Here is a 53864-nt window from a genome sequence, read left to right on the forward strand (position 1 = left end):
TCACGCCGAGCGTGGCCTTGACCAGGATGTTCCAGGCCGCCCACAACCCCTGAACGCTCAGCGAGACCCCCAGCACCGTCGTGCGCTCCCCCATCCCGATCACCGGGATCAGGAACGCGAACAACACGAACGGCAACTCGATCACCATCCGCCGCAGCACGTGCCCGAACGGCACCCGCGCGGCCACCACCACGCCCCCGAGCAGCACCGCGTAGACCGCGAACGCCCAGAAACGCTCCCGCGGCGTGGCCACCACGACGACGGCGAAGGCGAAGACGGCGAGCAGCTTGCACTGCGGCGGCAGCCGGTGGACCGGAGAGTCGCCCGGCAGGTAGAGATCGTGCCGATGCCCCGCGCCCACCCTCACTCACCGTCTTTCACTGATCAGACCTGCACGCTCGTACGGCTCCGCGCGGCGAACGCCACGCCCCCGGCGATGAGCAGCACGAGCCCGACGCCGATGATCCCGGCCACACCGACCGGGATTCCGCCCACATCACCGTAGTCGGCCAGCGCCCACGACCCGAACGCGTGGTCGGCCGCCTGGCCGCTGAAGCCCTTGTTCTCGGCCACGGCCTCCAGCCCGTCGGGGTCGGAGGCGGCGAAGAAGGACACGATCCCGGCCAGCACCAGCGTCAGCCCGACCCCGCCCAGCAGGAACGGCCTGAGCGCGCGCGGCCTGGCGACCGGGGCCTCCTCGCCCACGGTCGTGGTGTCGCCCCCGGCTCCCTTGAGCACCAGCGGCTTGGCCAGCCCGCGGGCGCCGTACACCAGGTCGGGACGTACGGCCAGGACGGCGGCGACGGTGGTGGCGGTGATCAGCGCCTCGCCGATGCCGATCAGCACGTGCACCCCGCCCATGGCCGCGGCCACCGCCGACACCTCGATCGGCGCGGTGCCGCCGACCCAGAACAACAGCGAGAACACCAGCGCCGAGGCCGGCACCGAGATCAGCGCCCCCAGGAACGCCCCGAGCGTCACCCCGCCCTTGCCCCTGACCAGCGCGCTGACCAGCCGGAAGACCCCCCAGCCGACCAGCACGGTGACGATGCCCATGATCGTGATGTTGACGCCCAGCGCGGTCAGTCCGCCGTCGGCGAAGAACACCGCCTGCACCAGGAGCACCACGGCCATGCAGAGCACCCCTGTGTAGGGGCCGACGAGTATCGCCGCCAGCGCGCCGCCCAGCAGGTGGCCGCTGGTCCCCGCCGCGACGGGGAAGTTCAGCATCTGGACCGCGAAGATGAAGGCCGCCACGAGCCCCGCCATGGGCGCGGTCCGGTCGTCCAGCTCGCGCCGGGCGCCCCTCAGGCAGACCGCGACGCCGGCGGCCGCCACCGCCCCGGCGGAGACGGATGTAGCTGCGTTGAAGAAGCCATCGGGTACGTGCACGGCAAGCGCCTCCAGAAGGACGGACAAACCCTCCTCACTTTAAGGCATCGTCTTGCACCTGCACATAGATGGCAATTACGCCAAAATCCTCTTAACGATCGACCGCGGCGTCAGCCGCTGCACGACCGTGCTCAGCCGCCCCTTGCCCGAGGTCGCGTACGGCCGCACACTGCGCAGCAGCGCCGCGCCCATCCACTTGAGCGGCCCGGCGACCGTCTCCGGGTCGGTCTCGATCCTCAACCGCACCGGCGGCCCGCCCAGGTCGAGCTCCAGATAGGCGTCCCAGGTGCCCGGCGGAAACCGGCCCAGCGGCAGCCTGGCGGCGAACCCGCCCCCGGGCAGCGGCGACACACGCTCGGCGCGCTCGCGGCCGGTCTCCCGCTCGCGCCAGACGATCCGCCGGACCGCCTCGCACTCGGGAACCGTCCCGACCACGCTGACCTCGCCGTCCACGAGGAACCGGTAGCCGAGCGACCACCTGGTCCTGATCAGCCGGACCGTGCCCGGCACGGCGACGAGGTGCCCGCCGACGTCGATGCTCAGGTTGCCGTTGTCCCTGGTGAAGTACGGCAACGTCACGACACCGCCGATCAGGCGGGGCAGCGGCCTGGTGACGCCGTTCTCGCGGTCGGCGCCCAGCCTGCCGTGGCGGATGACACCCTCCAGCTCGACCGCGACCCGCAGGTCCCACACCCCGGAGGCGAGCGAGGCGGCGTCCACGCGCGCGGTGAACTCCGCGCCGTGCCGCTCGGCAGGCAGGATCAGCTCGCTGCGCGGGTCGTTGCGGGCGCGCAGCACCAGGGCCACGCCGTCGTCCCGCCTGATGCCCTCCAGCCCGGCCGTGCCGGTCACGACCAGGTGGTCGCCGTCCCAGCGCAACGCGGTCAGCCGCCGCCGTACGGTGGCACCCTCGATGCGGGCCAGCCGGACCAGGCGTTCGACGTCGCCGAGCGAGGCCACCCGCTGCTTGTCGATGGTGTTGAGCCGGGCCAGCACGCCGGGGGTCAGCCACTCGTCGCACAGGTCCGCGACCTCCTGCGCGATCTCCTTGCGGCGCACCTCGTCGCTCTCCAGGAGCACCGTGCCGAGCTGGGTGAAGGCGTCGAGCCTGAAGTGCCGGCGCAGCAGGTGGTCGCGCAGCGGGTCGGGCTCGACGTGCCGGGCCATGAGCCGGATGGGCCGCCGGATCATGGACAGCCAGGCGACCGGGTCCCTGCTGCCCTCCTGCTGCATGATGCTGCTGCCGTCGGGCCTGGAGACCAGGTGGTAGCAGTCGTAGTCGGCGACCACGGAGATCACGCCGGCGTGGCAGTAGGCGTGCGCGGTGAACATGATGTCCTCGCCGACGAGCATGTCCTCGGCGAAACGGATGCCGTGCCGCTCGACCATGTCCCGCCGGAACAGCTTGAAGCAGCTCAGGCTGTTGTAGACGTTGCTGTCGGCGAGGGTCAGGCGTTCGGCGTTGTGCTGGAACATCGAGGCGGGGGCCCGGCGGCCGTGGCCGACGATCTTGCCCAGCACGATGTCGGAGTCGTTCCTGTCGGCCATGGCGACCATGCGGGCCAGCGCCTCGGGGCCGAGGTGGTCGTCGGCGTCGCAGAAGAAGACGTACCGGCCGGTGGCGTGGTCGAGGCCGACGTTGCGCGGGCGGCCGGCGCCGCCGGAGCCGGCGATGTGGATCACCCTGACGGTGGACGGGTGGTAGGCGGCGTACAGGTCGAGGAGTTCGGAGCCGCCGTCGGTGGAGCCGTCGTCCACGACGATGATCTCCTTCCGCACCCGCTGCACGAGCGCCGAGGTGAGGCACCTGTCCAGATAGGGACGGCAGTTGTGCACCGGGATGACGACGCTGACGTCGACCGTCTCGCCGCTGTTCCCCGCCACCGACATCGCCACCACTGTCGTCACCTCAGAGTCACGTTGCGCCGCCATCCGGTTTCAGTATGTGACGAACGCGCGCCGCCGCGGGGGCCGATCGGCGGTCTTCGTCGGCATCCAATTCTCGACCCAGGCGATTCGTTGCATTCCTCGGATAGGCCGCACACGCGGCTGCAATCAGCACATTCAGCAGGGACCGAATGAGTTTCAGTGGAAAATCTTCGACCCGCCAGAGGAAGAAAACTCTCCGCCGGGAGCAGGGACCTACTCCGCCGGGCCTTGACGTGATCCTCCGGCGGGGTACAGACGTCTACAGTTAGGCAACCTTGACCGGGAAGGTGGCGGGAATGGGATCGAATCTTCGCTGGCACTGGGCGGGCGGCACGGCTATGAACAAGTCCGAGTTCACTCGTTCCTCAGTACGTCTGGCGGAGCTCTTCCAGTGCTCGGCGATGCTGCGACGTACGCGGATGCGGGCGGAGGAGATCGTCGACGAGGCACGTTCGCTGCTGGTCGAGGCGGAGGCCGCGGAGATCGCCGACCCCGACCGCATCGAACGGCTGCGCGGCCAGCTGGAGGAGGCCCGAGCCTCGTACTCCAAGGTTCTGACCGCATATGTCACGCTCTGCCGAAGGATCAACGAGGAGCGGCAGGAGATTCTGGCGATGCAGATGGAGATGGAGTTGAACCGCAATTCCGGACTGCCGGGAGTTGCCTGATGATTTGTCTGGGATAATTCGGTACTTCCGGGCCAGAATGGCGTTTGGTCATCCCGGTCCGCGGGGCCGGCCCTGAGAACGTTTCAGATGGATGTGAACCTCTGTGACATCTGAGACGTCCCTTGTCCAGGGAGGCCCACCATGCGCGTCCTTGACGGTCTGGCGGCGCCGGACCTGGCGGAGCTCGACCTGGAGCTGATCCTGGTCCTGGTGCTGCACCACGAGGCAGAACGGCTGGCCGCTCCGCGCGAAGCGGCGCGACGGCCGGCCGCCGAATGAACGGGCTCCAGCTCCCCGGCCCCGCCGGGGAGCTGGAGCAGGGGGACCGCGGCGTAGGATTTCGGATCATGCTGCGCTGCGCCGTCCTCGACGACTACCAGGGCGTGGCCCTCGGACTGGCCGACTGGTCGCGGGTCCGTGCCACGAGTTTCCGGGCCCACCTCACCGGCCACGACGAGCTGGTGGCGGCCCTCGCCGGCTTCGAGATCGTGGTCGTCATGCGGGAGCGCACGCCGTTCACGGCGGAGGTGTTCGAGCGGCTGCCCCGGCTGCGCCTGCTGATCACCACGGGCATGCGCAACGCCTCCGTCGACCTCGACGCCGCCCGCGCCCGCGGCGTCACGGTCTGCGGCACGGGCAGCGCCTCGACCCCGCCGGCCGAGCTGACCTGGGCGCTCATCCTCGGCCTGGCCCGCCACCTGCTGCCCGAGTCCGCGGCGATGCGCTCCGACGGCCCGTGGCAGAGCACGGTCGGCATGGACCTGCACGGCAGCACGCTCGGGCTGCTCGGCCTCGGCAAGATCGGGTCGCAGATGGCCCGCATCGGGCAGGCGTTCGGCATGAACGTGATCGCCTGGAGCCGGCACCTCACCCGGGCCCGTACCGACGAGCTGGGCGTGCGGCTGGCCACCAAAGAGGAGCTGTTCGCCGAGTCCGACGTCGTCTCCGTCCACCTGGTGCTGGGCGAGCGTACCCGCGGGCTGGTCGGCCGGCGCGAGTTGTCGTTGATGCGGCCCAGCGCCTACCTGGTCAACACCTCGCGGGCGGCCATCATCGACCAGGACGCCCTGGCGGCGGCGCTGCGCGAGGGGCTGATCGCCGGAGCCGGGCTCGACGTGTTCGAGACCGAGCCCCTGCCCGCCGGGCACGAGCTGCGCAGGCTGCCCAACGTGCTGGCCACCCCTCATCTCGGGTACGTCACCGGCGGCAACTACGAGACGTACTTCAGGGACGCCGTGCAGGACATCGACGCCTACCTCGATGGCACGCCGATCCGGGTGCTGACCTGACTCACTCCGTTCGCGTCCTGGCGCGGAAGGCCGCGGTCTTGACGCGGTTCTGGCAGGCCGTGGAGCAGAACCGGCGGGTGCCGTTGCGGGAGACGTCCACGTAGACGCGGTCGCAGTGAGGGGCGGTGCAGACGCCGAGGCGGTCGGCGAACTCGCTGCCGAGCACGATCGCGAGCCCGGTCGAGCAGCTCGCCGCCCAGTCGGCCGCCAGCGAGCCGCCGGGGCCGTGGAAGTGCAGGTGCCAGGGCTCGCCGTCGTGGCGTTCGAGCATCGGCCTGGCCCTGCTCTCCTCCAGCAGCGCGTTGGTCGCCAGCGCGGCGGCGTCGGCGTCGCCGTCGGCCACCCCGCGGAACACCTCGCGCAGCCGGGCCGCCACCTCGGCCAGCTCGGCGGCTTCCTGCTCGTCGAGGTCGCGATGGTTGGGGTAGACGCTGTCCAGCGCCTCCGAGGCGGCCGCGACGAGGTCGGCCGGGACGGGGAACTCGCGTCCCCGCCGCTCGCCCGGCGTGAGCGCGTTGACCAGCGCCACCGCGACCCGGACGATCAAATCCGTGTGACTGTTGTAATCCACTTGACCAGTTACACCTTCGCGCTCTATGTTGTGACTGCCCAAATCATAGATGACAGTTACAGGGAGATCGTGGTGCTCACTCACGAAATCGCGCTGGAATGGATCGACCGTTGGGACCGCCAGCAGGAGGGTTACCTCCCCGACCGGGAGGCCCGTTTCACCGCGCTGATCGACGCTGTCGAGGCCCTGGGGCGTCCCGATCCCGTGGTCATCGACCTGGGGTGCGGGCCCGGGTCGCTGTCCGCCCGGCTGCTCGAACGCCTTCCCGGCGCCACGGTGATCGCCGTCGACGCCGACCCGCTGCTGCTGGCGCTCGGGCGCGCGGCCTATCCCGGGCTGCGGTTCGTCTCCGCCGACCTGCGCACCGGCGGGTGGACGCGGGCGCTCGGCTTCGACCGTCCCGCCGACGCCGCCGTGAGCACGACCGCGCTGCACTGGATCTCGCCGGAGGAGCTTCAGGAGACGTACGCGGAGCTTGCCGGCGTGCTGCGCCCCGGCGGGGTGCTGCTCAACGGCGACCACATGGACTCCTCCTCCCCCGCCCTGGCCCGGCTGGAGCACGCGGTGCACCAGCGCGAGACCGACCGGGTCTTCGCCGACCGCCGCCCCGAGGACTGGCGCGCCTGGTGGGACGCCATCGCCGCCGACCCCGCCTTCGCCGACCTCAACGAGGAGCGCACCACGGCCGGCGCGTCCCACAACGGCTCCGAGTCCCACCTGGTCGAGCACCATGTCGGCGCGCTGACCAAGGCCGGATTCGGCGAGATCGGCACGTTGTGGCAGCGGGGGAACAACCGGCTGCTGTGCGCCGTACGGAGCTGAGCCCGCGCCATCTGCCGGGCGCGCGCAGGCGAGACATGGTTTCCTGTACGTCATGGACGAGTCGCAAGTCGTGCGCTACTTGGACAGATTCGGAGCGTCCCGGCCGGTGCCGCCGGATGTCCACGGCCTCCGAAGCCTGCAACTCGCGCACCTGAAGGCGGTGCCGTTCGAGAACCTGAGCATCCACCTCGGCGAGCCGATCTCCCTCGAACCGGACGCGCTGTTCGACAAGCTGGTCACCCGCCGCCGCGGCGGCTTCTGTTACGAGCAGAACGGCCTCTTCGCCGCGCTGCTGACCGCCCTCGGCTACCGAGTGACGCTGCTGGCGGCCCGCGTGTTCGGGGCAGGCCGGCCAGGGCCGCTGTTCGACCACCTCGCGCTCCGCGTCGACCTCGACGAGCCGTGGCTGGTGGACGTCGGCTTCGGCGACTTCGCCGACGAACCGCTGCGGCTCGGGGAGCGCGGCGAGCAGAAGGACCCGGCGGGCGTGTTCCGGATCGTCCCCGCTCCCGGCGACCAGGGCGACCTCGACGTGCTGTACAACGGGGAGCCCGGGTACCGGCTGACCGCGAGGCCGTACGAGCTGGCCGACTTCGTACCGACCTGCTGGTGGCAGTCCACCTCGCCGGACTCCCACTTCACCCGGTCGCCGGTGTGCTCGATCCGTACGGCGGAGGGACGTACGACGATCAGCGGGCGCAAGCTGATCGTCACCCGCCAGGGCGAACGCGCCGAACGCATCCTGAACGAGAACGAACTGCTGCAGGCGTACCGCGAACACTTCGGCGTAACCCTCGACCGCCCACCCGCCGCAGGCGCCTGACCTCACGGCCGCGCCGCGTACGGCGTCGGCATGTCACCCGAGGCTCTCGCTAGGCGGCGAACACGTTGGCCAAGAATCCGATCGCCCCGAACACCACCGCCACGATCACCGCCCAGACCACGGTAAGGCCGAGGAGGGAGAGTACGAAGGCGTGACCTCCTACGACCACCGCCGTCGCAAGGAAGGATCCGACGTCCGAAACGAGATTTTCCCAGGACATGAAAACGAACACTCCGGCGATGAGACCACTCAATATGGTCAGCACCACGATCCCGGTCACACCCCAGAAACCCGATGAGGGCGAGCCGGCCTCGTCCGGGTCCTGGCTGGGCGTATTCCGAACATACTGAGTGACCGTTACCGCGGGAGTCGCCGTCGAATTCCCGGAGGCGACATCCTTGTCGTGCTGAAGGGCGAGGACGGCGACCACCACGCCGAAAATCGCGACGACGAGGGCCAGGACAGCAGCAGCCTCGGCGTAGACAGTCAGCCGTCGGGGTCTAGCGGGTTCGTCCGCCATGCACGTCCTCACAACGGGGAGAGCGACTCAGGGCTAACACTCTAACGAGACACCCGTCGGAGTCGTCACCCACAAGTGACAGAACAGCCCCTCGAATCACGAAGCGAGTCCCTTCGCGTTCAGGCCCAGAATTCTGGGCACGCAAACGGCCTTACTTGGGACGCATGCTGGAGGCCGCCCTGATCAGCGAACTGGATTCAGTAGTCGGCGTCCCTCGCCCGAGCCACGCAGCCGAGCATCGAACGAACGCCGGGCGAACCATCGTCGTGAGCCACGATGATTTCTGCGGCATCCGGCAGTCGTACTGTCGAACCCGCCACCAAGGAGGACTCCCGATGCGCAACGTGACCTATTCGATGAACATCTCACTCGACGGCTACATCGCCGGCCCGGACGGCGACTTCAACTGGACGGAGCCCGACGAGGAGGTCTTCCGCTCCCACATCGACGAGATCCGGAAGGTCGACGTCTACCTGCTGGGACGACGACTGTACGAGACGATGTTGTACTGGGAGACCGCCGACCAGGATCCATCGCTCAACGACGCGAGGCTCGAGTGGGCCGCACTCTGGACGAGCCTCCCCAAGGTGGTCTTCTCCACCACCCTGTCGGAGGTGCAGGGCAACGCCCGCCTGGCCTCCGGCGGCCTGGCGGAGGAGATCAAGCGGCTGCGTGCCGAGCCGGCGAACGGCAACATCGCGATCGGCGGCGCGACCCTCGCCGTCGAGGCAGCCGCATCAGATCTGATCGACGAGTACGTGACCAGGATCTACCCGGTACTGGTCGGCGGCGGCATGCCGTTCTTCCCCCATCACGAACGCCGGGTGAATCTCGAACTGGCCGAGTCCCGCACCTTCAACGCACAAGTCGTCTACCTCCGCCACCGCGTAAGGCGCTAGCCCCAGGAACGCCCGAGACCTCACCGCCACACAGAGGTCTATAAGGCCCCTCCCGAATCCCGGGAGGGGACCGGCGGTGACAGCCATCCATGACCGTCCAGAACAGCTGTCGGCACCGGCGACAACAAGATCGTGCCGTGAGGTCGTCCGCCTCTACCCTGGGCGAGTGCCTTTCCGAGAGCTCCCGAACCCTGACTTACCCGAGCTGTCGGCATTGTGGTGGTCGCGCTGGCCGGACTGCCCCCCGATCGCTCACCAGCTTCACTGCGATCGGGACCGCTGGGTGCGCTTTCACAGCCTGCCGGAGTCCAAGCGGTACGCCGACACCGCCGCCGAGTACCAGATCCTGCTCGAACGCCACAACACCGTGCTCACGGAACTGTTCGCCGACCACCTCGTCCACATCGTGACCAAGAGCTTCGTCCCCGATGAAGGCGTCGAGGTGTTCTCCCCCATCGATCCGCACGCCCTCAACCCTGGCTCACGCCCATGGACCAGGCTCCGCGAGGACGACGACGCCGATCCCGGCGGGACCATGCACCTACACGTCAGCGAGCGACGCTGGAAGCCAGGAAGCGTGGATCCCCTGCTGCTGGCGGTCGCCGACGACGAGTGCGCCGACGTCATCATCATGGACATCGACCTGCGACGCCTCTACCACCCCTACGACGGCGGCGCCGACGTCATCCTGGCCGGCCCGCAAGAACGAGACGCCCTGAAGGCCGCGCACGCCGACTGGCTCTCCACACACCCCCTCGGACTCTGATCCCACCACTTGCAGGGGGAAGCCAGTCACAAGGCCCTGCGATCGTCCACCTGGTCAAGCGGTCGCCGGTCACTGGCACAACATGCTGCTGCCAGGCATGACCTGGCCCCCGACTCAGCTCCGCGCGCTCCTACAAGAGCATCGCCTGTACGCCTTCAGCGGGGCGGCGTGGCGGAGGCGGGCTTCACCAGTTGTCGAGTTCAACCGCATCCGGGTAGATCTCGCCGATCCTCCCCGCAACGTCCGGCCTCGCCGTCTGGACATCCCACGAACCGCTGTCAAAGGCTCGAAGGCGAACATCAGCTGTCGATGAGCCGGCCCTGCGCCCCTCCGCCTCTCCATCCACAAGCTGTGGGTCAGACTCGAACAGCTGGAGAACCTGGTCCGTCGCCAGCCACATATCTCCAGGTATCTCGATCTCGGGAATCATCCAGTTGACCGTCAATCGCCACTCGTAAGTCTCGATCAGGGGCCCAAGAGACATGAGCACCCCTTGGAGACCCAAGCAACGGCCGTCACGCCACATGGCGAACGTGAGCATCCGAGTCGCTGCCACCGGGACTCCTGTCGTCGAAAGATCACGTTGCTGCACAAAACTGCTGCGCAGATATCAGAAAGCCCCTCCGGGATCATCCCGAAGGACCTTTGAGCTGCAGAGCCGACGAGGGGAATCGAACCCCTGCCCTTCTAATCACAAGGTCCCCAAACGATCTTCAGGGTCGTTCAGACCTGAGATTATGATCGTCCATTCGGATTGCTCCCAAGATGGATCCCAGCAAGGCCAAGAAACCACCTCGCCGACCCCGCCATGCCTTGGCGAGCACTTGGGCGCCCGAGACAGACGAATCGTCTGTCAATCGTCGATCCAGAGGTACCACTGGCCGTCGAAGTGTCGGTAGTAGCCTGGCGCGTCGATGTCCGGCTCGCCATTCGGACTCCAGGCGAAGCCGTAACTTCCGAAGAAGCCCGTGTCCTCGATCATGAAGCCGAAGGCCCGGCGGGATCCTTCAAGGTACTCGACGGGATACAGGCCGATCCAATTCCGCTTCCCCGGCGGCGTCCCCTCCGACACCGTCTTCGCGAAGTGGTCGAGGCTGCTGCGTGACAACTCGAAACGCATCCTGACCGGCGCACCGACGTAGACCAGTGAGCCGACCAACGCCACAACCAGGGGCGGCACGGCCCAGAACGTCCAGTTACGACGCAATGCGACTAGCCTTGCCCGCCTGAGAAGGGCGACACCGAGCACGATCAGCCAGGTGACGCCAAACAACAGCCAACCGACACCGACGAGCATGAGCCACATGAAATGCCACCCGGGAACACTCGTCGCATAAATCGTTCCGAGCCCCAGCAATACGGCGAACGTCGCCCAGTCCCTACCGCCGACGTTCGTGGGAGCACGCTGGCGAGACGCATCAGGAAGATCGCTGGTTGTGTCCACCGCGCGATCTTAACTTTCGCTGGTGGCGATTCCGCCGGGCTGATGTGTACGTATTGTGCAGAAATCCCCGATCGATGTTGGAGTTTCGTTCACGGCACTCATGCGCGCCCCTGCGACCGGAAGCATGATCGCGCCCTTGGCCGGCGACAGGTTACAAGCTCACCGTGGTCCGAGTCGGCGGGCAAAGCGCACAGCGGGATACAAGGCGAACAGCGTCCGCAACATGCGTACCGTTCTGCACAAGGCCGTGGGCCAGGCTGAACGGGGACACCCGGCACACCTGCGCCTCGCTCCTGGCCGCCCTCGACGTCCATCCACGCGTCGCCATGCGCACCCTCGGGCACTCACAGATCAGCGTGACCATGAACGTCTACACCCAGATCCCAAGCCCGGAGACCCGAAAGGCGCTTGACCGGCTGAACGCAAGCCTCAATACCGGCCAGCCCAGCTCATGACACCACCAGCAGGACACTCCCCGCACGAGGGTCCTGCTGGTCTATCGGCCCATCAGGAAGGACGGCGCCGCGCTAACCCACTCCTCGCTCAGCCTTGCTCCTGTAGCGAGTTCGATGGCGGTCAGAGCAGCCGCCCGCCAGCTTTCCCCCTCCTCCCAATCGAAGTAACGAAGGATGGCCTGCACCTCCGGCCACCGATCCCAACCTGGCCGCCCTGTTGCTTCCTCGGCGTACATGGCGTCGAAGGAGAACACCATCTCGCCGTCAACGGCAAAGCCTATGGAATTGGTGGCGTTGACGTTCCAGTAGGCGCTGTGGGCTCGTCCATTCGTGCTCAGCCGGGGAAGAACCGGCGGAAAGACGCTCTGATATCCGTTGCACTCGAAAAGCGCGACGTGCCGATCCGAACGATCTACGAGCATCCCCCAGGGCGCGTCATCCGACAGATCCATGAACACCTCCTCATGCTCGAAGGTGTTCGTCTCGTGGATCTCGTACTGTCCCGTCCCGCTCACCCGTTCACCGATCTCCGCAAGACTCAACGCAGATCCGTCGTGGGGCACGAACACCGTCCAGCAGATGGCTTCTCCCATCCAGCTGCCATCGAGCAACCGCCTGTAATGCAGGTATGCCTCGCGCGCAACCTCATCATCAACCACGCTAACCTCCATCGACCATGGCGAGGGAAAGATCGTCGCAGGAAGGACCGACAGAAGTCGGAGAGGTTGCTGTATGGAGATCAGAAAGGCCCTCCGGGATCATCCCGAAGGGCCTTTGAGCTGCAGAGCCGACGAGGGGAATCGAACCCCTGACCTTCTGTTTACAAGGTCCCCAAACAATCTTCAGGGCCGTTCAGGTCCGTTCGCTGGGCCAGTAGGAGGTCGCCTCGCCGTTCAGGCTCGTACGGCTCAGTTCATGATCGTCCGTTCGGGTGGCTCCCCGCGTGGCTCCCAAACCGGGGCCTCCGTCCCGGCCGAGATCGCCCGTGTGCACTCATGAGCAGGCACGAGGCCAGGTTGATGTATTGGGCGTCACAGACCCTATGACTGCCATCTGCCCTCTTCCCCGTAGGGCACTGTCGCAAGGCCGTCCTCTACGGGGCCACGAGGACATGCCATGAGCGATATTCTCCGTGCATGGGACGTGATGAACGTGGTGTGACTCCTCAGAATGAGGACTTCTCGGCCTGGTACAACGAGCTGGTTGCCAAGGCGCAGCTCGTTGACAGGGGACCCGCCAAGGGCACCATGGTCATCCGACCGTACGGCTACCGCCTGTGGGAGCTCATCCAAGAGGAACTTGATCGCCGGATCAAGGACACCGGTCATGAGAATGCTTACTTCCCTCTACTGATCCCAGAGAGCTACCTTCGGCGAGAGGCCGATCACGTCGAGGGATTCTCGCCTGAGCTCGCCATTGTCACTCACGCTGGCGGTAAGGAGCTCGAAGAGCCGCTGGTCGTTCGGCCCACCTCAGAGACAATCATCGGCGAGATGATGGCCAAGTGGGTCTCATCCCATCGAGACCTTCCGCTCCTACTGAATCAGTGGGCCAACGTCGTGCGCTGGGAATTGCGGCCCCGCATGTTCCTGCGCACGACGGAATTCCTCTGGCAAGAGGGTCACACAGCACACGCCGACGAGGCGGACGCCATGCGCGAGACGATGCTGGCGCTCGATCTCTACACGGAGGTTGCGCGAGACATCGCGGCGATCCCAGTAGTACCTGGCGAGAAGACACCTGGGGAGCGGTTCGCCGGCGCAGTCCGTACCTTCACCATCGAGGGCATGATGAGGGACGGCAAGGCGCTCCAAGCTGGAACCTCCCACTACATGGGCACGAATTTCGCCAAAGCCTTCGACATCCAGTACACCTCCGAAGCCGGTCGTCTCGAACTGTGTCACACCACCTCATGGGGCATGTCGACGAGAATGATCGGCGGCGTCATCATGACCCACGGCGACGACAAGGGCCTGGTCCTCCCACCCAGACTCGCCCCCTATCAAGTTGTAATCGTGCCGATTGGACGTGGCGATCAGGGCGCGCAGACCTCAGCCGCGGCACTGGAGCTTGCAGGGCGACTTAAGGCGGCCGGTATACGTACCCATGTCGATGATCGCGCACAGCTTTCACCCGGCTTCCGGTTCAATGACTGGGAGCTGCGCGGCGCCCCTATCCGGCTGGAACTCGGTCCGCGTGATCTTGAGGCTGGCACTGTAGTGATGGCCAAGAGGCTGGGCGACGAAGGCAAACAAAGCATCTCGCTGTCTTCTGCACCGGAGCTCATTCCTGGCGTACTGGAGGAGTTCCAAGCCTTCCTTCTTCAGCGGGCTACCGAATACCGCGACAGTCACACCATGAGAGTGGACACCTGGGACGCCTTCACGAAGGCGGTGGCATCGGGATGGGCGTTGGTCTTGCACTGCGGCAGACCCGCCTGTGAGGACGACATCAAGGCCAAGGTCGCAGCAACTCCGCGCTGCATTCCGCTCGACGGTACTCCGGAGACCGGATGGTGCGTGCATTGCGGTGAAGCATCGGCATATGGCAAGCGTGTCATCTTTGGGCGGGCTTACTGATCACGGTTACCACGATGCTCCGTGAGCCGGGGCTGAGGAACGAAGTCCCGGATCGTCGATCGCCCCCGGCCACCTGCTGGAGGACGACCGGCGCGCGACCACGGAAGCCATCTCCAGCGCTCTCCTGGGCGAACAGACCCCGGTGGCTCCCAGAGGCGCCGAAGACACCGGTTGAATGTCGGAAAGCAGAAGGCCCCTGACGGCGTAATGCCTGCTCAGGGGCCTTTCGCTTGCAGAGCCGACGAGGGGAATCGAACCCCTGACCTTCTGTTTACAAGACAGATGCTCTGCCGATTGAGCTACGTCGGCACGGCCTACCAGTGTAGACGCTAGAGCCGCCTGTGACGAGCGACCTCGTACAACGCCACACCAGCCGCCACTCCCGCGTTGAGCGACTCCGCCGCCGCCTGCATCGGAATGCGGACGACCAGGTCGCACTGTTCCCGCACCAGCCGCCCGAGCCCCTTCCCCTCGGAGCCGACCACGATCACGAGCGGCTCGGCGAGGAGGTCGGCGTCGCCGATGTCGATCTTTCCGGCGCCGTCCAGGCCGACGATGAAAAGTCCGGCTTCGCGGTATTCGCGGAGGGCGGCCGTCAGGTTGGAGGCGCGGGCGACGCGGAGTGTGGCGAGAGTGCCGGCCGAGGTCTTCCACGCACCGCCGGTCACCCCGGCCGAACGGCGGGACGGGATGAGCAGGCCGTGGGCGCCGAAGGCCGTGGCGGAACGGGCGATGGCGCCCAGGTTGCGCGGGTCGGTGACCGAGTCGAGCGCCACGATCAGCGGCACCTCGGCCGCGTCCTGGGCCAGCTCCACCAGCTCGGACGGATGAGCGTAGTCATAGGCCGGGATCTGGAGCGCGATGCCCTGGTGGACGAGGCCCTCGGTCATCCGGTCGAGCTTCTCGCGGGTGACTTCGAGCAGCGCGATGCCGCGCTCGGCCGCGATCTTGATGGAGTCGCGTACGCGGTCGTCGTTCTCGACGCGCTGGGCGACGTAGAGGGCGTTGGCGGGCACGCCGGCCTGCAACGCCTCCAGCACCGGGTTACGGCCGCCGATGTATTCGGGGGCGTCCTCGGAACGCTTCTGCCTGGCCGCGCCCGCGGCCGGACGGCGCGTGCCGCCGCGATCCTCCCTGGCGATGCGCTCGGTCCTGGCCTTGTCCTTGTACCAGTGGCGCATCTCGGCAGGCGGCGTCGCGCCCCTGCCCTCGAGCGACCGGCGCTTCTGGCCCCCGGTGCCCTTGGCCGGGCCCTTCTTCTTCGCGGGCCTGCCCGATGCCCTACCGCCTGCTGCCATGCCATCAAGGGTATCGGCCCGCCGACCCACCCGATCCCGCGGGAACGGCTCACCGCGACGCGCGTCCCGCGGCAAGGGCCGGAGATCTCCCTTGGCCGCCGGAGAGTGGAGCTATCGTCCTGGGCCATGACTGAGTCCGCCTACCTCCACGCCACCCGGACGGCCTACGACACCGTCGCCGCCGACTACGCCGAGCTGCTCAGGCACGAACTGGACACCAAGCCGTTCGACCGCGCCATGCTGGCGGCCTTCGCCGAGCACGTGCAGGGGCCGGACGCCGGAGAGGTGGCCGATCTCGGCTGCGGTCCGGGGCGCATCACCGCCCATCTGCGTTCCCTCGGGGTGAACGTCTTCGGCGTCGACCTGTCCCCGAAGATGGTCGAGGTGGCCCGCGAGACCCACCCGGACCTGCGGTTCGAGGAGGGTTCGATGACCGCTCTCGACCTGGCGGACGGCTCGCTGTCCGGCGCCGTCGCCTGGTACTCGACCGTGCACACCCCGCCGGAGCTGTTGCCGACGGTGTTCGCCGAGATCCACCGGGTGCTGGCCCCGGGCGGCCATCTGCTGATCGCGTTCAAGGTCGGCGACGAACGCCGCCACCTCAGCCAGGGCTACGGCCACCAGCTCTCGCTCGACGTCTACTGGACGCCCCCCGAGCACGTCGCCGACCTTCTGAGCAAGGCCGGACTCGTCCTGGACGCCCAGCTCATCCGCGAGCCCGACGAGAGCGAGAGGCCCCGCTCAGGCCCTCAGGCCTTCTTCCTGGCCCACAGGCCCCACGCCCAAGGGAATCCTGGGCCGTCCCACTGACAGTGGATGTCAGCGATCGCGGGTAGCGTGCCAACCGTCCTCCTGCCACGCGCGCGCCGAAGGAGCAGTCACGTGATCCTGGAAATCCGCACCTACCGCCTCAAGCCGGGCACTCGCGAGGACTTCGTCCGGATCATGCGTGAGGAGTCTCTTCCGCTCCTGACGAAGGCCGGCATCGACGTGGTGGCCCACGGCGCCTCCCTCGTGGACGAGGACGGCCACGAGGAGGCGTACCTCATCCGGGCCTTCCCCTCCCGGGAGGCCCGCGACGAGCAGGAGGACGCGTTCTACGGCAGCGCGGAATGGTTGCGAGGCCCGCGCGAGGGCATCGTCTCGCGCATCGACGGCTACCACACGATCGTGATCGAGGCGGGCGACGACGCTGTCAGGGCCCTGCGCCGCTAGCCGGACCGGAACGACGGCGGGCTCGGAAGCGGCCCGCCGCCGGAACCGGCGGATGTGATCAGCGGGACAGCTCCCAGCGTGCCCCGTGGGGCGTGTCCTCGACCGTGATGCCCGCCTCCGTGAGCTGGTCGCGGATCGCGTCGGCCGCCGCGTAGTCCTTACGGGCCCGCGCAGCCTTGCGCTGCTCCAGAGCCACCGCCACCAGCGCGTCGACCACCGGCGACAGGTCGGAACCGGCTCCGCGCCACTGCGGCGAACGGGGGTCGAGGCCGAGCACGTCGAGCATGTTCTGGGTCTCGGCCAGGAGGCGCGCGATGGCCTCCTTGTCGCCCCGCGCCAGCGCCACGTTGCCCTCGCGCACCACCTCGTGCACGACGGCGAGCGCCTGCGGGGTGCCGAGGTCGTCGTCGAGCGCGTCGGCGAACGCCTGCGGAAGGGGCGCGTCGGCGTCGACGTCGTGGATCACCTCGGCGGCGCGGGTGACGAAGCCCTCGATGCGCTGGTAGGCCGCCGCCGCCTCCAGCAGCGCCTCCTCGGAGTAGTCGATCGAGGAACGGTAGTGCGGCGCGGCCAGGTAGTAGCGCAGCTCCACCGGCCGGACCTTCTGCACCATGTCGGGGATCAGCAGCGAGTTGCCGAGCGACTTGCTCATCTTCTCGGCGCCGATCTTGAGCATGCCGTTGTGCATCCAGTAGCGCGCGAAGCCGTCGCCGGCCGCCTGCGACTGGGCGATCTCGTTCTCGTGGTGCGGGAAGATCAGGTCGATGCCGCCGCCGTGGATGTCGAACGTCGGCCCGAGGTACTTCGTGGCCATCGCCGAGCACTCCAGGTGCCAGCCGGGACGGCCGAGCCCCCACGGCGTGGGCCAGGTGGGCTCGCCCGGCTTGGCGCCCTTCCACAACGCGAAGTCGCGTGGGTCGCGCTTGCACGTCTCGTCGTCGGTGTCGGCCGCGGCCCGCATGTTCTCCAGCTTCTGGTTGGAGAGCTTGCCGTAGTGGTCGGCGTAGGACTGGACGCTGAAGTAGACGTCGCCGCCCGAGGCGTAGGCGTGGCCGCGCTCGATCAGCCGCTCCATGAGCGTGATCATCTCGGGCACGTGGCCGGTCGCCCTCGGCTCGACGGTGGGCGGCAGGCAGCCGAGCGTGTCGTACGCCCAGGTGAAGGCCCGCTGGTTACGCTCGGCGATCACGAACCAGGACACGGCCTCCTCGGCCGACACCCGGATGATCTTGTCGTCGATGTCGGTGACGTTGCGGCAGAACGTCACGTCGTATCCGGAACGCGCGAGCCAGCGCCTGAGCACGTCGAAGTTCACGCCCGAGCGGATGTGCCCGATGTGCGGAGGAGCCTGCACGGTCGCCCCACACAGGTAAATCGACGCCCGGCCGGCTTCGACTGGAACGAATTCACGGATGGCGCGCGTGCTGGTGTCGTAGATGTGCAGGCTCACGAAGGCAAGGCTAACGCCTCGGAGGCCCTCGTAGGCCGATTACTCAGCCTCGTACCGTGACCTTGTCCGGACGAATTCGGATGATCAGGCGCTCGGTGCCCGGCTTGTCCTGCCACGGCTGGCCCCGGTACTTCTGGGACAGTTCCTCGATCAGCTCGCCCTCGGGGTCCTCCTCGACCGCCACCCGGCCGCGTACCTCGACGTAGCGGTAGGGGTTGTCCGGGTCGATGACCAGCAGACTCGTACGCGGGTCGCGGTCGAAGTTGCGCGGCTTCACGCGGCCCCTGACGGTCGAGAACAGCACCTCGTCGCCGTCCGTGCGCACCCACACGACGGTCGACTGCGGGCCGCCGTCGGGGTTGATACTGGTCACCGTCGCATAGTTCGGGGCGTCCAGGAGTCTGCGTGCTTCTTCCGGCAGCTCGGGCATGTGTCTCCCTTGATCGGTCTTGATTGCCATTCTTCTGTAGGCTCGAAGGCGCCATGGACGTGACTCCCCCCTCTACGCTCCGTCGCCTGGGCATCGCCCTGGCGGGGCTCGCGGTGGCCGCTCTGACCGGAGCCGCCTGCGCGCTGTCCTTCGACGATCTGCGTGCGCTGGCCATAACCGGCGAGGCCCGCCAGGATCTCGCCTTCCTCTATCCGGCCGCGTTCGACGCGCTGCTCGTGGCCGCGCTGCTCGGCGTGCTGCTGCTGCGCCCCGCCCGGCGCCTGGTGCGGGCGCAGGCGGCGACCGTGCTGGTCCTGCTCATCGTGGCCGCCGCGGCGGCGAACGTGGCGACGGCGCTCCGGTTCACCTTCGACGCGCGCCAGGTGGCCGTGGGCGTGGCTCTGGCGCCCTGGGTCATGCTGGCCGTGGCCCTGTGGCTCTGGCTGCTGCTGATCAAGCACGTACAGGCTCACCGGGGTGCGGCGCGGGAGGAGGAGGACGACGACATCGTGCCCTTCCACCCGGGCCGGGCGGCTGGCACGCCGCCTCCGCTCATGACGGAGGCGCCCGCGCCCGTACTGGAGCCCACGCCGCTGGTCGGGCCCACGGCCGCCCCGGAGACGCCGCCGGTCTCGACCGGGGTGTCCGAGTGGGCCGTACGACAGGAGCCCGAAGCGGCCCCGACACGCGCGTTAGCCCCCGCCGCCGAACCCGAGCCCGAACCCGAGCCAGAGCCCGAGCCGGAGCCCGAACCCGAGCCCGAGCCGCTGAGGCGGCCGGTCCGGTGGGGCGACCGGGTCAAGCCGACCGACGTCCTGGTGCACCCCCGCATCGACACGCGCGACGTCGACACCCAGCCCGTCCCGGTCGTCGAGGACGTCCGCGTCGCCCGTCCCGACCCCGCCCACGGCCCCGAAGCGGCCGACGACGAGCCTTACGAACCTGACGAGCCTCGGGCGCACGAACGCGTCTCTGAGGACACCGTGCCCCACCCGGTGATCCACGAGGAGGCTCCGGCCCCGTCCGGCCGTCTGCGCAGCACTCCGCGCCCGCCGGAGCCCGAGGAATGAGCCACCACCACACGCGATGAGCACACGAGAGGCCCGTCCGGGACATCCCGGACGGGCCGTTTCGTGTAATCCCGTCTAGACCCTGGAACCGCGGCGCAGGCCGGCGACCAGGCCGACACCTACGACGGCCAGGACGACCTGCATCACCAGCTCGATCCAGTCGATGCCGGGGGTCGTCTCGACGCCGAGCACCTGCGCGATGACCGTGCCCAGCAGAGCGGCAACGATGCCGACGACGATGGTGAGGATCCACCCGATGGCCTGCCTGCCGGGAAGCAGCAGGCGACCGATTGCGCCGATGACGGCGCCAATCACAATGGCGCCAAGGATGGACTGAATGGTCATGACACGAAACCTCCCCGTGAGGGTGAGCCGTTCACTCTCACGGGGAGCTTCGCTACCCGATCGCCGACGATTATGCGCCGGTATTTCGAATGACCAGGTCAGGTCGTGGTTCGCCGGGCGTCTCCACCGCGTCCGCCGCGGCCCGCGCCCCACTTCGTCACAAGGAGCACGCCGACCACGGCCAACACGAGCTGAAGTATGTGTTCTAGCCAGTCGATGCCCTTGGTGTCGGCCCATCCGAACGCCTGGGCGATCAGCGTTCCGATCAACGCGGCCACGATGCCGACGATGAGGGTCAGGCCGATGGACATGTTCTGCCTGCCAGGCACTATCAGCCGGGCCAGCGCACCGACGATGGCGCCGATGACCACTGCAGACACAATCGCGCCGATCATGTGTAGCTCCCCCCGAAGACGTTCACATGTCTCAGGAGGGGACATACCCGACACCTCGGGAAACTACCCCCTGAAGGCGGCGATCCGTACCGCGCCAGTGACGAACCGCCGCCCCCACAGCTGGCGGGATCGGCGACGACCCGCCGGGACACCCTCACGCATCCCATACATATGACGCGTAATGCCTAGGAAAGGTTGACCACGACGGCCGTGGCGACGGCGGCGATCCCCTCGCCGCGCCCGGTGAGCCCGAGCCCGTCCGTGGTGGTTGCGGAGACGCTCACAGGCGCCCCCACGGCGCCGCTGAGCGCCAGTTCGGCCTCGGCGCGCCGAGGAGCCATCTTGGGACGGTTACCGATCACCTGGACGGCCACGTTGCCGATCTCGAAGCCCGCCGCGCGCACCTGGCGGGCGGTCTCCTCCAGCAGTGTGGCCCCGGAAGCGCCCGCCCAACGCGGGTCGGACGTGCCGAACAACCCGCCCAGATCGCCCAGGCCGGCTGCGGACAGCAGAGCGTCGCAGGCCGCGTGGGCGGCGACGTCGCCGTCGGAATGGCCGTCGAGCCCGGTCTCGTCAGGCCAGCGCAGGCCGGCGAGGCTGAGCTCGCGCCCTGAACCAGCCGAAGCGAACGGGTGGACGTCGACTCCGACGCCCACCCGTGGAAGATTCGTGTTCAGGAGTTGAGAACCTCGTCGAGCAGGGCCTCAGCCTTGTCCTCATTGGTCTTCTCGGCGAGGGCGAGCTCGCTCACGAGGATCTGACGAGCCTTGGCGAGCATGCGCTTCTCACCCGCCGACAGGCCGCGCTCGCGGTCGCGACGCCATAGGTCGCGGACCACCTCCGCAACCTTGTTCACATCGCCGGACGCGAGCTTCTCCAGATTGGCCTTGTAACGGCGCGACCAGTTGGTCGGCTCTTCCGTGTGCGGCATCCGAAGAACATCGAAAACCCGCTCAAGGCCTTCCTGGCCGACGACGTCGCGCACCCCGACGAGTTCCGCGTTTTCTGCTGGCACCTGGACGGTAAGGTCGCCCTTGTCGACCTTGAGCACCAGGTAGGTCTTTTCCTCACCCTTGATGGATCGCGTCGTGATTGCTTCGATCCGAGCAGCCCCATGGTGGGGGTAGACGACAGTGTCGCCGACCTGGAAAGTCATGTGACAAGTACCCCTTCCGCTGTACTCCAGGGTACCACGCATCCACAGCCTCCCGGAACAGTGAAATCCTCATAACTGCAGGTCAAAGCCGCATATTGGGGCTTGACAAGCTGTGGACAGTATGAATCGCATTTCCGGACATAGCGAATGACCTGCGGGGGTGCGGATATGACCATGGATTCAGGTGGATATGGTAGGCGCTGCCCAACACCCATGCGCCATACCCGCGCAAGACCAAGGAGAACCCGCACGTGACCAGCCGTCGCTGGATTGTCGTAGCCGCCGCGTTCTTGGCAGCCCCCGTGCTGGCGGGCTGCGGAGCAGGAATCGACGCCAACACCAACAAGCCGTACGCCCCGAACGAGGCGGTCGCGCTCATCGACCAGGGTGCTTATGGCACGCGCGGCATTCACATCCCGCAGGCGTTCATCCTCGGACCCGACTCCGGCGCCCAGCTCGCCTGGCGTGGCTCGGCCCCGATCTACCTCAACATCCTCAACACCGCGGGCGCGCCGGACACCCTCCAGGCCGTCTCCGCGGGCTCGGTCGCGTCCGTGAAGGTGACCGCGCCGATCCAGCTTCCCCCGAACCAGCTCGTGAACACCGGCAAGCCGCAGCCGCAGCTGATGCTCGAGAGCATCTCCACAAGCCTCAGAGGCGGCGAGAGCATCCGGCTGGACCTCCAGTTCGCCAACGCCGGGACAGTGTCCCTGAACGTGCCTGTGGTCACGCGCAGCCGTGAGTTCAAGGACTACCCCCCGGCCCCTAACGCCACCCCGGCTCCCACACCCTCGGCGACCGCCACGTCCGAGGCCACCGAAGAGACCCACTGACGACATGAAAAACCCTTGTTCTGGTACGAACCCACGTACCAGAACAAGGGTTGGTCACTCCTCGACGGCGTCGAACTTGTAGCCCAGGCCTCGTACGGTGAGGATGCAGCGCGGGTTGGACGGGTCGGCCTCGATCTTCGCGCGCAGCCGCTTGACGTGCACGTCGAGGGTCTTGGTGTCGCCCACGTAGTCGGCGCCCCAGACGCGGTCGATGAGCTGGCCGCGGGTCAGCACCCGGCCGGCGTTGCGCAGCAGCACCTCCAGGAGCTCGAACTCCTTCAGCGGCAGCTGCACCTGCTCGCCGCGCACCGCGACGACGTGCCGGTCGACGTCCATGCGCACCGGGCCGACGGCCAGGATCGCCGTCTCCAGCTCCTCCACCACGTCGCCCTGACGGCGCAGCACCGCGCGGATGCGCGCCACCAGCTCCCGCGAGGAGAACGGCTTGGTCACGTAGTCGTCGGCGCCCAGCTCCAGGCCCACGACCTTGTCGATCTCGCTGTCCTTGGCGGTCAGCATGATGACCGGCACCTTCGAGCGCTGCCGCAGCGAGCGGCACACCTCGGTGCCCGGCAGACCGGGCAGCATCAGGTCGAGCAGTACGAGGTCGGCGCCGTTGCGGTCGAACGTGTCGAGCGCCTCGGGCCCGGTCGCCGCGACCGACACCTCGAAGCCCTCCTTGCGCAGCATGTAGGACAAGGCGTCGGAGAAGGACTCCTCATCCTCAACCACTAGAACTCTGGTCATTTTGCGGCCTCCAGGGGAATCGAGGGTGGTACTGCCACCGCCGTCCCGCCGAAGGCGGGCAGACGGAGGGTGAAGGTGGAGCCGGAGCCTTCCTTGCTCCAGACGGACACCTCGCCCGCGTGGGCCGCGGCGACGTGCTTGACGATGGCCAGGCCGAGCCCGGTGCCTCCGGTCGCCCGTGACCTGGCCGCGTCGACGCGGAAGAAGCGTTCGAAGATGCGCTCCAGAGACTCCTCGGGGATGCCGATGCCCTGGTCGCTGACGCTGATCTCGACGGAGTCGCCGGCCGGTCTGACGCTGACCACGACCCGCGTGTGCTCGGGGCTGTAGGCGACGGCGTTGTCGATGAGGTTGCGCAGGGCGGTGACGAGCAGTTCGTCGTCGCCCCAGATGCGCAGCCCCTCGGTGCCGCCGGTGACCAGCGTGATGTCCTTGGCCACCGCCTTGGTGTTGCAGTGGTCGATGGCGTCGTGGACGGCCTCGTCGATGGCCACCTGGCCCGGGGTGGGTATGGGCTCGGCGCCCTGGATCCTGCTCAGCGTGATCAGGTCCTGGACGAGGTAGGTGAGCCGGGCCGCCTCGTGCTGCATGCGCCCGGCGAAGCGGGTGACCGCGTCGGGGTCGTCGGCGGCGTCCTGGATGGTCTCGGCGAGCAGGCTCAGCGCGCCGACCGGGGTCTTCAGCTCGTGGCTGACGTTGGCGACGAAGTCGCGGCGTACGGCCTCGACCCGGCGTCGTTCTGTCTGGTCCTCGGCCAGCACCAGCACCTGGCCGTAGGAGCCGAGGGGGGCCACGCGGACGGCGAAGTTCGTCGTCTCCTGGCCGAACTTGTGACCGGCGACGTCGATCTCGCTCTCGCGGATCTCGCCGTCGCGGCGTACCTGCCTTGCCAGTGCGAGCAGCTCAGCGGCCATCAGCCTGTCGCCCTTGACCAGCCCGAACGCGCGCGCGGCCGAGCTGGCGCGCAGCACGCGGTCGTGCGCGTCGAGCACGACGGCGGACGAGGGGAGCACGGCGAGCACGGAGGCCACGCCCTGGGGCAGCGCCGCTCCGGTCTCGACGCCGTCGGCTGAATCGGTCCTCTTCGGAGCCTCGATCTGATTCCTGTAGAACAGGACCGCCAGGGCTCCAACGACGAACCCGGCCAGGGCCGCGAAGCTCATGGCCATCTCACTCATGCCTTCGATGTTAGGTGGCGAAGTCCAAGGGACAGACCTCTCACCTGCGGATGAACGGCCCTTTCCTGGAAAGTTCATCTCGCAGTAGAGGTTCGTTCATCAAGCGGCACGTACGGTGACGACATGCGCGACGCGTACCATGAAGAACTTGATCTCCTGACCGGCAAGCTCGTCGAGATGACGAGGCTTGTCCGCTCGGCCATCTCCCGTGCCACCACGGCCCTCCTCGACGCCGACCTCCAGCTCGCCGAGAGCGTCATCTCGCGCGACCAGGAAGTGAACGCCACGTTCGCCGACATCGAGTCGTCGATCTTCGAGCTGATGGCCAGGCAGCAGCCGGTCGCGGTGGACCTGCGAATGGTCATCACGGCGCTGCGCATGGGCACCGACCTTGAACGCATGGGCGACCTCGCCGTCCACGTGGCCAAGGTGGCCCGGCTGCGGCACCCCGACTCGGCGATTCCCCCGGAGACACGCTCGACCATCGTCGAAATGGGGCAGATCGCCGAGAACCTGGTCACCAAGGCCGGCAGCTGCGTGGCCTCCAGGGACGTGGAGTCGGCGCTTGAGCTGGAGCAGGACGACGACGCCATGGACCGGCTGCACCGGCGGCTGTTCCGCAACATCCTGGCCAAGGACTGGCAGCACGGCGTGGAGCCGGCGATCGACATCACGCTGATCGGGCGCTACTACGAGCGGTACGCCGACCACGCGGTACGGGTCGCGGGGGACGTCGTCTACATGGTGACGGGCACCCGCCCCAGCTGACGGTTCCGTACGGACTCCGGCACACCCTCCGCCTCTCGGACGCGGGCTCTCCCATCCCGGGACGGCCCGCGCCACTACCTCCTCCGGACGTTCCTGGTGCCCCAGAATGCCCGGCAGGCGAGGCAATTCGGCTGGACGAACCCCAGCAATGCCCTACAGACGCCTGCACAGCGTCCCGTCTCCTGGCCAAAAGCGGATGCGGTCCGGTCTCCGCCTGTGGCAGGCTCCGCCGGTGAATCGTGAACAGATCTCCAGGCTCGCCCATGCGGATCATCCGATCGCGGCCCCGCTCGACGACGAATCGGTACGCCGCCTCCTGGAACGCGGCCTCCCCCAAGATGACTCGCGCGTGCTCGACCTCGGCTGCGGCGGCGGGGAATGGCTGCTGCGGGCGCTGGACGCGTACCCGAAACTGCGGGCCGAAGGGGTGGACGTCGCCGAGGGCGCGCTGGCGCGGGCTCGCGAGAGCGCGGCGGCGCGCGGCGTCGGCGACCGCCTGGTCCTCCACGGCGAGGACGCCGCGGAGTTCACCTCGCCGCACGCGTTCGACCTGGTGATCAGTGTCGGGGCGCCGCACGCGTTCGGCGGCCTGCTGCCCACGCTCGCGGCCGCGCGCGAGCACCTGGCTCCGGGAGGACGCGTCCTGGTCGGTGACGGTTTCTGGGCCCAGAAGCCGTCGCCCGAGGCGGTGGAAATGCTCGGCGAGCTGACCGACCTGCCTGCCATGATGGACCGCGTCACCGCCGACGGCTGGACCCCGGTGTACGGGCACATCAGCACCCGCCACGAGCTCGACGACTACGAATGGGCCTGGACGGGGTCACTGGCGTCGTGGGCTCTGGACAACCCCGACGATCCAGACCATTGCACTGCGCTCACGACGGCCCACACCCATCGCGTCGAGTGGCTGCGCGTCTACCGGGACGTCTTCGGGTTCGTCACCATGATCCTGCGCCCGACGTCCGAATGACGGCGTGTCCCGGCCGGTTACGTCCCGAGATCGCCCGTCTGGTTCCGGCACACGTGCCGGCCCGCTAATTCGCCCCAGACAGCGGCGGCACGGGCGTACGGCCCCCTGGCGGTCTCCTCGTAGGCCCCTTGCCCGGTGACGCGCCGCACGAAGAACTGCGCCGCTTCGAAGCACAGGACGTACTCCTCGCAGCAGGACGCCTCGACCACGCGCAGGAGCCCGCGCGGGACATGGGGCTCCCATGAAGGCAGGGCGGTGCAGTTCACCTGGAGTTCCAGCTTCGCCGGCGAAAGGAAGGGGCAGGAGCGCTCAGTCCCGGCAGATGTGCTCACATTCCATGCAGCATAGGCATCACAGCCCAGAACGGCCCACACATTGCGGTGTCCGGTATCGGTAAACGCTGCCCGGCGGAAAGGGAGGCGAGGGGACCGGGAGTCCCCCCGCACCGGCGGGCGAAGCCCCTACGGCTTCAGCGGCCCTGGTTGGCGACTGCCTCGATGGCGGCCTTGGCGGCCTCCGGGTCGAGGTAGCGGCCGCCTCGCACCTGCGGCCTGAAGTCGGCGTCCAGGTCGTACACCAGCGGGATGCCCGTCGGGATGTTCAGGCCGGCGATGTCCTCGTCGCCGATGCCGTCGAGGTGCTTGACCAGGGCCCTCAGGGAGTTGCCGTGGGCGGTCACCAGGACCGTGCGGCCCGCGGCCAGGTCGGGGACGATCTCGTCGTACCAGTAGGGCAGCATGCGGTCGACGACGTCCTTCAGGCACTCCGTGCGCGGCATGAGCTCCGGCGGGAGCAGGGCGTAGCGGGGGTCGCCGACCTGGGAGTATTCGTCGTCGTCCGCGATGGGCGGCGGCGGCACGTCGTACGAGCGGCGCCAGAGCATGAACTGCTCGTCGCCGAACTCCTCGCGCGTCTGGGCCTTGTTCTTGCCCTGGAGGGCGCCGTAGTGGCGTTCGTTGAGCCGCCAGCTCCGCCTGACCGGGAGCCAGAGCAGGTCGGCCTCGCCCAGGGCGAGCTGGGCCGTCTGGATCGCCCTGGTCATGAGGCTGGTGTGCAGGACGTCGGGGCGCACCCCTGCCTCCTGGAGGAGCCGGCCGCCGCGGCGCGCCTCGTCCTCGCCCTTGGCCGACAGGCTGACGTCCACCCAACCGGTGAACAGGCCCTTCGCGTTCCAGTCGCTCTCACCATGCCGTAGCAGCACCAAAGTCGCCATGCGGCCAATCCTATGGCCGCCGTGCCGGGCCCCTGGAGGTCACTGCCCTGGGTCGGCGAAACGGGCGAACGCCTGAAGGTTTGCCAGGGATTCGCCGCGTTTGGCGCGCCACTCCCACTCCCGCCTGATGGAGGAGGCGAAGCCCAGCTCCAGCGCCCGGTCGAACCAGTCGTCCGCGTACGTCAGCACGCAGCCAAGCAGGCGGTCGACCTCCTCCTCCGTGACGGCGGCCAGCGGCACCCGGCCGACCAGGTAGACGTCGCCCACCGGGTCGAGGGAGAAGTGCACGCCGTACATGCCGCCGTTCTTGCCGAGGATCCAGCGGTAGAACTCCTCGTGGTTCTCGTCCGGCTGCCGGCAGAAGAACGCCTCGACGTGCAGCACCCGCTCGCCGATGATCAGCCAGGTCATGGTGGCGAGCTTGTGCTGTCCGGGCAGTTTGACGAGGAACGCCCCGGGCCGCGGCTCGTCGTAGGAGACGTCCGCGGCCTGGAGCGCGGCTTCGACGACATCACGCATGGGACCCAGCTTAGGAGTGCGTGACGTACCGGTCAGAAGTTGAGCGCGACGGGCACCTTGTGCAGGTTCGCGACCGCGCCTGCGTACACCTCCATGAGATGCCCGGCGGTGGCCTGCCAGCCGAAGGCGGCCGCGTGGGCGCGGGCGCCCCGCGACAACCCGTCGCGCCAGCCGGGAGCGGTGACGAAGCGGCGCAGGACGCCGGCCCAGTCGGCGGGATCGTGGCCGTCCACCAGCACGCCGGAGACACCGTCGCGGACGGCGGTGCGCAGCCCGCCGACCGCCGCGGCGGCGACGGGCGTGCCGCACGCCTGTGACTCCAGGGCGACGAGACCGAACGACTCGCTGTACGAGGGCACGACGGTCACGTCCGCCGCCCGGTACCAGTCGGCCAGTTCCTCCTGCGGAGCCGGCGGCACGAGCCGGACGACGTCGGAGATGCCCAGTTCGGCGGCCAGTTCCGTGAGGATGGACGGCCGGGCGAGCCCGTTGCCCGACGGACCGCCGACGCAGGCCACGACCAGCCGGCCGCGCAGCGACGGATCGTCGATCAGCATGCGGGAGGCGGCGCGCAGCAGCACGTCGGGGGCCTTGAGCGGCTGGATGCGGCCCACGAACAGCAGGACGTGCGCGTCCTGCGGCAGGCCCAGCCGCTGCCGGGCGGCGCCTTGTGAGGCGGGTTGGAAGACGGTGAGGTTGACGCCGGGGTTCACGACCTCGACGCGCTGCTCGGCGGCGCCGTACAGGTCGATGAGCTCGCGGGCCTCGTCGGCGGTGTTGGCCACCAGGCGGTCGGCGATCTCCACGACCTGCTCCTCGCCCACCACGCGGGCCTGGGGCTCCGGCTTGTCGTCCTGGGCCAGCAGCAGGTTCTTGACCTTGGCCATGGTGTGCATGGTGTGCACGAGCGGCACGCCCCAGCGTTCCTTGGCCAGCCAGCCGACCTGCCCGGACAGCCAGTAGTGGGAGTGGATGACGTCGTAGCGGCCGGCGTCGTACATGGCCTCGGTGCGCAGCACCTCGGACAGGAAGGCGCACAACTGCCCCGGCAGGTCGGCGCGGTCCATCTCCTCGTACGGCCCGGCCGTCAGGTGACGCACCAGGACGCCGGGGGCGAGTTCGGCCACGGGCGGCTGGTCGCGGGCGGTGGCCCTGGTGAAGATCTCCACCTCCACGCCGAGTTGGGCCAGTCTCCTGGCGGACTCGACGATGTACACGTTCATGCCACCGGCGTCGCCCGTACCGGGCTGGTCCAGTGGCGATGTGTGCATGCTGATGGTCGCGACCCGGCTGACCCGTCGTCGCCTCACTCGACACCACCTCCAAGCGGAGTACAACGATCCAGATTTTTTCGACATTCCCGGTCGCAGGTCACAGTGCGGGGCCCTGGCAGGATGAGGGCCATGCAGAGAACGGCAGTGGTGACCGGGGCGAGCGGCGGGATCGGTGAGGCGACCGCGCGGCGGCTCGCCGCCGAAGGTTACGCGGTGGTGGCGGGCGCCCGGCGCCGCGACCGGCTGGACGAGCTGGCCGAGCAGGTGCCCTCGATCAGGCCGGTGACGCTCGACGTGACCTCTCAGGAGTCGGTTGACGCGCTGGTGAGCACGCTCGACCGTTGTGACGTGCTGGTCAACAACGCCGGTGGCGCGCTCGGCGTGGAATCGGTCGCGGACGGCCTTCTGGACGACTGGCAGCAGATGTACGACACCAACGTGCTCGGCTCCCTACGCATGTCCCAGGCGCTGATCCCCAAACTCGTGGAGTCCGGCGACGGCGTCCTGGTCATGCTGACCTCGACCGCGGCCTTCGTCTCGTACGAGGGCGGCGCCGGCTACTGCGCGGCCAAGCACGCCCAGTCCTCGATGGCCGAGACGCTCCGCCTGGAGCTGGTCGGGCAGCCGGTCCGGATCGTCGAGATCGCGCCGGGCATGGTCCGCAGCGAGGGCTTCGCGGTCACCCGCTTCCGCGGGGACGAGTCGGCCGCCGCCCGCGTGTACGAAGGCGTGCCCGACCCGCTGACCTCCGAGGACGTGGCCGACGCGATCGCCTGGAGCGTGACGCGCCCGTCCCACGTGAACATCGACCGCCTGGTGATCAGGCCGCGCGCCCAGGCCGCCCAGCACAAGGTGCACCGCGTCAGCGGAGGCTGAGCCGGATGGCCAAACCGGTCGGCGCGATCACGCGCGGCACGACCTGGCACAACCGGCTGCGCCGGGTCGACCGCTGGACGGCCGCCATGCACGGCCCGGCGTTGCGCGCCGCCGTCCGTCCCCTCGTCGTCGACCTCGGCTACGGCGCCTCGCACACGACCACGCTGGAGCTGTTCGAACGGCTGCGCGCGATCGCGCCCGGCGTCGAGGTCGTGGGCATCGAGATCGACCCGGCCAGGGTGGCGCTGGCCAAGCCGTACGAGCGGGAGGGGCTGAGCTTCGTGCTCGGCGGCTTCGAGCTGCCCGTCCTGCGCCCGCCGACGCTGGTCCGCGCCTTCAACGTGCTGCGCCAGTACGGCGAGGAGGAGGCCTGGCACTACTGGGACGTGTTGTGCGGCAAGCTGGCCCCGGGCGGCGTGCTGGTCGAGGGCACCTCCTCCGAGACCGGACGGCGGGCGGTCTGGGTGGGCCTGTCCCCCGGCGGCCCGCGCACGCTCACGTTCTCCGCCCGTTTCGGCGACTTCGAGCGGCCTTCCGACCTGGCCGACCGGTTGCCGAAGACCCTCATCCACCGGAACGTGCCGGGTGAGCGCATCCATACGTTCCTGCGCGACTTCGACCATGCGTGGGCGGTCAGCGCCCCCTTTGGGGTGCACGGGCTGCGGCAGCGCTGGCTGGCGTCCGTACGGCTGCTGGCCGCGCGCTGGCCGGTGGCCGCGCACCCGCCCGTCGGCGGCCCGGCCAGGTGGCGGCTCGGCGAGCTGACCCTGCCCTGGTCGGCGGTGGACCCGCGCTAGGCGGAGAGCCGCGCGAGGAAGGCGTCGTAGGCGGCGGCGTCGAGCAATACGAACCTGACCTCCTCCACCGACGTCTCGGCCGCGCGTACGGCGGCCACGGCGATGCGCGCGGCGTCGTCGAGCGGCCAGCCGTACACACCTGTGGAGATCGCCGGGAAGGCCACCGTCCGCGCCCCCAGGGAGTCCGCCACCCGCAGCGACTCGTGGTGGCAGGAGGCCAGCAGCTCGGAGCGGTCCTGCGAGCCGGAGTAGACCGGCCCCACCGTGTGGATCACCCAGCGGGCCGGCAGCAGCCCGGCGGTCGTGGCGACGGCCCGGCCGGTCGGCAGGCCGCCGCCGTAGTGGCCGGCGCGCAGCTTCCGGCACGCCTCCAGGATCTCCGGGCCGCCGCGGCGGTGGATGGCCCCGTCCACGCCGCCGCCGCCGAGCAGGGAGGAGTTGGCCGCGTTCACGATCGCGTCGGCCTGCTGTTCGGTGAGGTCGCCCTGGACAAGCGTGACTTTCATCTCACCGAGCCTGCCAGCCGGGGTTTCGCGCCGCCACTCGCCGCTCCCGGATGCCAGCTCGACGCTTTGTAGAGCTACCCTGAAGGGCGTGAAGGGTCTTGGCGAGCTTGAGCGCAGCATCATGGACATCCTCTGGGCGGAGCACAGCGCGTTGACCGCCCGCGAGGTCGGCCGGCTCATTGCCGATCGCGACCTCGCCCCCACGACGGTGATGACCGTACTCGACCGCCTCACGCGCAAGGGCTTCCTCGAGCGCACCCGGGACGGCCGCGCATGGCGTTACGAACCGGCCGAAAGCCGTGACGCGTACATCGCCGAGCTTATGCTTGAGGCGTTGGACCTGACGGGCGACCGATCGGCCGCCCTGACCCGCTTCGCCCAGGCCGTGTCGGGCCCGGAGGCGGAGATCCTGCGGAGAGCTCTCACGGAGCTGGAGGAAGAGTGATCACGGCAGCGGCGCTTGCCGCGCTCGCCACGGCGTGCGCGCTCGGCTCCTGGCGTTTCACGACGGCCCGGTGGACCTCCCGCGCCCCGCGGCTGGCCATCATCGTCTGGCAGTCGCTGGGCGTCGCCTGGGGCCTGGCCACCACGGGCGCCATGCTGGCCTACGCGGTCCTGCCCTACGAGGTGGGCGTGCTTCCCGGGCTGATCGCGTTCGCGCGCGGGGAGGCGCCCCTTGAGGCGTGGGACCCGCTGCACGTCCTGGCCATGATCGCCGGTCTCACCTCGCTGGCCGTGCTGGTCGTGGTGCTGCTCACGGCCGGCGTGCAGGCGTTGCGGGCGCGCCGGCGGCATCGTGTGCTGCTCGCGCTCATCTCCCGCGACGATCCCGGCGTGCCGGGGGTGCGGGTGCTCGACCATCCCAGCGCGGCGGCGTACTGCGTGCCGGGGTTGCGTTCGCAGGTCGTGGTCAGCGCGGGCGCGCTGGAGTTGTTGTCGCAGGACGAGATGGCGGCCGTGCTGGCGCACGAGGCCGCCCACGTGCGCGAGCGGCACGACCTGGTGCTGCTGCCGTTCGCCGCGCTGCGCCGGGCGCTGCCCTGGTCGAAGGTCGTGGCCGACGCGCAGGCGCAGGTGGAGCTGCTGATCGAGATGGCCGCCGACGACCGCGCGCGCCGCTACTGCTCGCCGCGCAGGCTGGCGACGGCGCTGCTCAGGTTCGGTACGGCGGGCGCCATGCCGACCCCCCAGGGCATGCTCGGCGTGCACGCGCACAACGTCATGGCCAGGGTGGACCGCCTGATCAAGCCAGGGCCGGAATTGTCAGCATTTGTCCGGTACGGCTACGTCGCCCTCTCTGTGAGCTTGCTCACCACCACACCACTCCTGTGGGTTTACCAGCTCTGACTGCTTGCTGGAGTTAGCCGTTCCGTTTGCAATTGCAAGCACCGGGCGGCAGACTATGGGCATGGCACTACCCAAGGTCGGCTCGATCGGCGAATACATCCGCGAGCAACGGCAGCAGGCGAAGATCTCGCTGCGCCAGCTCGCGCAGGCGGCAGGGGTCTCGAACCCCTACCTCAGCCAGATCGAGCGCGGGCTGCGCAAGCCGAGCGCGGAGATCCTCAACCAGATCGCCAAGGGTCTGCGCATCTCCTCGCAGGCGCTCTACGTGCAGGCCGGCCTCATCGAGGACCGGGAGCCGCCCAGCGACGTGACCACCGCGATCAACGCCGACACGCTGCTCACCGAGCGGCAGCGTCAGGTGCTGATCGACATCTACGAATCGTTCCGCAAGGAGAACCGCACCGAGGGCGAGCAGACCTCCCAGAACGCCCACCCTCGGCACGGCTCCACCGCGGACGACGAGCCCCTGCTGCCCGAGGAGTATCTCGCCGCGCTTGAGCCTTACGCGGCCTCCTCCGGCAACGGGACCGTCACCCAGGAAACCAAGGAAGGTTAACCCATGACGCTCGCCACCGAGGTCAAGAAGCTCACCGACTCCAAGCCGTTCTACGCGTTCGCGGGCGCCGGCGACTACGCCGTGGAGAAGCTGCGCGAGCTGCCCGGCCAGCTCCGGCAGCTCCAGTCCCGCCGCACCGAGCTCGCCAGGGACCTGCCGGAGAAGACCCGCGCGTACGCCGACAAGGCCGAGGACTTCGTCCGCGACTTCCCCGAGAAGGCCCGCGAGTACGCCGACCAGCTCGGCAACAAGGCCACCGAGGTCTACGAGGACTTCGCCAGCCGCGGCCGCAAGGTCGTCAGCAAGACGTCCGGCGAGGCCGCCCTTGAGCTGGAGGAGGTGTCGGAGGCCGCCGAGCCGCCCGTCGCCGAGCCGGTCAAGAAGACCCCCCGTACCCCCAAGGCCAAGGCCTGACCGAGAGAAAGGGCCCGCCTCCTCGGAGGCGGGCCCTTTCTCCTTTGGGGTGCCCGCTTGTCGGGGGCGCCTATTAGGCTGGGGCCGGATTTCATCGCGGCGTTGGGCGGAGCCACCAACATGAATATGATCAACGGCGTTTTCAACTTCCTCTTCCTGGCGCTCGCCGCCGTCATCTTCGGCATGTCGGTCTACGCGCTGGTCCACGCACTGCGGGTGCCGACCAATGCCTTCGTGTCGGCGGGCAAGCTGCAGAAGAACATCTGGCTGATCATCCTGATCCTGGCCACGCTGTTCTCCGGCGCCGGCGCCTTCAGCTACTTCAACGCCTTCATGGCCATCGGCGGCCAGGCGTTCCTGGGCATCGGGCTCGGGCTGTTCTCCGTGCTGGCGGCGATCGCGGCCACCGTCTACATCGTCGACGTGAAGCCCGCCGTCAAGGGCATGGGCCGGGGCAACAGCGGCCCCTACGGGCCCTGGTAGATCAGAGCAGTTCGGCCGCGAGCCAGGCGGCGATGCGTTCGTGCCCGGCGAGCGTGGGATGCACGCCGTCGGGCAACACCGTCTCCGACGGCCGGTCGGTGACCCAGCGTTTGCGCATCGGGTCGAGGAACGGCACGCCCGCGGCCTCCGCCGCCTCCGCCAGGGCGTCGCGCACCCGGTAGGCCTTCGACGGGGTGTCCTCCAGCCAGATCGGCCCGATCACGAAGACCCGGGTGACCGGCCAGCGGTGGCGTATCTCGGCCAGCAGTTCGGCGGCGGCCCGGCCCACCTGCGTGGTGCTCCAGCGCTGGTCGTTGTGGCCCCCAGAGATCACCAGCACGTCGGGGGGCGGCCGCCAGGCCAGCTCCTCCTCGAACGACCTGCGGAACGTACGGCCCACCTTGCCCTTGTTCAGGTAGCCCGTACCGCCGGCCCCGGCGATCACCGGCTGCCAGCCCAGCAGGCGGGCCGACTCCGAGGCGTACGTCCGCCAGGGCGGCACGGGGCCGGAGCCGACGGTGAAACTGTCACCCACGAACATCATCACGGGCGCCGCCGTACGGGCGGGAGGAACGGTCTGAGGCGCGCGCTGCGGCGGTGTGACAGCCACCGCGCTACTACATGCCGATACTCCAGCAAAAATCCCCATTATTGCGACAAACGGTGTGATTCTTCCTCGAAGCATCAGTCCACGCATTATCACCCCGGGGCACTAGGCTGCCGATATGACCGCCGACCTCCACGGGCGCACGCAGCGGCTCGAACTGTCCGACCAGAGCCTGCGAGACTTCGAAGCCGTCGTGCTGGACGCGACGCCTGAGGGGATCGTGCTGAGCAGGTCGGCATTCTATCCAGGCGGGGGCGGCCAGCCGGCCGATCACGGAGTTCTGGTCTGGCAGGGTGTGGAGACCCGCATCGTCGGCGTACGCAAAGGCGACGATCTCCACCTGATCCCGGCCGAAGGCGACCCGATCCCGCCCGTGGGCACGGTGGTGGCGGCGGCCGTGGCCGACGCCCGGCGTTCGGCGCTCATGCGTACGCACTCAGGGCTCCACGTGTTGTGCGGCGTGGTGTTCCGGGACTACGGCTGCCTGGTCACCGGCGGCAACATGGACGAGCTGAGCGCCCGCATGGACTTCGACCTGCCCGAGGTGCCGCCCGGCTTCAAGGAGGCCGTCGAGGACGCCTGCAACGCCGAGATCATCGCCGACCGGCGCATCGACGTGCGCGTGCTGCCGCGCGAGGAGGCGTTCGAGATCCCCGACATCATCCGCACGGCCACCAACCTGGTGCCCGAGACCGTCCAGGACGTGCGCGTCGTCGACATCGTGGGCCTCGACACCCAGGCCGACGGCGGCACCCACGTGGCCTCGACCAAGCAGATCGGCCGCATCAGGGTCGCCAAGATCGAGAGCAAGGGCCGCGGCTTTCGCCGCCTGCGCATCGCGATCTCCGACTAGCGCCCCTCGACCAGCCGGGCGAGCCCGTCGAGCAGCGCGTCCAGGCCGAACGCGAAGAGCTGGTCGAGGTCGAGGTCGAACTCGCCGCCCATTTCCTCGATGACGGCGCTGAAGGCGGGCAGCCGTCCCGATCCGGCGAGCTCCTGGAGCTCCCCCTCCCGGGTGGTCATCCACTCGTCGGCGGTCAGCCCCGTCGCGGCCTGGGCCCGCTGCTCCATCTCGATGTTGGCGGCCAGCCCCTGGACGAAGCTGAACAGCAGGGTGTGCACGTGCATCTTCGCCATGGGATCGAGGGGCGTGCCGGCCAGCGTGCTCATCACCCATTCGGTGTGGGCGATCAGGCTGAGCGAGGGCAGCGGCCTGGTCAGTGAGGTGACCCTGGCCATCCACGGGTGGGTGCGGTAACCCGCCCACTGCACCCGGGCGGCGACCTCCAGCCTGGCCCGCCACCCCTCGGGCGGCGGGTCGGGCAGCGGGAACTCCCGGATCACCTGGTCGATCATCAGCATGACCAGGTCGTCCTTGCCGCCGACGTGCCGGTAGAGGGACATGGTGGCCACGCCGAGCCGGCCCGCGACCCCGCGCATGGTCAGCTCCGCGAGCCCGTCGGCGTCGGCGATCTCGACGGCCGCGGCCACGATGCGGTCGCGGGTCAGGTCGTCGCCGGACGGCACGGGGGCCCGCCGCGCCCTGCCGCCGCGGCTCTCGGCCACGATCGTGCCGACGCGCGGCTCGGCGACCACCACGCCCTCCTGGGCCAGGACCGTCAGCGCCTTGGCGGCCGTGGCGAGCGCGACCTCCCAGTCGCGGGCGAGCTGCCTGGTGGAGGGCACCCGGTCGCCGGGCCTGAGCCGGCCGTCGGCGACCCGCCGCTTGATGTCCTCGACGATGCGCGCGTAAGGCGGAGCCGTCATCACAACCTCCCTCTGTACTAGTACAGATCCTAGCAAGGAATCATTGCCACCAGCTGTATGTACGCCGTACATTCAGTTCCGCGTACAACGTCAACAAGAAACAGGGGCACATCGTGAAGATCCTCATCTCCGGCGCGAGCGTCGGCGGCCCGGTCCTCGCCTACTGGCTGCGCCGGCACGGCTTCGAGGTCACGCTGGTCGAACGCGCGCCGCGTCCGCGCAAGGGCGGCCAGGCCGTCGACCTCCGGGGCGCCGCCCTCGTCGTGGCGGCCCGGATGGGCGTCCTGGAGCAGGTCAGGGCGTTGAGGACGACCATGCGCGGCATGTCCATGGTCGACGGCGACGGCAACGAGATCATGCGCAGCACCGAGGAGACGATCAGCGGCGGCCGGCTCGACAGCCCGGACGTCGAGATCGCCCGCGACGACCTGACCGCGATCCTCACCGCCGCCGCCGATACCCCCCACCTGTACGGCGACTCCATCGCCACCCTCGCCCAGGACGACACCGGCGTGGACGTGACCTTCGACGGCGGCGGCCGGGACCGCTACGACTACGTGATCGGCGCCGACGGCCTGCACTCCAACGTCAGGAAGCTCACCTTCGGCCCCGAGGAGCAGTTCCTCAAGCACCTCGGCATGTACGTCTCCATCTACACCGCCGACAACTTCCTCGGCCTGGACCACTGGCAGCTCTGGCACCGGGAGGGCGAGGCCGGGTTCGGCCTGTTCAGCGACCGGGAGCCGGCGGTGATGAAGGTGAACATGGGCTTCGCCGCGGGCCCGCTCGACTACGACCACCGCGACGTCGAGCAGCAGAAGCGCCTGGTCCAGGAGCACTGCTCGGGGCTGCGCTGGGAGGCGCCCAAGCTGCTGGAGGCCATGTGGAAGGCCGACGACTTCTACTTCGACGCCATGGCCCAGGTCGAGATGGACCGCTGGTCACGGGGCCGGGTCGCGCTGGTCGGCGACGCCGGCTACTGCGCCTCGCCGCTGTCGGGGCAGGGCACCAGCCTGGCCCTGGTGGGGGCGTACGTGCTGGCCGAGGAGCTGGGCAGGGCGCCCGAGGGGGCCTTCGACCGGTACGAGCGGCGGATGCGCCCGTTCGTCGCCCTGAACCAGGCCCTCGCACTGGAGAACCCCGGCATGGCCGCCTCGCCCGAGAGCGTGAGCCGGGCGGCCGACGGCATCTCCCTGGATTGACACCCGCAGCCGCTACGATGTCCCGCCATGACGGGTATCAGACTCACGTTGGCAGCCCTCGGGGCCACCGCCCTGACGTTGCTGGCCACCGCCGCCGTGGCCGACGCCGGGATCACGGACGAGGTGACGATGACGCTCGCCAAGGACGGCACCCTCCACGTGGTCGAGAAGCTCACCAGAACGCCGGACGTCCTCAAGCGCACCCTCCTCACCAAGACCCGCTTCGACGACGACAACGACCGCGTCTACCGGATCACCAACATCAAGGGTGGCAAGCTCGACGGCGACGTCCTGACCGCGACGAATCAGACCATCGAGTACGACGTCAAGGGCGCGGTGGCGACCTCGGGCGGGGTCGAGGAGCTGCGCTGGTTCGCCGTCAGCGGCTGGAACGTCCCCATCGCCAAGGCGACCGTCCAGGTCCACGGGCCCGGCCAGGTGCAGAACCTGTCGTGCTTCGCCGGTGACCTGACCTCGGCCATCGGCTGCACCGCGGCCACCATGGACCACGTCGGCACGCGGGCCGACTTCGAGCAGGAGAACATCGCGCCGGGCCAGGCGCTCACGGTGGTGGTCGGCTACCCCAAGGGCTCCAGCTCCGGCGCGCCCATCCTGGAGAGGCGGTTCTCGCTGGCCTCGGCGTTCGCCCTCGACCTGGTCACCGGCGGCGCCCTGACCGGCCTGCTGGTGCTGCTGCTCGCCGTCCTCGGCCTGCTCTACTGGACGCGCGGCAGGGACGCCCGTGTCGCCGGTCACGAGAAGGGCGGGGTCGATCCCGTACAGAACGGGCACTTCACTCCGCCGGACGGTGTGCGTCCCGGCCAGATCGGCACGCTGGTGGACGAGCAGGCCGACGTGATCGACGTGACCGCCACCATCGTCGACCTGGCCGTCCGCGGCTACCTGCGGATCGACGAGCAGCCCCGCCAGACCTACGACGCCCCCGACTGGATGCTGGTCAGGCTGCCGAACGCGCCGGTCAATGCGCTGCTGAGGTACGAGCGCGCCCTCTACGACGCCGTCTTCGACGGCCGCGACACGGTGTTGCTCTCGCAGCTGTCCGGCTCGTTCGCCGGCCACCTCGGCAAGGTGCGCGACGCGCTCTACGCCGACGTGGTCACCCAGGGCTGGTTCGCCCGCCGGCCCGACACCGAGCGCACCCGCTGGACGACGATCGGCGTCGTGCTGATCGGCCTGGGCCTGCTGGCCACGGTCGCGCTGGCCTGGTTCACCACGTACGGGCTGCTGGGGCTGGCCCTGGTCATCGCGGGCGGCGCGCTGGCCGTCGGCGGCCAGTACATGCCGGCCAAGACCGCCAAGGGCTCGGCCGCGCTGGCCCACACGATGGGCTTCCGCGACTACCTGTTCTCCGGTGACCTCGGCGAGGTGCCCGAGCAGCACCGGGTGGAGCTGTTCTCGCGCTACCTGCCGTACGCGGTGATCTTCGACGGGGTCGAGCACTGGTCACGGGTGGTGGCCTCGGTGACGGGCAACGGCCACCAGTCCGACAACCTCTACTGGTACCACGGGCCGGCGGAGTGGGATCTGTCCAAGTTCGCCGGGTCGATGCGTACGTTCACCACGACGACCTCGGGGGCCATCTCCGCCAGCCGCCAGTTCCGCACCCTCTAGCGGATCCGCAGCTCGCCCACCGGCCGGCCGCCGCCCAGCAGCGGCGGCCTGGCCAGCTCGGCCAGCTCTGGGGCGTCCAGGCCGAGCGAGCGCAGCGCGGCCACGCGGACGGGCACGCGGGCGCGCTGCGAGCCGTCCTCGATCTTGACCGTGCCGGCGCGCCCGTCCTCGAACGCGAACGCCTCGAAGGCCTCCGCGCCCGCCTTCAGCATCAGCCCGGGGATCGCCCGCATGAGCTTGGCCTCGGCGCGGTCGGTGCCGGACGTCCATTCGGGATACGTCCGCATGGCGTCGAAGATCCGCCGCTCGTACGAGTCCTCGGCGGCCAGCGGGAACGCCCGGAACGCCTTGGTCACCCCGAGCATCGAGACGAAGAACAGCGGCGCGCCGCAGCCGTCCACGCCGGAGGCCGCCACCCGTTCGCCGGTCAGGTCCTCGACCGTCTGGCGGATCGCGCGTTGCAGCGGGTGCGCGGGCTCCAGGTAGGTCGCGAGCGGCCAGTCGTTGAGCACGCAGGTGGCCAGCATGGCGGCGTGCTTGCCGGAGCAGTTCATGTAGACCCGGCCGAACTCGGTCGAGGTACGGTCGAACGGGTGGTCCTCCGGACACAACAGGGCGGACTCATCGAGGCCCGCTCCGTCCAGGATCATCCGTACGCCGTCCACGTGGAACGCCTCGCCCGAGTGGGAGGCGCAGGCCAGCGCCAGCAACTCCCCCTCCAGCGGCAGCCCGTTGCGCAACATGCCGAGCGCCTGCAGAGGCTTCATCGACGAGCGCGGCGAGGACGGGACATGCACCGCGCCCCGCGTCTCCACGGGAACGCCCCGGGCGTCCACGGTCAGCATGCGGGCCTGATGCGTGGACTCCACGAACCCCGACCGGACAACCTCGACAATCAGCGACATTACGCGCCCCCTTTGGGCCTGAGTCTACGAACAGTTCTTTCTGGGCCAGAATGGGATGCCATGCGAGCAGTCGTACAACGAGTGAGCTCGGCCTCCGTCGAGGTCGAGGGGCAGACGGTGGGCGCGGTCGACGAGCCGGGGCTGCTCGTCCTGGTGGGCGTCACGCACACGGACACGCGCGCCGAGGCCGCCAAACTCGCCGCCAAGTTGTGGGGGCTGCGCATCCTGCACGGCGAGAAGTCCTGCTCCGACGTCTCCGCCCCGCTCCTGGTGATCAGCCAGTTCACCCTCTACGGCGACGCGCGCAAGGGCAGGCGCCCCACCTGGCAGGCCGCGGCCCCGGGCCCGGTCGCCGAGCCGCTGGTCGAGGCCGTGATCGAGGAGCTGAGGACGCTCGGCGCCCACGTCGAGACCGGCCGCTTCGGCGCCGACATGAAGGTCTCGCTGGTCAACGACGGGCCGATCACGCTCGTCCTCGACATCGACGCCTAGCGGGGGTCAGCGGATCCGGCGGCGCAGCGAGGGATCGATGGAGACGTTGCGGCCGGCGTCCGGCGGGACGATGACCTCCTGCGCGGCGGCCACGCCACCGGCCAGCAGCGGCGCGTCGACCGGGACCGTGCGCTTGACCACGGCCAGCGCGATCGGGCCCAGCTCGTGGTGGCGGGCGGCCGAGCCGACGACGCCGACCTCCTGGCTCTCGAAGATCACCGGCGCGCCGTGGACCGGCAGCGTGTCGACGCTGCCGTCGAGGTGGAGGAACACCAGGCGCCGCGGCGGGTGGCCCAGGTTGTGGACGCGGGCGACCGTCTCCTGACCGCGGTAGCAGCCCTTGCTCAGATGGACGGCCGAGCCGATCCAGTCAACCTCGTGGGGGATCGTCTTGTGGTCGGTCTCGAAGCCGAACCGCGGCCGGTGGGCCTCGATCCGCAACGCCTCGTACGCCCACAACCCCGCCAGCGGCCGGCCCAGATGGTCGGCCAGCTCCGCGCGCGGCACCAGGAAGTCCTCGGCCGCCGTCGAGAGCACCGCGAGGTCGTCGGCCCGCGACACCTCCACGCGCAACATGAACCGCATGCGGTCGAGATAGTCGATCAGGCTCTGCGCCGTGCCGGGCTCGACGTGCGCCAGCACGCTCTCACCGTCGTCGACCAGCGTCAGGTGGTGGACGACGCGGCCCTGAAGGTCGAGGTCGAGCGTCTGCGTCCACTGGCCGGGCGGCAGCGCGTCGAGCTTCTGCGAGGTCAGGTCGTTGAGCCATTTCAGCCGGTCGGCCCCCGAGATGCGGATCACCTCGCGGTTGCTGCGGTCGACGACCGCCTCACCCTTGGCCAGCGCGACCTGCTCGGCGAACAGGTCGCCGTAGTGCGCCGCTACGTCGGCGTCCGGCCCGTCGGCCGCGACGGCGCCGGGGAGATCGAGCAGAGGGCTACGCATGACTCCAGGCTATCCGCCCGCGCGACGGCGTCCGACGCCGGTGTCGCCGGTTGATCAACGACAGTCGCGGCAGCGGCCGAAGACCGTGAGGTGGTGGACGTCGGCCGCGAACCCCAGCTCCTCGTCGAGCCCCCTCACCAGCCCTTCGGCCAGCTCGGGCCGCACCTCGAACACCTCGTCGCAACCCCGGCACACCAGGTGGACGTGGTCGGCCTCGGCGGCCAGGTGGTAGGTCGGCGCGCCGTGGCCGAGATGGGTGTGGGTGACCATGCCGAGCTCTTCGAGCAGCTCAAGGGTGCGGTAGACGGTCGAGATGTTGACCCCGCGCGCCGTCTCGCGCACCTTGTGGCAGATCTCCTCGGGCGTCGCGTGCTCAAGGTCCTTGACGGCTTCGAGCACGAGCTGCCGCTGCGGGGTGACCCGGTAGCCCTTGGCGCGGAGTTCCTCGTGCCACTGCGTCTCGGTCATGTCCCCGAGTGTAAAGCGCCCGCCCGGTTGTTCGAGGCCGTCCGATAATTACTTGCCCCCGCCGCTCGCGACCGCATAGCTTCATGAGTACGCGGAAAGGAGGTGGTCCGAATAATGGATAGTCATAGTCGGGCTAGCGAGGTGGTTGTCCGCTAGCACTGCGGACTGTTGTCTCGTGGCGCAAGCGAATCCGAGGCAACCACCGGGGCCCCGTGGCAGCCGGAGGGCGGGATGAGGCATCCCGACCATGGTCCATCCGGCCCGCCTGCTCAGCAGGCGGAGTGTCGCCCGGGGCCCTCTTTGTTTCTCCGATCAGTGTTCGCCGTGGGGCTCGATGCCCAGCTCGGCGCAGGCCGCCCGGTAGAGGCGCACGACGGCCTTGCGCACCTGCGCGCGCTCGGTCAGCGTCTCACCCCACGGCACGCGCACCCGCTCGCCACCGTCGATCGTGAACTCCATCGCCTCGGCGTCGACGTCGCTGGTCACCGCCGAGGTGGCCTGCGGCCGCCCGCCGAGCCCGCGCACGATGACCAGGGCGTCGCCGGTGTGGTCGTCGTTCATGTGGCGCTTGATCGCCTCGACGGCGTCGGGGGTGAAGGGCGTGGACATGCTCAGGACACCTTCTTCAGCTCGGCCGACATGTGGTCGGTCAGCGGGTGGCCCATGGCCGCCATCTCGTAGGCCCACATGAGGTTGCCGTTGACCAGGCCGTAGAGGCGGTAACCCGCCGTGTAGTCCTTGGCCGTCGTGGTACGGGCCACGACGTCGGTACGCAGCTCGATCTTGTGGAAGACGACCTCGCCGATGTAGATCTCGACGATGCCGGTCGGATGCGCGAGCACCACCTCGACCTGCCGGTCGGGCTGCGGACGCCAGTAGCCGGACTCGGTGGCCAGCGGCCTGACCCGGTTGCCCTCCTCGTCGAGCAGCCAGGTGCGGCTGACATACGTCAGGAACGGCTTGCCGTTGTGGCCGAACTCGATCTCCTGCCCGAAGTTGAAGCTCTCGATCGTCGGGTAGCCGCCCACGCCGGCGCCCTCCCAGCGGCCGAGCAGGAACGCGATCTGCTCCAGAGCGGGATGCACCTCAGGTTCTTCCATGCTCACCAAGCCTAGTGCCGGTGGCTAACCTTCTCGATCGGGGGAACGCCCTGTCGGGGGGAGCTGTGATGCTGGATGCCTGGGCCGTGCCGCCGCCGCACGTGGACGTGCTGTTCGTCGGCGCCCATCCGGACGACGAGTACCAGTCGCTGTCCACGTTCGGGCAGTGGCGCGAGCGGGACGGACTGACCACGGGCGTCGTGACGGTCACCCGCGGCGAGGGCGGCGGGAACGCCGCCGGGCCGGAGAAGGGCGCGGCGCTCGGCCGGATCAGGGAGGCCGAGGAGCGGAAGGCGGTCGCCCACGCGGGCATCGACCAGGTCTTCTACCTCGACAGACCGGACTTCTGGTACACGCTGTCGGCGCCCCTGACCGCCCGCGCGTGGGGGCCCGGCACCCTGCGGCGGCTGGTCGAGGTGATCAGATCCACCAGGCCCTCGACCGTGGTGACGATGGACCCGCGGCCCTTCGGCAATCACGGCGGCCCGCAGCTCGCCGCCCGGCTGGCCGTCGAGGCGTTCCGGCTGGCCGCCGATCCCGCCGCGTTCCCGGGCGCGGGATCGCCCTGGCGGGCCTCCCGGCTGCTGACCCAGAACTGGGGGCTGCGCGGTCCCGTGGGCCCCGGCTGCGTGACGGCCGGGCTGCGCGACCCGGCCACCGGGCTGCCGCAGCTCGGCGTCTGGGAGGGCGCCTGGTCGCCGGTCCACCGCACCACGTGGGCCCAGCGGGAGCGTGACGCCGAGCGCGTGTACCGGACGCAGGGCTTCGCCGCGCGGCCCGCGAAGGTCGCCGGGCCGTTCGGCTGCGACTGGTTCTCGGTCGTCTTCGACGGCGGCCGGCCGGTGACCGCCCCCGTCGCCGAACAGGCGGGCCTGCGTCCGCTGTACGCCGAGTTCCGCGACTGGGCACACGCGGTCGGCCTGCCCTGGCTGGCCGACCGGGCGCAGCCGGACTATCCGCCGCCGCCCGCCGCCACGCTCCCGGTCGCCCGGCGTGCCCCCGTGCTCGACGGCGCCGCCTCCCCCGGCGAGTACGCCGCCCCCGCCCTGCGCCTCACACACTGGGAGGGCGAACGCTGCGCCGCCGCCGACTGCGCCGCCACCGCCCGGCTCACCCGCCACGGCGACGACCTGTACGTCCTGGTCGAGGTCACCGACGACGCCCGGGGCGCCGCGCTGGAGAAGTGCGAACGCCACTGGCGTACCGACGCGGTGGAGATCGCCCTCGACCCGCGCGGCGACTCCGACGACACCTCCACCACGTTCAAGCTGGGCGTCCTGCCCTACACCGCGCGCGGCGGGCCGTGCGCCGCCCGCGACGCCGACGCCCGCCAAGGACCCGCCCCCGGCGTACGGGTCGCGTCGGCCTCCCGCCCCGGCGGGTACGCCGTCGAGGTGCGCGTCCCGCTCGCGCTGCTGCCCGCCCGGCCCACCGCGCTGCGGGCGAACATCCTCGTCTACGACTCCGACACGAAGGACAGGACCGGCCAGACCCGGCTCGCCTGGTCGCCGTTCGGCAGCGCGCAGGCCGATCCGTACGTGTGGGGCCGCCTCGGGCGGGGTTAGGGTGACGCCATGGCACGATCATTGGTGATCAAGGTGACGGCGGGGGCCGACGCCCCTGAGCGATGCAACCAGGCTTTCACGGTGGCGGCGGCCGCACTGGCGAGCGGGGTGCCGGTCTCGCTCTGGCTGACCGGCGAGTCGTCCTGGTTCGCCCTGCCCGGCCGGGCCAAGGAGTTCGCCCTCCCCCATGCGGCGCCGCTGGCCGACCTGCTCGACGCCGTCCTGGCGGCCGGCCGGGTGACGCTCTGCACGCAGTGTGCGGCCCGCCGGAACATCACGGTCGACGACGTGATCGACGGCGTGCGCATCGCCGGGGCGCCCGCCTTCGTCGAGGAGGCGGTCAGCGAGGGCGCCCAGGCCCTGGTCTACTAGCCCGCCGGCGCGGGGCCGGCGGGGCGCCCGATCAGCCGGACAGGACGGCGCTGAGCCGCTCCTGGCGCAGGGCCTCGTAGCGCGAGTCGTCGAGGGGGGCCAGCTCGCCCACCCGCCACGACAGCAGCAGGTCGGCCAGGGCCGGGTTGCGCGCCAGGGCCGGGCCGTGCAGGTAGGTGCCCACCACGTGACCGGCGTAGCAGCCCTCGAAGCCGTCGCCGTTGCCCACCCCGGCGACCGTCCTCGACAGCGGCCTGACGCCCGGACCCAGGTGGGTGACGCCCATGTGGTTCTCGAAGCCGGTCAGCGTGGGCAGGTTGAGTGCGGCGTCGACCTCGGCCACCAGCTCGCCCACGGCGCGCGCGGGGAGGCGCGAGCTGGCGAGGTCGAGCAGGCCGATGCCGTCGACCGGCTGGCCCTCCTCGCCGCCGAACGTGCTGCCCATGATCTGGTAGCCGGCGCACACGGCCAGCATCGCCGCGCCCCGGGCGATGGCCCGCTGGAGGCCGCCGTCTCTGCGCAGGCGCTGGGCGGCCAGGATCTGGGGACGGTCCTCGCCGCCGCCGATGAGGTAGATGTCGCCGGTCTCGGGGACGGGGTCGGCCGAGCGTACGTAGACGGTCTCGACCTCGATGCCCCGGCGCTGCGCACGCTGCTCCAGGACGAGCACGTTGCCCTGGTCGCCGTACGTGCTCAGCAGGTCGGGGTAGATCCAGACGATGCTGAGTGCGCTGTCAGAGGGCACGTCCGAACTCCGATCGGATCTGCTGGAAGGCGGTGTAGTTGGCGATCACGTCGACCCGGCCGGGCGGCTGCATGGCCAGCGCCTCCGAGAACGAGCCGCACAACGTGAACGGCACGTCGGCCACGTCGAGCCGGAGCGCCAGGTCGAGCCGTCGCTCACCGGTGACGAAGACCGGACGGCCGCGCAGGATGCGGTAGTCGACGTCCCACAACCACGAGGTGTCGCGGCCGTCGGGGCCCTGCGCGTTGACCGACAAGATGATCGGCAGGTGCGGGTCGGCGACGTCGAACGCCTCCAGCCAGCCCGCCGGGTTCTTGGACAGCAACAACCGCGCGTGGCGGCCGTCGCGCTCGACCGTCGTGTAGCGCCCGGCCACCGAGGTGACCTCGCGCAGCCGGGGCAGCGCCCGGTCGACCGGCAACCCGAACGCCTCGGCCACGGCCAGCGCCATCACCGCGTTGGAACGGTTGGCCAGGCCGGGGAGCTGGATGTCGAGCACCCAGTGTTGCCCGCGCGGGTCGATCGCCACGTCGTCGTGGAGCACCCACTGCGGCTCGGGGCGGTGGAAGGTGCACTCGCGGCAGGACCAGTCGGCCTCCTTGCGGTCGAGCGGGCCGCCGCACTCGGGGCAGCACCAGGAGTCCTCCTTCCAGCGCTGCCCGCCGGCGACCCAGGTGACCTTGGCGGCCGTGGAGGCGCCCCAGGTGACCAGGGGGTCGTCGCAGTTGGCGATGACGTGGGTGGGCTTGCCGGACAGCGCCCTGCGCCACTTCTGGGCGAGCAGCCAGATCTCGGCCGCGCGGTCCATCTGGTCGCGGCTGAGGTTCATCAGGCAGACGACGCCGGCGCCGGTCGTGTCGAGCACCTCCGGCAGGTACTTCTCGTCGACCTCCAGCACGCCGTAGGGGGCGCCCTTGTGCTGGGAGAGCGCCGAGACGTGCCCGGCCGGCATGTTGGCGCCGAAGGCGTTGGTGGCCACCTCACCCATCTCCAGCAGCGCGGAGGTGATCAGCCTGGTCGTGGTGGTCTTGCCGTTGGTGGCGCTGACCAGGGCCAGCTTGCGGTCGCGGGCCAGCTTGCGCAGAAGGTCGGGCTCAAGCAGCAGGCCGACCCTGCCGCCGATCACCGAGCCGTCACCGCGCCCGGTCATCCGCGAGAGCGTGGCGGCACTGCGTCCCAGGGCGCTGGCGAGCTGAGCCCGCAGAGGAAGCTGGGTCATGCACATGGATCCTAGTCGTGGTTCGCCCGTACTCTGGAGTCGCACACGAAAACGCAGCCCGGTTGGTAGCCCGGGCGAAGCATCACGTATCCGCCCTTCAGGGATGTCCGGTGTGCCGGTGGCGGCCTTTCCCAGGCCGCTGTTCGGCATGTCTGGCGAAGGGCGGAGAAGATGGTCACGTTGTCGGTCTACCTGGACGGCCCGTTCTGGGTCGGGGTGCTGGAGGTCGCCGAAGGCGGGCGGCTGCGGGCCACCCGGTTCACCCTCGGCTCCGAACCCACCGATCCCGAGCTGCACGAGTTCCTGATGCGGCACGGCGTGGCCCTGCGCGAACAGGCGCACGCCGCGCCCGCCGTGGCCGCCGCCGAGCGGCCGAAGCGGGTCACCCCCAAGCGGGCGGCCAAGCTGGCGGCACGGGCCGCGGCCCAGGTGTCCGTACGCAGCACCGCCGCCCAGGAGGCCATGCGGCTGGAGCTGGAGAGCCGCAAGCAGGAGGCCGCGCGGGGACGGCGGGAGCGGCGGCGCGAGCTGGCCGAGCACAAGCGCGAGGTGGCCCGCCGCAAACGCCTCGAACGCCGCCGCGACCGCTGACCCCGGGCCTGTGTCAGGCCGAGGGCGTGTCTGTCCCCGGGCGGGTGTCAGGCCGAGGGCGCGTCGACGAAGGCGATCTCCGGCGCGCCCCCTTGGTCGAACGGCAACACGAACCTGCGCGGCCACGACAACACGCTCTCCAGCCATCCCGCGCCCATCGTCTGGCCCACGTGCCTGATCCTGGCCGACGCCTCGATGCCGATGGCCACGTTCGTGATGTCCCGTTGCACGCTCTCGTTCTCGTCGTCGCCGAGGATCACCCGCCAGGCCAGGGCCCGGTTGTGGTCCACCTCCATGGACAGCGGGTGGTGGCGCAGGGCCTTGGCGCGGTGGCCGAGCAGCTCGGTGGGCACCAGGTCGGCCGCGCCGTTGCCGTTGGACTGGCGGAACAGGGCGTACTCCATGGCGGGGGCCGGGCTGCGCAGGTTGGGGGCCGGGCGGCCGTACGGGAAGAGCCGGTCGACCTCGTGCAGCCAGCGCACCTGCGGGATCACCCACGACGCGCCGGGACGGTCGCCGCCGGCCTCCGAGCCCGACAGCAGCCGCGCGGCCACCTCGGCGGCCTTCTCGGTGAGCAGCGCCGGGTCGAACCAGCTCCGCAGCGACCAGGCCCGTCGTTGCACCGCGCGTTCGACCAGGGTGGCGAGCAGGCACTCGCGGCGGCGGGCGGGCAGCTCGGCCCAGGCTCCCGACAGGGCGCGCGGCACGCCGGGAAGCGGCCGGTTGCTGACGAAGGCCAGCACGACCGTGTCGCACCAGATGCGCAACCACGCCCAGTCGGGCGCGTCGGCCAGTACGTCGGCCTCCCGCAGCTCCACCAGCGTGCACGCCTGCCCGGTACGGCACTGCGCGCCGCAGGCGGCCGACCGGCGCCCGCGGATGGGCGGCTGGGGCCCCGGCAGGGGCTTCTCCCGCGACTCGCCCAGCGGGACGCGCACGCGCAGCGGCCGGTCCATGCCGTCGGCGAACACGGCGGCCGAGCCGGGCTGGAGCGAGACGACGTGCCTGGACTGCTCGTCGCTGAGGTTCATGGCCGCGCCGACGAGCTTCCTGTCGTCCTCGGCGGGCAGCCGGTGGACGACCTTCAGCGCGGTGTTCTTCACGACGTCGGAGACGAGCTTGGTCGGGATCTGCTCGGCCACCACGATGCCCTCGCCGTACGCCCTGATCTCGGCGAGCAGGCCGGCCAGCAGTTCGACGGCGTGGGTGGAGGCCCGGCCGTGGCCGCGGTCGCGCAGCAGCCGGTGTGCCTCCTCGATCACGATGACGTGCCGCAGCCCGGCGGTCTTCTCCTTCCTGGCCCGCATGCGCAGGTGCTCGACGATCCGGATGATCAGCGTGCCCATGAGGAACGCCTTGTCCTCGTCGTTGGCGACGTCCTCGATGGCGAGGACGACGTTGCGCTCCAGCAGGCCGCCGATGTCGGCCGGATGGCCGCCCTCGAAGAAACGCCCGGCCGAGCCGACGCGCAGCGAGCGCAGCCTGAGCGAGATGAAGCCCTCGACGTCGGCCTGGACCTCGCGGCCGTAGCCGATCTCCTTGATGACGTCCATGGCGTGCTGCTGAAGCTGTTCGAGCGTCGGCACGCTGGGCGGGACGTTCGAGCCGGGCACGGCGCCGCCGGTCACGACGTCCCAGCCGGTGGCCTCGTAGACCCGTTGCAGGGACAGGGACATGATCTGCGGGAACGGCTCCTCGGCGTCGAAGGCGGCCATGAACAGCGCCCTGATCATGTCGATGTGCGCCTGGACGGGATAGCCGGGCTCGGGTTCGAGCGGGTTGACGCTGAGCGGCACGCCCTCGGGGGCCGACGGGTTGATCACCGTCACCGGGTCGGCGACGCGGCCCGCCATGGCCGCGTACTCGGACTTGGCCGGTTCGATGGCCAGCCAGGGGATGTGGGCCTCGCTGAGCTGTTCCAGCAGGTGGCGGACGGTCTGGGACTTGCCCGAGCCGGTCGCGCCGGTGACGAACGCGTGCCGGTTGAGCGTGGCCAGGGGGACCCGGAAGGTGCCCACTCCCCTGTCCTGGTCGTCGAGGATCTCGCCGAGCTCCAGCTCGCCGCCGTCGGCCTCGGAGGTGACGTCGAAGAAGCCGGAGTCGAGCACCCGTACGCCGGGCACCTCGCGCCTGGGCAGCCCGGCCAGCGCGGCGAGCGCTCCCGCGGTGGCCGCGAAGGGCGCGGCGGCGCCGTCGGCCGGGTCCTGCATGGTGATGGCCAGGGCCTCCGACAGCGCGTAGACCGCGCCGTGCGCGCTGCGCAGCCGGTACGGGTGGTGGCTCATCTCGACCGACCCGACGAGCACGGGCGCGATCTGCCGCAGTTCCTCGGCGGTGGCCCCGCCGGCCAGCACGCGCACGTTCCACAGGCCGGCCTCGCGGAAGGCGTCGAGCTCCTGCATGCGGCGCTCGGCCCGCTCGGCGTCGAACCGGGAACGTTCGGAGGCGTCGCCGTACTGGCGCAGCACGTTGAGCTGGGTGCGCAGGTGCGCCACCTCGGCGTCGAGCAGGTCGGTCGGCTCGGCCACGACGAGCCACGCGAACGGCCGCGACATGAGCGTGACCAGCGTCGACTCGAACAGCGTGGGCCGCCGCAGCTCGTCGGGGTCGGACCCGGCGAACTCACGTCCCCGCCCGCCCAGCGGCGGCGCCTGGCGGCCCGGGCACGGCGTCCACACCAGGTCCGCCAGGTCGGCCAGGTACTCCTCGTCCAGCTCGACCCCCCGCGCGCCCCCGGGGAACAGCAGCGGCTGCGGCCCCGTCGGGCGGTCCGGCACGTCGGTCGCCCGGCGTGGCTGGCGTGGCGGCGAGAGCGGGCCGGCGTTGGTGATCAGTTCGAGCGGCGCCCCGGAACCCCGGGACAGCCACCCGATGACGAACGGCCGGTCGCGTTGCGCCGCCGACAACACGGCGGGCAGCACGGTGACGAAATCCCATTCCGCCGACGAGCTTCGCGAGGGTGCGGCGATCGACTGGATCCGATACCAGGGCCCGCTCAGCGAGACACTCGGCTGCATTATTCAAATCCCCCACAGTCGGTTCTCAGTAAAATCTCGCCGATCGCAGGCTCCTCACCACGCCCTTGACCAGGTCATTGCCTGCCCTTGCGCCAGTCCAGGCGTGGCGGTGGTGGCCCGAGGTTGGGTGGCGGCTCTCCGTCGTCCTCGCCGCCCTCCAGCGAGAGCACGGCCTCGCGCACCTCGTCCAGCTCGCCCAGCGTGGTCTTGGGGAAGGTCAGGATGGCGGGGTTGGCGTCGGCCAGGCGTACGCGCCGGCCCTGGGCGGTCGCGTCGGTGACGATCACGGACGTCGTGGGGAGCTGCTGGAGCTGGTGCGGCTCGACCAGGAACTCGCGCGAGCGTTGGAGCACCCGTTCGGTCTCGGAGATCTTGTCGGCGGTCCTGCCCCACTCGGTGGACTCGGTGATGTCCTCGGCCAGGTCGGCGACGCCGTCGGCGCGGTCCTCCCGGGCGTCGTCCACCTGGGAGATGGTGGAGGTGTAGCCGCCGTCGAGGCCCGGCAGGGTCTCGCTGATCGTCTCGGTGAGCTGGGCCAGCTCCAGCCGGTGCTCGGTGCCGACGTGCTCGCTGGCGACCCGGGCGTCCTCGGCGTTGCCGAGGCGCATGAACGCCACGGCCGCGTGGCCGCGCCCCAGCCGCTCCTTCACGGTGGGGGTCAGGCTCCGGTACGTCAGCACCAGGCCGGTACGGGAGGTCTCGCACGCGTCCATGAGCCGGTCCAGTACGTCGCCGCGCAGCTTGTCCGCGCCCGCCACGATGATCGTGTGGTACCAGGGCCGGTCGGAGGCGGGCGACTGGCGCAGGATGTGGGTGAGCGCGGTGGCCACGTACGTACCGAGCACCCGGTTGCCGAACACGCCGGCCTGCCGGTCCATGCTCACCACCCGCAGCCGGGCGGGCGGCAGGCGGACGGCCTGGGTGCCCAGCGTCTCCAGCTTGCGCAGCTGCGACTCCAGGGCCCAGGCGCGCTCGATCACCACCCGGTCGCTCACGCCGCGGCCGAACAGCGTGCCGATGCGTTCGAGCTGGGTCGCGGTGATCAGGCCGAAACGCAGGTCGTCGCGCGGGTCGCCGACCTGGGCCAGGGCTCGCAGGGCGGCGGTGACCTGGCTGATGGTGGCGTTCTCGCCGAGCACTTCGAGCACCCGTTCCAGGATGGCGTTGTCGAAGCTGAGGTCGCGCGTGGTGCGGTGCTCCTCGCTCACGCTCACCACGTGGGCCAGTACGTCGGCGAACGCCTCCGGCTTGAGCGTGGCCCCGAGGTCGAGCTTCGGCAGGTCGACGGGCAACACCCAGACCAGCGGGTCGTCGCCGCCCTTGCGGGCCAGCTCGATCAGGTCCTTGGCGATCGCGCCCTCAGACAGGTCGAGCACGGTCAGGTGGCCGCCGCTGTAGAGCCGGGTGGCGCCGAGCAGGGTGATCAGCGCGGACCAGCCGGGCAGCGTGCCGCCGGCCACGTCGATGCGGTCGATCTCGTCGGGGACGGCGACGGCGTACCAGCTGAGCTGGCGCTCGTGGCGGTCCTTCGACTCCTGCCACTCGCGGTAGCGCTGGGCGTGCTCCTCCTGGGCGCGGAACAGTTCTTTGTCACGTTCCTGGCGTTGCCGGTCGTCCCTGGCCTGTTGTTCGAGCACTCTGAACCGGACCGCCCGGTCGCCCTGGAGCAGCGCGTAGCTGCAGATGCCCGCCACGCCTCCGGCCGCGACCAGGCCGAGGAGCGCGAAGGACCACCCCAGGTAGCCGGCGAACGCGGCCACGAGGATCAGTACGGACACGGTCACGGCGATGGCGCGGATCACCCGTACGGGCCGGTTGAGCATGTCCTCCTGGAGCCGTTCGCGGCGCAGCGCCTCGGTCGCGGCGCGGTCGGACGACGCCTGGTCGGGGCCGGGCTCCTGGACGGGCGAGGGGCGTTTGGGCGGTGGTCCCGGGTCGGGATGCAGCAGGATGTACTGCCAGCCCAGGTAGATGCGGTCCGCCTGGAGCTGGGCATGCTCGGGATGCACGTCCGCCACGTGACCCTCCGGCCGCGATATGTCGTTAGTTGTGGGGGCCAGCCCCTTTCCGCTCCGTGACAGCGTATGAGTTTCCACCCCCGGAGCGGCAGGGTTCGCAGCAATTCGACCCGCCAGAAGGGAGCATTGCGGCAGATGGGGCAAGCGTGACCTATTACCATCCATACCCATGACGGAACCCTCCGGCGGCAGCAGCACGAAGCCCAGACGTCCGGTGGCGGTGCCCATCGTGGGCCTTGTCGCTCTCACGGCCGTCGGCATCACCGCCTTGCTCGGCGGGCTGAACGAGGGCGACGACAAGGGCCCGGACGCGCTCGGCGCGGGCGCGACGCTCGACCAGGGCCGTTACTCCACGCGCTTCGTCGAGTCGCGGGTCAAGGTGGACAAGGCCAAGACGCCGTACGACGAGGACAAGCGCTTCGTGGAGCTGGTCTTCGAGGTCACCAACAAGGGGGACGAAACCTCCTCCGTCGGCCTGCCCCCCGACCCCGCCAAGCCGGACAAGGCCTGGCTCGGCATGTTCTTCGCCAACTCGCTCGTCTCGATCAGCCCCAAGTTCCCCAAGGAGTCCGGGCCCTTCGTCTACGCGCTGAACAAGGGCGACGAGACCCGGCAGTTGCACCCCGGGGTGACCAGCCAGGTCCTCGTCCGCTACCGGCTCGGCGCGACCGAACGCCCGCCGGACAAGATCACTCTCGACGTGGCCACCTTCGAGTACGCGCCCGGCTTCGAGGACCAGCGGCTGCGCTGGCAGATGGTCTCCAAGGAGGAAGGGGACAAGTTCGTCCCCGAGATCAAGGCCCGCGTGACGCTGCCGGTGAAGGCGGGTGAGGGGGCATGACCGCCACCGAACCGCGCTCCTCCGTCGTCCCGGACCGCGGCGACGGCCGCGACGAGCGCGGCGGGCGCGGGCGGGGTGGCGGCTCCAAGCTGCTGAACGCCTGCGTCGGGCTGCTGCTCGCGGCCGCCGCGATCGGGCTTCAGACGTTGCACATGACCCCCAACGAGGCCGCGGCCAGACTGACGTACACGGGCGCCAAGGGGGAGAACGTGGACGCCCGGCGGTTCACCGTCCGGCTCGACTCCTTCCTGGCCGCCAAGGCGATCCAGAACGGCGAGGAGACCGTCACGACGGACAACCTGTTCATCGTGGTCAACGCCTCGGCCAGGTCGAGCCTCAAGCCGTACCATCTGGGGCAGCCGCAGCTGCTGACCGCGGACG

63 protein-coding genes and 1 tRNA gene (2 of these 64 running past the window's edge) are annotated in these 53864 nt (G+C 69.7%); 30 read left to right on the forward strand and 34 right to left on the reverse strand.

Features of this window, described 5'->3' with window-relative positions:
• The 3 genes from cbiQ to DMB42_RS37280 form a co-directional block, all read right to left on the reverse strand.
• Positions 1 to 367, reverse strand: the 5' end (the start) of a protein-coding gene (gene cbiQ / locus DMB42_RS37270; protein WP_312024785.1) for a cobalt ECF transporter T component CbiQ. 395 nt of this gene lie to the left of the window's left edge; only the first 367 of its 762 coding nucleotides appear in the window; its start codon is at positions 365 to 367; the stop codon falls past the left edge of the window.
• Positions 368 to 384: 17 nt separating this feature from the next.
• Entirely contained in the window at positions 385 to 1392 is a 1008-nt protein-coding gene (locus DMB42_RS37275) for an energy-coupling factor ABC transporter permease (protein WP_125643046.1), read from the reverse strand.
• Positions 1393 to 1467: 75 nt separating this feature from the next.
• Positions 1468 to 3300, reverse strand: coding sequence for a glycosyltransferase family 2 protein (locus tag DMB42_RS37280; protein ID WP_185845059.1), 1833 nt, complete (start codon positions 3298 to 3300; stop codon positions 1468 to 1470).
• 296 nt (positions 3301 to 3596) lie between these two features.
• On the opposite strand from DMB42_RS37280, the gene DMB42_RS37285 reads away from it, so the two are divergent.
• The 3 genes from DMB42_RS37285 to DMB42_RS37290 all read left to right on the forward strand — a co-directional run bounded on the left by DMB42_RS37285 (position 3597) and on the right by DMB42_RS37290 (position 5278).
• Positions 3597 to 3989 carry a hypothetical protein gene (locus DMB42_RS37285; RefSeq protein WP_125643052.1) on the forward strand — a complete coding sequence of 131 codons (393 nt, stop codon included), beginning with the start codon at positions 3597 to 3599 and terminating at the stop codon, positions 3987 to 3989.
• Between the two features lie 141 nt (positions 3990 to 4130).
• Positions 4131 to 4268 carry a hypothetical protein gene (locus DMB42_RS53655; protein ID WP_185845060.1) on the forward strand — a complete coding sequence of 46 codons (138 nt, stop codon included), beginning with the start codon at positions 4131 to 4133 and terminating at the stop codon, positions 4266 to 4268.
• 68 nt (positions 4269 to 4336) lie between these two features.
• A complete protein-coding gene (locus tag DMB42_RS37290; RefSeq protein WP_260478174.1) occupies positions 4337 to 5278 on the forward strand; it encodes a D-2-hydroxyacid dehydrogenase family protein in 942 nt (313 codons plus the stop codon).
• Position 5279: 1 nt separating this feature from the next.
• On the opposite strand, the gene DMB42_RS37295 is transcribed toward DMB42_RS37290, so the two are convergent.
• Entirely contained in the window at positions 5280 to 5849 is a 570-nt protein-coding gene (locus tag DMB42_RS37295; RefSeq protein ID WP_125643055.1) for a CGNR zinc finger domain-containing protein, read from the reverse strand.
• Between the two features lie 72 nt (positions 5850 to 5921).
• Between DMB42_RS37295 and DMB42_RS37300 the strand changes: the two genes are divergently transcribed.
• Entirely contained in the window at positions 5922 to 6671 is a 750-nt protein-coding gene (locus tag DMB42_RS37300; RefSeq protein ID WP_125643058.1) for a trans-aconitate 2-methyltransferase, read from the forward strand.
• 52 nt (positions 6672 to 6723) lie between these two features.
• Positions 6724 to 7494, forward strand: a complete 771-nt coding sequence (locus DMB42_RS37305) for an arylamine N-acetyltransferase (protein ID WP_125643061.1) — start codon at positions 6724 to 6726, stop codon at positions 7492 to 7494.
• A 49-nt stretch (positions 7495 to 7543) separates the two neighbouring features.
• Here the strand turns inward: DMB42_RS37305 and DMB42_RS37310 are convergent, their stop codons facing one another.
• On the reverse strand, positions 7544 to 8014 hold the full coding sequence (locus DMB42_RS37310; RefSeq protein ID WP_125643064.1) for a hypothetical protein: 471 nt from the start codon (positions 8012 to 8014) through the stop codon (positions 7544 to 7546).
• Between the two features lie 335 nt (positions 8015 to 8349).
• Between DMB42_RS37310 and DMB42_RS37315 the strand changes: the two genes are divergently transcribed.
• Together DMB42_RS37315 and DMB42_RS37320 are read left to right on the forward strand one after the other, a co-directional pair.
• The gene (locus tag DMB42_RS37315; protein WP_125643067.1) at positions 8350 to 8913 is read left to right on the forward strand and encodes a dihydrofolate reductase family protein; all 564 of its coding nucleotides are present in this window, start codon (positions 8350 to 8352) and stop codon (positions 8911 to 8913) included.
• A 283-nt stretch (positions 8914 to 9196) separates the two neighbouring features.
• The gene (locus DMB42_RS37320; protein WP_260478175.1) at positions 9197 to 9679 is read left to right on the forward strand and encodes a hypothetical protein; all 483 of its coding nucleotides are present in this window, start codon (positions 9197 to 9199) and stop codon (positions 9677 to 9679) included.
• A 184-nt stretch (positions 9680 to 9863) separates the two neighbouring features.
• On the opposite strand, the gene DMB42_RS37325 is transcribed toward DMB42_RS37320, so the two are convergent.
• The 3 genes from DMB42_RS37325 to DMB42_RS37340 all read right to left on the reverse strand — a co-directional run bounded on the left by DMB42_RS37325 (position 9864) and on the right by DMB42_RS37340 (position 12237).
• Positions 9864 to 10163, reverse strand: coding sequence for a hypothetical protein (locus tag DMB42_RS37325; RefSeq protein WP_148109017.1), 300 nt, complete (start codon positions 10161 to 10163; stop codon positions 9864 to 9866).
• A gap of 369 nt (positions 10164 to 10532) precedes the next feature.
• Complete coding sequence (locus DMB42_RS37330; protein WP_125643073.1) at positions 10533 to 11123, reverse strand: hypothetical protein; 591 nt, start codon at positions 11121 to 11123, stop codon at positions 10533 to 10535.
• A 496-nt stretch (positions 11124 to 11619) separates the two neighbouring features.
• Positions 11620 to 12237 (reverse strand): DUF6461 domain-containing protein, encoded by a 618-nt coding sequence (locus tag DMB42_RS37340; protein ID WP_125643079.1) that lies wholly within the window; start codon positions 12235 to 12237, stop codon positions 11620 to 11622.
• Positions 12238 to 12714: 477 nt separating this feature from the next.
• On the opposite strand from DMB42_RS37340, the gene proS reads away from it, so the two are divergent.
• A complete protein-coding gene (gene proS, locus DMB42_RS37345; protein WP_125643082.1) occupies positions 12715 to 14157 on the forward strand; it encodes a proline--tRNA ligase in 1443 nt (480 codons plus the stop codon).
• Positions 14158 to 14393: 236 nt separating this feature from the next.
• Here the strand turns inward: proS and DMB42_RS37350 are convergent.
• Positions 14394 to 14466: transfer RNA gene (locus DMB42_RS37350), tRNA-Thr, on the reverse strand.
• A gap of 20 nt (positions 14467 to 14486) precedes the next feature.
• Positions 14487 to 15455: a 23S rRNA (guanosine(2251)-2'-O)-methyltransferase RlmB gene (gene rlmB, locus DMB42_RS37355; protein WP_125643085.1), complete on the reverse strand. Its 969-nt coding sequence runs from the start codon at positions 15453 to 15455 to the stop codon at positions 14487 to 14489.
• Positions 15456 to 15581: 126 nt separating this feature from the next.
• Between rlmB and DMB42_RS37360 the strand changes: the two genes are divergently transcribed.
• Both DMB42_RS37360 and DMB42_RS37365 read left to right on the forward strand, forming a co-directional pair.
• Positions 15582 to 16265, forward strand: a complete 684-nt coding sequence (locus DMB42_RS37360; RefSeq protein WP_125643088.1) for a class I SAM-dependent methyltransferase — start codon at positions 15582 to 15584, stop codon at positions 16263 to 16265.
• A gap of 72 nt (positions 16266 to 16337) precedes the next feature.
• A complete protein-coding gene (locus DMB42_RS37365; RefSeq protein WP_125643090.1) occupies positions 16338 to 16670 on the forward strand; it encodes an NIPSNAP family protein in 333 nt (110 codons plus the stop codon).
• A gap of 58 nt (positions 16671 to 16728) precedes the next feature.
• On the opposite strand, the gene cysS is transcribed toward DMB42_RS37365, so the two are convergent.
• Positions 16729 to 18120 (reverse strand): cysteine--tRNA ligase, encoded by a 1392-nt coding sequence (cysS, locus tag DMB42_RS37370; RefSeq protein ID WP_125643093.1) that lies wholly within the window; start codon positions 18118 to 18120, stop codon positions 16729 to 16731.
• Positions 18121 to 18163: 43 nt separating this feature from the next.
• A complete protein-coding gene (locus DMB42_RS37375; RefSeq protein WP_312024786.1) occupies positions 18164 to 18580 on the reverse strand; it encodes a PPOX class F420-dependent oxidoreductase in 417 nt (138 codons plus the stop codon).
• A gap of 29 nt (positions 18581 to 18609) precedes the next feature.
• On the opposite strand from DMB42_RS37375, the gene DMB42_RS37380 reads away from it, so the two are divergent.
• Positions 18610 to 19620: a DUF2637 domain-containing protein gene (locus DMB42_RS37380; protein ID WP_185845061.1), complete on the forward strand. Its 1011-nt coding sequence runs from the start codon at positions 18610 to 18612 to the stop codon at positions 19618 to 19620.
• A 75-nt stretch (positions 19621 to 19695) separates the two neighbouring features.
• Here DMB42_RS37380 and DMB42_RS37385 read toward each other — a convergent pair whose 3' ends face one another.
• The 4 genes from DMB42_RS37385 to DMB42_RS37400 all read right to left on the reverse strand — a co-directional run bounded on the left by DMB42_RS37385 (position 19696) and on the right by DMB42_RS37400 (position 21516).
• A complete protein-coding gene (locus tag DMB42_RS37385; protein ID WP_125643102.1) occupies positions 19696 to 19965 on the reverse strand; it encodes a GlsB/YeaQ/YmgE family stress response membrane protein in 270 nt (89 codons plus the stop codon).
• A 98-nt stretch (positions 19966 to 20063) separates the two neighbouring features.
• Positions 20064 to 20360 carry a GlsB/YeaQ/YmgE family stress response membrane protein gene (locus tag DMB42_RS37390; protein WP_125643104.1) on the reverse strand — a complete coding sequence of 99 codons (297 nt, stop codon included), beginning with the start codon at positions 20358 to 20360 and terminating at the stop codon, positions 20064 to 20066.
• A gap of 185 nt (positions 20361 to 20545) precedes the next feature.
• Complete coding sequence (gene ispF, locus DMB42_RS37395) at positions 20546 to 21016, reverse strand: 2-C-methyl-D-erythritol 2,4-cyclodiphosphate synthase (RefSeq protein WP_125643106.1); 471 nt, start codon at positions 21014 to 21016, stop codon at positions 20546 to 20548.
• 17 nt (positions 21017 to 21033) lie between these two features.
• The gene (locus DMB42_RS37400; protein ID WP_020544658.1) at positions 21034 to 21516 is read right to left on the reverse strand and encodes a CarD family transcriptional regulator; all 483 of its coding nucleotides are present in this window, start codon (positions 21514 to 21516) and stop codon (positions 21034 to 21036) included.
• Between the two features lie 251 nt (positions 21517 to 21767).
• On the opposite strand from DMB42_RS37400, the gene DMB42_RS37405 reads away from it, so the two are divergent.
• Positions 21768 to 22349, forward strand: coding sequence for a copper chaperone PCu(A)C (locus DMB42_RS37405; protein WP_229824933.1), 582 nt, complete (start codon positions 21768 to 21770; stop codon positions 22347 to 22349).
• Between the two features lie 54 nt (positions 22350 to 22403).
• Here DMB42_RS37405 and DMB42_RS37410 read toward each other — a convergent pair whose 3' ends face one another.
• Both DMB42_RS37410 and DMB42_RS37415 read right to left on the reverse strand, forming a co-directional pair.
• A complete protein-coding gene (locus DMB42_RS37410) occupies positions 22404 to 23096 on the reverse strand; it encodes a response regulator transcription factor (RefSeq protein ID WP_125643109.1) in 693 nt (230 codons plus the stop codon).
• The gene (locus DMB42_RS37415) at positions 23093 to 24265 is read right to left on the reverse strand and encodes a cell wall metabolism sensor histidine kinase WalK (protein ID WP_125643662.1); all 1173 of its coding nucleotides are present in this window, start codon (positions 24263 to 24265) and stop codon (positions 23093 to 23095) included. Before DMB42_RS37415 ends, DMB42_RS37410 begins: the two co-directional genes overlap by 4 nt.
• Before the next feature lie 132 nt (positions 24266 to 24397).
• On the opposite strand from DMB42_RS37415, the gene phoU reads away from it, so the two are divergent.
• A complete protein-coding gene (gene phoU, locus DMB42_RS37420; protein ID WP_125643112.1) occupies positions 24398 to 25042 on the forward strand; it encodes a phosphate signaling complex protein PhoU in 645 nt (214 codons plus the stop codon).
• Between the two features lie 232 nt (positions 25043 to 25274).
• Positions 25275 to 26012, forward strand: a complete 738-nt coding sequence (locus DMB42_RS37425) for a cyclopropane-fatty-acyl-phospholipid synthase family protein (protein ID WP_125643115.1) — start codon at positions 25275 to 25277, stop codon at positions 26010 to 26012.
• 17 nt (positions 26013 to 26029) lie between these two features.
• On the opposite strand, the gene DMB42_RS37430 is transcribed toward DMB42_RS37425, so the two are convergent.
• From DMB42_RS37430 to mshA, 4 genes are all read right to left on the reverse strand, one after another.
• Positions 26030 to 26278, reverse strand: a complete 249-nt coding sequence (locus tag DMB42_RS37430) for a hypothetical protein (protein WP_125643118.1) — start codon at positions 26276 to 26278, stop codon at positions 26030 to 26032.
• Between the two features lie 203 nt (positions 26279 to 26481).
• Positions 26482 to 27225, reverse strand: a complete 744-nt coding sequence (locus DMB42_RS37435) for a phosphoglyceromutase (RefSeq protein ID WP_125643121.1) — start codon at positions 27223 to 27225, stop codon at positions 26482 to 26484.
• 39 nt (positions 27226 to 27264) lie between these two features.
• Positions 27265 to 27744, reverse strand: coding sequence for a YbjN domain-containing protein (locus DMB42_RS37440; RefSeq protein WP_185845062.1), 480 nt, complete (start codon positions 27742 to 27744; stop codon positions 27265 to 27267).
• A gap of 32 nt (positions 27745 to 27776) precedes the next feature.
• Positions 27777 to 29102, reverse strand: a complete 1326-nt coding sequence (gene mshA / locus DMB42_RS37445; RefSeq protein WP_125643124.1) for a D-inositol-3-phosphate glycosyltransferase — start codon at positions 29100 to 29102, stop codon at positions 27777 to 27779.
• A gap of 45 nt (positions 29103 to 29147) precedes the next feature.
• Between mshA and DMB42_RS37450 the strand changes: the two genes are divergently transcribed.
• Both DMB42_RS37450 and DMB42_RS37455 read left to right on the forward strand, forming a co-directional pair.
• Positions 29148 to 29894, forward strand: coding sequence for an SDR family NAD(P)-dependent oxidoreductase (locus DMB42_RS37450; RefSeq protein ID WP_125643127.1), 747 nt, complete (start codon positions 29148 to 29150; stop codon positions 29892 to 29894).
• A gap of 5 nt (positions 29895 to 29899) precedes the next feature.
• Entirely contained in the window at positions 29900 to 30691 is a 792-nt protein-coding gene (locus tag DMB42_RS37455) for a class I SAM-dependent methyltransferase (protein ID WP_125643130.1), read from the forward strand.
• Here the strand turns inward: DMB42_RS37455 and DMB42_RS37460 are convergent.
• On the reverse strand, positions 30688 to 31197 hold the full coding sequence (locus tag DMB42_RS37460) for an O-acetyl-ADP-ribose deacetylase (RefSeq protein ID WP_125643132.1): 510 nt from the start codon (positions 31195 to 31197) through the stop codon (positions 30688 to 30690). The two genes, DMB42_RS37455 and DMB42_RS37460, sit on opposite strands and share 4 nt — an antisense overlap.
• An 88-nt stretch (positions 31198 to 31285) precedes the next feature.
• Between DMB42_RS37460 and DMB42_RS37465 the strand changes: the two genes are divergently transcribed.
• The 5 genes from DMB42_RS37465 (at position 31286) to DMB42_RS37485 (ending at position 33997) form a co-directional block, all read left to right on the forward strand.
• Entirely contained in the window at positions 31286 to 31642 is a 357-nt protein-coding gene (locus tag DMB42_RS37465; RefSeq protein ID WP_125643135.1) for a BlaI/MecI/CopY family transcriptional regulator, read from the forward strand.
• Positions 31639 to 32544: a M56 family metallopeptidase gene (locus DMB42_RS37470; RefSeq protein WP_125643138.1), complete on the forward strand. Its 906-nt coding sequence runs from the start codon at positions 31639 to 31641 to the stop codon at positions 32542 to 32544. Before DMB42_RS37465 ends, DMB42_RS37470 begins: the two co-directional genes overlap by 4 nt.
• Positions 32545 to 32605: 61 nt before the next feature.
• Positions 32606 to 33100, forward strand: coding sequence for a helix-turn-helix domain-containing protein (locus DMB42_RS37475; protein ID WP_125643141.1), 495 nt, complete (start codon positions 32606 to 32608; stop codon positions 33098 to 33100).
• A 3-nt stretch (positions 33101 to 33103) separates the two neighbouring features.
• Complete coding sequence (locus DMB42_RS37480; RefSeq protein WP_125643144.1) at positions 33104 to 33514, forward strand: hypothetical protein; 411 nt, start codon at positions 33104 to 33106, stop codon at positions 33512 to 33514.
• Positions 33515 to 33640: 126 nt separating this feature from the next.
• Positions 33641 to 33997: a DUF2516 family protein gene (locus DMB42_RS37485; RefSeq protein ID WP_229825043.1), complete on the forward strand. Its 357-nt coding sequence runs from the start codon at positions 33641 to 33643 to the stop codon at positions 33995 to 33997.
• Position 33998: 1 nt separating this feature from the next.
• On the opposite strand, the gene DMB42_RS37490 is transcribed toward DMB42_RS37485, so the two are convergent.
• Complete coding sequence (locus tag DMB42_RS37490; RefSeq protein ID WP_185845063.1) at positions 33999 to 34607, reverse strand: SGNH/GDSL hydrolase family protein; 609 nt, start codon at positions 34605 to 34607, stop codon at positions 33999 to 34001.
• 115 nt (positions 34608 to 34722) lie between these two features.
• Here DMB42_RS37490 and DMB42_RS37495 point away from each other — a divergent pair, with 115 nt between their 5' ends.
• Complete coding sequence (locus DMB42_RS37495) at positions 34723 to 35457, forward strand: alanyl-tRNA editing protein (protein WP_125643152.1); 735 nt, start codon at positions 34723 to 34725, stop codon at positions 35455 to 35457.
• On the opposite strand, the gene DMB42_RS37500 is transcribed toward DMB42_RS37495, so the two are convergent.
• Entirely contained in the window at positions 35454 to 36371 is a 918-nt protein-coding gene (locus tag DMB42_RS37500; protein WP_125643155.1) for a TetR/AcrR family transcriptional regulator C-terminal domain-containing protein, read from the reverse strand. The two genes, DMB42_RS37495 and DMB42_RS37500, sit on opposite strands and share 4 nt — an antisense overlap.
• 113 nt (positions 36372 to 36484) lie before the next feature.
• Here DMB42_RS37500 and DMB42_RS37505 point away from each other — a divergent pair, with 113 nt between their 5' ends.
• Together DMB42_RS37505 and DMB42_RS37510 are read left to right on the forward strand one after the other, a co-directional pair.
• Positions 36485 to 37573: an FAD-dependent monooxygenase gene (locus tag DMB42_RS37505; protein WP_221762525.1), complete on the forward strand. Its 1089-nt coding sequence runs from the start codon at positions 36485 to 36487 to the stop codon at positions 37571 to 37573.
• A gap of 27 nt (positions 37574 to 37600) precedes the next feature.
• On the forward strand, positions 37601 to 39205 hold the full coding sequence (locus DMB42_RS37510) for a DUF2207 domain-containing protein (RefSeq protein WP_125643160.1): 1605 nt from the start codon (positions 37601 to 37603) through the stop codon (positions 39203 to 39205).
• Here the strand turns inward: DMB42_RS37510 and DMB42_RS37515 are convergent.
• Positions 39202 to 40110: an asparaginase gene (locus DMB42_RS37515; protein WP_125643163.1), complete on the reverse strand. Its 909-nt coding sequence runs from the start codon at positions 40108 to 40110 to the stop codon at positions 39202 to 39204. The genes DMB42_RS37510 and DMB42_RS37515 overlap by 4 nt on opposite strands.
• A 60-nt stretch (positions 40111 to 40170) precedes the next feature.
• On the opposite strand from DMB42_RS37515, the gene dtd reads away from it, so the two are divergent.
• Complete coding sequence (gene dtd / locus DMB42_RS37520; RefSeq protein ID WP_125643166.1) at positions 40171 to 40602, forward strand: D-aminoacyl-tRNA deacylase; 432 nt, start codon at positions 40171 to 40173, stop codon at positions 40600 to 40602.
• A 6-nt stretch (positions 40603 to 40608) separates the two neighbouring features.
• Here dtd and DMB42_RS37525 read toward each other — a convergent pair whose 3' ends face one another.
• From DMB42_RS37525 to DMB42_RS37540, 4 genes are all read right to left on the reverse strand, one after another.
• Positions 40609 to 41547 carry a folate-binding protein YgfZ gene (locus tag DMB42_RS37525; protein WP_125643169.1) on the reverse strand — a complete coding sequence of 313 codons (939 nt, stop codon included), beginning with the start codon at positions 41545 to 41547 and terminating at the stop codon, positions 40609 to 40611.
• 54 nt (positions 41548 to 41601) lie between these two features.
• A complete protein-coding gene (locus DMB42_RS37530) occupies positions 41602 to 42015 on the reverse strand; it encodes a Fur family transcriptional regulator (protein WP_125643172.1) in 414 nt (137 codons plus the stop codon).
• Positions 42016 to 42327: 312 nt separating this feature from the next.
• Positions 42328 to 42624: a DUF2470 domain-containing protein gene (locus tag DMB42_RS37535; protein ID WP_125643175.1), complete on the reverse strand. Its 297-nt coding sequence runs from the start codon at positions 42622 to 42624 to the stop codon at positions 42328 to 42330.
• Positions 42625 to 42626: 2 nt separating this feature from the next.
• A complete protein-coding gene (locus DMB42_RS37540) occupies positions 42627 to 43115 on the reverse strand; it encodes an FABP family protein (RefSeq protein WP_125643178.1) in 489 nt (162 codons plus the stop codon).
• Positions 43116 to 43183: 68 nt separating this feature from the next.
• Between DMB42_RS37540 and DMB42_RS37545 the strand changes: the two genes are divergently transcribed.
• On the forward strand, positions 43184 to 44680 hold the full coding sequence (locus DMB42_RS37545) for a sugar-binding protein (protein ID WP_125643181.1): 1497 nt from the start codon (positions 43184 to 43186) through the stop codon (positions 44678 to 44680).
• 9 nt (positions 44681 to 44689) lie between these two features.
• The gene (locus DMB42_RS37550) at positions 44690 to 45052 is read left to right on the forward strand and encodes a DsrE family protein (RefSeq protein ID WP_125643184.1); all 363 of its coding nucleotides are present in this window, start codon (positions 44690 to 44692) and stop codon (positions 45050 to 45052) included.
• Between the two features lie 31 nt (positions 45053 to 45083).
• Here DMB42_RS37550 and DMB42_RS37555 read toward each other — a convergent pair whose 3' ends face one another.
• Both DMB42_RS37555 and DMB42_RS37560 read right to left on the reverse strand, forming a co-directional pair.
• Entirely contained in the window at positions 45084 to 45797 is a 714-nt protein-coding gene (locus DMB42_RS37555; protein WP_125643187.1) for a type 1 glutamine amidotransferase, read from the reverse strand.
• A complete protein-coding gene (locus DMB42_RS37560; protein ID WP_125643190.1) occupies positions 45787 to 47016 on the reverse strand; it encodes a Mur ligase family protein in 1230 nt (409 codons plus the stop codon). The genes DMB42_RS37555 and DMB42_RS37560 overlap by 11 nt, the downstream gene beginning before the upstream one ends.
• A 171-nt stretch (positions 47017 to 47187) precedes the next feature.
• On the opposite strand from DMB42_RS37560, the gene DMB42_RS37565 reads away from it, so the two are divergent.
• Positions 47188 to 47607 carry a DUF2992 family protein gene (locus DMB42_RS37565; RefSeq protein ID WP_125643193.1) on the forward strand — a complete coding sequence of 140 codons (420 nt, stop codon included), beginning with the start codon at positions 47188 to 47190 and terminating at the stop codon, positions 47605 to 47607.
• Between the two features lie 47 nt (positions 47608 to 47654).
• Here DMB42_RS37565 and DMB42_RS56130 read toward each other — a convergent pair whose 3' ends face one another.
• Together DMB42_RS56130 and DMB42_RS37575 are read right to left on the reverse strand one after the other, a co-directional pair.
• Positions 47655 to 50624 (reverse strand): ATP-binding protein, encoded by a 2970-nt coding sequence (locus DMB42_RS56130; RefSeq protein WP_125643197.1) that lies wholly within the window; start codon positions 50622 to 50624, stop codon positions 47655 to 47657.
• 74 nt (positions 50625 to 50698) lie between these two features.
• On the reverse strand, positions 50699 to 52642 hold the full coding sequence (locus tag DMB42_RS37575) for a DUF2892 domain-containing protein (protein ID WP_125643200.1): 1944 nt from the start codon (positions 52640 to 52642) through the stop codon (positions 50699 to 50701).
• A 169-nt stretch (positions 52643 to 52811) separates the two neighbouring features.
• Here DMB42_RS37575 and DMB42_RS37580 point away from each other — a divergent pair, with 169 nt between their 5' ends.
• Both DMB42_RS37580 and DMB42_RS37585 read left to right on the forward strand, forming a co-directional pair.
• Complete coding sequence (locus DMB42_RS37580) at positions 52812 to 53483, forward strand: hypothetical protein (RefSeq protein WP_125643203.1); 672 nt, start codon at positions 52812 to 52814, stop codon at positions 53481 to 53483.
• Positions 53480 to 53864, forward strand: the 5' portion of a protein-coding gene (locus tag DMB42_RS37585) for a hypothetical protein (protein ID WP_125643206.1). Its footprint extends 269 nt past the window's final position; only the first 385 of its 654 coding nucleotides appear in the window; its start codon is at positions 53480 to 53482; its stop codon lies off the right edge, out of view. The genes DMB42_RS37580 and DMB42_RS37585 overlap by 4 nt, the downstream gene beginning before the upstream one ends.

The organism is Nonomuraea sp. WAC 01424 (genome assembly GCF_003947315.1).
GTDB lineage: Bacteria > Actinomycetota > Actinomycetes > Streptosporangiales > Streptosporangiaceae > Nonomuraea > Nonomuraea spiralis.

Coding starts and splice junctions, on each gene's coding strand:
- DMB42_RS53655 (WP_185845060.1), top strand. CDS start 4,131: ATGCGCGTCCTTGACGGTCTGGCGGCGCCGGACCTGGCGGAGCTCGAC.
- DMB42_RS37290 (WP_260478174.1), top strand. CDS start 4,337: ATGCTGCGCTGCGCCGTCCTCGACGACTACCAGGGCGTGGCCCTCGGA.
- DMB42_RS37305 (WP_125643061.1), top strand. CDS start 6,724: ATGGACGAGTCGCAAGTCGTGCGCTACTTGGACAGATTCGGAGCGTCC.
- DMB42_RS37310 (WP_125643064.1), bottom strand. CDS start 8,014: ATGGCGGACGAACCCGCTAGACCCCGACGGCTGACTGTCTACGCCGAG.
- DMB42_RS37315 (WP_125643067.1), top strand. CDS start 8,350: ATGCGCAACGTGACCTATTCGATGAACATCTCACTCGACGGCTACATC.
- DMB42_RS37325 (WP_148109017.1), bottom strand. CDS start 10,163: ATGTCTCTTGGGCCCCTGATCGAGACTTACGAGTGGCGATTGACGGTC.
- proS (WP_125643082.1), top strand. CDS start 12,715: ATGGGACGTGATGAACGTGGTGTGACTCCTCAGAATGAGGACTTCTCG.
- rlmB (WP_125643085.1), bottom strand. CDS start 15,455: ATGGCAGCAGGCGGTAGGGCATCGGGCAGGCCCGCGAAGAAGAAGGGC.
- DMB42_RS37360 (WP_125643088.1), top strand. CDS start 15,582: ATGACTGAGTCCGCCTACCTCCACGCCACCCGGACGGCCTACGACACC.
- DMB42_RS37375 (WP_312024786.1), bottom strand. CDS start 18,580: ATGGCAATCAAGACCGATCAAGGGAGACACATGCCCGAGCTGCCGGAA.
- DMB42_RS37385 (WP_125643102.1), bottom strand. CDS start 19,965: ATGACCATTCAGTCCATCCTTGGCGCCATTGTGATTGGCGCCGTCATC.
- DMB42_RS37390 (WP_125643104.1), bottom strand. CDS start 20,360: ATGATCGGCGCGATTGTGTCTGCAGTGGTCATCGGCGCCATCGTCGGT.
- DMB42_RS37400 (WP_020544658.1), bottom strand. CDS start 21,516: ATGACTTTCCAGGTCGGCGACACTGTCGTCTACCCCCACCATGGGGCT.
- DMB42_RS37410 (WP_125643109.1), bottom strand. CDS start 23,096: ATGACCAGAGTTCTAGTGGTTGAGGATGAGGAGTCCTTCTCCGACGCC.
- DMB42_RS37415 (WP_125643662.1), bottom strand. CDS start 24,265: ATGGCCATGAGCTTCGCGGCCCTGGCCGGGTTCGTCGTTGGAGCCCTG.
- phoU (WP_125643112.1), top strand. CDS start 24,398: ATGCGCGACGCGTACCATGAAGAACTTGATCTCCTGACCGGCAAGCTC.
- DMB42_RS37435 (WP_125643121.1), bottom strand. CDS start 27,225: ATGGCGACTTTGGTGCTGCTACGGCATGGTGAGAGCGACTGGAACGCG.
- DMB42_RS37440 (WP_185845062.1), bottom strand. CDS start 27,744: ATGCGTGATGTCGTCGAAGCCGCGCTCCAGGCCGCGGACGTCTCCTAC.
- mshA (WP_125643124.1), bottom strand. CDS start 29,102: ATGTCGAAAAAATCTGGATCGTTGTACTCCGCTTGGAGGTGGTGTCGA.
- DMB42_RS37450 (WP_125643127.1), top strand. CDS start 29,148: ATGCAGAGAACGGCAGTGGTGACCGGGGCGAGCGGCGGGATCGGTGAG.
- DMB42_RS37455 (WP_125643130.1), top strand. CDS start 29,900: ATGGCCAAACCGGTCGGCGCGATCACGCGCGGCACGACCTGGCACAAC.
- DMB42_RS37460 (WP_125643132.1), bottom strand. CDS start 31,197: ATGAAAGTCACGCTTGTCCAGGGCGACCTCACCGAACAGCAGGCCGAC.
- DMB42_RS37475 (WP_125643141.1), top strand. CDS start 32,606: ATGGCACTACCCAAGGTCGGCTCGATCGGCGAATACATCCGCGAGCAA.
- DMB42_RS37480 (WP_125643144.1), top strand. CDS start 33,104: ATGACGCTCGCCACCGAGGTCAAGAAGCTCACCGACTCCAAGCCGTTC.
- DMB42_RS37485 (WP_229825043.1), top strand. CDS start 33,641: ATGATCAACGGCGTTTTCAACTTCCTCTTCCTGGCGCTCGCCGCCGTC.
- DMB42_RS37495 (WP_125643152.1), top strand. CDS start 34,723: ATGACCGCCGACCTCCACGGGCGCACGCAGCGGCTCGAACTGTCCGAC.
- DMB42_RS37500 (WP_125643155.1), bottom strand. CDS start 36,371: ATGACGGCTCCGCCTTACGCGCGCATCGTCGAGGACATCAAGCGGCGG.
- DMB42_RS37510 (WP_125643160.1), top strand. CDS start 37,601: ATGACGGGTATCAGACTCACGTTGGCAGCCCTCGGGGCCACCGCCCTG.
- DMB42_RS37515 (WP_125643163.1), bottom strand. CDS start 40,110: ATGTCGCTGATTGTCGAGGTTGTCCGGTCGGGGTTCGTGGAGTCCACG.
- dtd (WP_125643166.1), top strand. CDS start 40,171: ATGCGAGCAGTCGTACAACGAGTGAGCTCGGCCTCCGTCGAGGTCGAG.
- DMB42_RS37525 (WP_125643169.1), bottom strand. CDS start 41,547: ATGCGTAGCCCTCTGCTCGATCTCCCCGGCGCCGTCGCGGCCGACGGG.
- DMB42_RS37530 (WP_125643172.1), bottom strand. CDS start 42,015: ATGACCGAGACGCAGTGGCACGAGGAACTCCGCGCCAAGGGCTACCGG.
- DMB42_RS37535 (WP_125643175.1), bottom strand. CDS start 42,624: ATGTCCACGCCCTTCACCCCCGACGCCGTCGAGGCGATCAAGCGCCAC.
- DMB42_RS37540 (WP_125643178.1), bottom strand. CDS start 43,115: ATGGAAGAACCTGAGGTGCATCCCGCTCTGGAGCAGATCGCGTTCCTG.
- DMB42_RS37545 (WP_125643181.1), top strand. CDS start 43,184: ATGCTGGATGCCTGGGCCGTGCCGCCGCCGCACGTGGACGTGCTGTTC.
- DMB42_RS37550 (WP_125643184.1), top strand. CDS start 44,690: ATGGCACGATCATTGGTGATCAAGGTGACGGCGGGGGCCGACGCCCCT.
- DMB42_RS37560 (WP_125643190.1), bottom strand. CDS start 47,016: ATGACCCAGCTTCCTCTGCGGGCTCAGCTCGCCAGCGCCCTGGGACGC.
- DMB42_RS37565 (WP_125643193.1), top strand. CDS start 47,188: ATGGTCACGTTGTCGGTCTACCTGGACGGCCCGTTCTGGGTCGGGGTG.
- DMB42_RS56130 (WP_125643197.1), bottom strand. CDS start 50,624: ATGCAGCCGAGTGTCTCGCTGAGCGGGCCCTGGTATCGGATCCAGTCG.
- DMB42_RS37580 (WP_125643203.1), top strand. CDS start 52,812: ATGACGGAACCCTCCGGCGGCAGCAGCACGAAGCCCAGACGTCCGGTG.